53 protein-coding genes and 1 pseudogene (1 of these 54 cut by a window edge) are annotated in these 55,351 nt (G+C 69.8%); 26 read left to right on the forward strand and 28 right to left on the reverse strand.

Translation table 11 applies throughout. The features are described from left to right. The 16 genes and pseudogenes from bchD to bchF form a co-directional block, all read right to left on the reverse strand. A pseudogene (bchD, locus tag LQ222_RS14630) lies at positions 1–1,050 on the reverse strand (magnesium chelatase ATPase subunit D); the annotation flags it as partial. Further along, positions 1,047–2,150 (reverse strand): magnesium chelatase ATPase subunit I, encoded by a 1,104-nt coding sequence (bchI, locus tag LQ222_RS14635; protein WP_256444032.1) that lies wholly within the window; start codon positions 2,148–2,150, stop codon positions 1,047–1,049. The gene bchI and the pseudogene bchD, both read right to left, overlap by 4 nt. Further along, positions 2,150–3,361: a 5-aminolevulinate synthase gene (gene hemA, locus LQ222_RS14640; protein WP_230167503.1), complete on the reverse strand. Its 1,212-nt coding sequence runs from the start codon at positions 3,359–3,361 to the stop codon at positions 2,150–2,152. Before hemA ends, bchI begins: the two co-directional genes overlap by 1 nt. A gap of 109 nt (positions 3,362–3,470) precedes the next feature. Beyond that, complete coding sequence (gene puhE, locus LQ222_RS14645) at positions 3,471–4,541, reverse strand: putative photosynthetic complex assembly protein PuhE (RefSeq protein ID WP_230167505.1); 1,071 nt, start codon at positions 4,539–4,541, stop codon at positions 3,471–3,473. A gap of 21 nt (positions 4,542–4,562) precedes the next feature. After that, entirely contained in the window at positions 4,563–5,663 is a 1,101-nt protein-coding gene (acsF, locus tag LQ222_RS14650) for a magnesium-protoporphyrin IX monomethyl ester (oxidative) cyclase (protein ID WP_230167507.1), read from the reverse strand. Continuing rightward, positions 5,663–5,983 (reverse strand): hypothetical protein, encoded by a 321-nt coding sequence (locus tag LQ222_RS14655; RefSeq protein WP_230167509.1) that lies wholly within the window; start codon positions 5,981–5,983, stop codon positions 5,663–5,665. Before LQ222_RS14655 ends, acsF begins: the two co-directional genes overlap by 1 nt. Before the next feature lie 3 nt (positions 5,984–5,986). Continuing rightward, on the reverse strand, positions 5,987–6,433 hold the full coding sequence (puhC, locus tag LQ222_RS14660; RefSeq protein ID WP_230167511.1) for a photosynthetic complex assembly protein PuhC: 447 nt from the start codon (positions 6,431–6,433) through the stop codon (positions 5,987–5,989). A 20-nt stretch (positions 6,434–6,453) separates the two neighbouring features. Continuing rightward, entirely contained in the window at positions 6,454–7,128 is a 675-nt protein-coding gene (puhB, locus tag LQ222_RS14665) for a photosynthetic complex putative assembly protein PuhB (RefSeq protein WP_230167513.1), read from the reverse strand. Further along, a complete protein-coding gene (gene puhA / locus LQ222_RS14670; RefSeq protein WP_230167515.1) occupies positions 7,125–7,907 on the reverse strand; it encodes a photosynthetic reaction center subunit H in 783 nt (260 codons plus the stop codon). Before puhA ends, puhB begins: the two co-directional genes overlap by 4 nt. A 17-nt stretch (positions 7,908–7,924) precedes the next feature. Then, positions 7,925–9,361, reverse strand: a complete 1,437-nt coding sequence (locus tag LQ222_RS14675; protein ID WP_230167517.1) for a BCD family MFS transporter — start codon at positions 9,359–9,361, stop codon at positions 7,925–7,927. After that, positions 9,358–10,053, reverse strand: coding sequence for a magnesium protoporphyrin IX methyltransferase (gene bchM, locus LQ222_RS14680; RefSeq protein WP_230167519.1), 696 nt, complete (start codon positions 10,051–10,053; stop codon positions 9,358–9,360). The genes LQ222_RS14675 and bchM overlap by 4 nt, the downstream gene beginning before the upstream one ends. Position 10,054: 1 nt before the next feature. Continuing rightward, positions 10,055–10,966, reverse strand: coding sequence for a ferredoxin:protochlorophyllide reductase (ATP-dependent) iron-sulfur ATP-binding protein (gene bchL, locus LQ222_RS14685; protein WP_230167521.1), 912 nt, complete (start codon positions 10,964–10,966; stop codon positions 10,055–10,057). Beyond that, entirely contained in the window at positions 10,963–14,553 is a 3,591-nt protein-coding gene (locus tag LQ222_RS14690) for a magnesium chelatase subunit H (RefSeq protein ID WP_230167523.1), read from the reverse strand. The genes bchL and LQ222_RS14690 overlap by 4 nt, the downstream gene beginning before the upstream one ends. A gap of 10 nt (positions 14,554–14,563) precedes the next feature. Next, positions 14,564–16,081: a ferredoxin:protochlorophyllide reductase (ATP-dependent) subunit B gene (gene bchB / locus LQ222_RS14695; protein ID WP_230167524.1), complete on the reverse strand. Its 1,518-nt coding sequence runs from the start codon at positions 16,079–16,081 to the stop codon at positions 14,564–14,566. A gap of 4 nt (positions 16,082–16,085) precedes the next feature. Then, complete coding sequence (locus tag LQ222_RS14700; RefSeq protein ID WP_230167526.1) at positions 16,086–17,357, reverse strand: ferredoxin:protochlorophyllide reductase (ATP-dependent) subunit N; 1,272 nt, start codon at positions 17,355–17,357, stop codon at positions 16,086–16,088. Then, positions 17,357–17,968, reverse strand: a complete 612-nt coding sequence (gene bchF / locus LQ222_RS14705) for a 2-vinyl bacteriochlorophyllide hydratase (RefSeq protein ID WP_230167528.1) — start codon at positions 17,966–17,968, stop codon at positions 17,357–17,359. The genes LQ222_RS14700 and bchF overlap by 1 nt, the downstream gene beginning before the upstream one ends. A 254-nt stretch (positions 17,969–18,222) precedes the next feature. On the opposite strand from bchF, the gene LQ222_RS14710 reads away from it, so the two are divergent. From LQ222_RS14710 to hemC, 6 genes are all read left to right on the forward strand, one after another. Continuing rightward, entirely contained in the window at positions 18,223–19,134 is a 912-nt protein-coding gene (locus LQ222_RS14710; RefSeq protein WP_230167530.1) for a B12-binding domain-containing protein, read from the forward strand. A 124-nt stretch (positions 19,135–19,258) separates the two neighbouring features. Further along, positions 19,259–20,686: a transcriptional regulator PpsR gene (gene ppsR / locus LQ222_RS14715; protein ID WP_230167532.1), complete on the forward strand. Its 1,428-nt coding sequence runs from the start codon at positions 19,259–19,261 to the stop codon at positions 20,684–20,686. Positions 20,687–20,693: 7 nt separating this feature from the next. Continuing rightward, entirely contained in the window at positions 20,694–21,617 is a 924-nt protein-coding gene (chlG, locus tag LQ222_RS14720; protein ID WP_230167534.1) for a chlorophyll synthase ChlG, read from the forward strand. Then, a complete protein-coding gene (locus LQ222_RS14725; protein WP_230167535.1) occupies positions 21,617–22,930 on the forward strand; it encodes a BCD family MFS transporter in 1,314 nt (437 codons plus the stop codon). The genes chlG and LQ222_RS14725 overlap by 1 nt, the downstream gene beginning before the upstream one ends. Before the next feature lie 14 nt (positions 22,931–22,944). Next, on the forward strand, positions 22,945–24,132 hold the full coding sequence (locus tag LQ222_RS14730; protein WP_230167537.1) for a geranylgeranyl diphosphate reductase: 1,188 nt from the start codon (positions 22,945–22,947) through the stop codon (positions 24,130–24,132). Beyond that, positions 24,129–25,097 carry a hydroxymethylbilane synthase gene (gene hemC / locus LQ222_RS14735; RefSeq protein WP_230167539.1) on the forward strand — a complete coding sequence of 323 codons (969 nt, stop codon included), beginning with the start codon at positions 24,129–24,131 and terminating at the stop codon, positions 25,095–25,097. Before LQ222_RS14730 ends, hemC begins: the two co-directional genes overlap by 4 nt. Positions 25,098–25,145: 48 nt before the next feature. On the opposite strand, the gene LQ222_RS14740 is transcribed toward hemC, so the two are convergent. Then, on the reverse strand, positions 25,146–25,559 hold the full coding sequence (locus tag LQ222_RS14740; protein ID WP_230167541.1) for a hypothetical protein: 414 nt from the start codon (positions 25,557–25,559) through the stop codon (positions 25,146–25,148). A 91-nt stretch (positions 25,560–25,650) separates the two neighbouring features. Continuing rightward, positions 25,651–25,938 carry a hypothetical protein gene (locus LQ222_RS14745; RefSeq protein ID WP_230167543.1) on the reverse strand — a complete coding sequence of 96 codons (288 nt, stop codon included), beginning with the start codon at positions 25,936–25,938 and terminating at the stop codon, positions 25,651–25,653. A 149-nt stretch (positions 25,939–26,087) separates the two neighbouring features. Between LQ222_RS14745 and LQ222_RS14750 the strand changes: the two genes are divergently transcribed. Continuing rightward, positions 26,088–26,474, forward strand: a complete 387-nt coding sequence (locus LQ222_RS14750) for a cytochrome c family protein (protein WP_230167545.1) — start codon at positions 26,088–26,090, stop codon at positions 26,472–26,474. 19 nt (positions 26,475–26,493) lie between these two features. Here LQ222_RS14750 and LQ222_RS14755 read toward each other — a convergent pair whose 3' ends face one another. Further along, positions 26,494–27,462 carry a hydroxymethylglutaryl-CoA lyase gene (locus LQ222_RS14755; RefSeq protein WP_230167547.1) on the reverse strand — a complete coding sequence of 323 codons (969 nt, stop codon included), beginning with the start codon at positions 27,460–27,462 and terminating at the stop codon, positions 26,494–26,496. Between the two features lie 124 nt (positions 27,463–27,586). On the opposite strand from LQ222_RS14755, the gene LQ222_RS14760 reads away from it, so the two are divergent. Together LQ222_RS14760 and LQ222_RS14765 are read left to right on the forward strand one after the other, a co-directional pair. Further along, positions 27,587–28,564: a tripartite tricarboxylate transporter substrate binding protein gene (locus tag LQ222_RS14760; RefSeq protein ID WP_230167548.1), complete on the forward strand. Its 978-nt coding sequence runs from the start codon at positions 27,587–27,589 to the stop codon at positions 28,562–28,564. Continuing rightward, a complete protein-coding gene (locus LQ222_RS14765) occupies positions 28,561–29,688 on the forward strand; it encodes a CaiB/BaiF CoA-transferase family protein (protein ID WP_230167550.1) in 1,128 nt (375 codons plus the stop codon). Before LQ222_RS14760 ends, LQ222_RS14765 begins: the two co-directional genes overlap by 4 nt. Positions 29,689–29,763: 75 nt before the next feature. Here the strand turns inward: LQ222_RS14765 and LQ222_RS14770 are convergent, their stop codons facing one another. Further along, positions 29,764–30,996 carry an alpha-hydroxy acid oxidase gene (locus LQ222_RS14770; RefSeq protein WP_230167552.1) on the reverse strand — a complete coding sequence of 411 codons (1,233 nt, stop codon included), beginning with the start codon at positions 30,994–30,996 and terminating at the stop codon, positions 29,764–29,766. A gap of 170 nt (positions 30,997–31,166) precedes the next feature. Here LQ222_RS14770 and LQ222_RS14775 point away from each other — a divergent pair, with 170 nt between their 5' ends. The 11 genes from LQ222_RS14775 to LQ222_RS14825 all read left to right on the forward strand — a co-directional run bounded on the left by LQ222_RS14775 (position 31,167) and on the right by LQ222_RS14825 (position 39,764). After that, positions 31,167–32,081, forward strand: coding sequence for a metal ABC transporter substrate-binding protein (locus tag LQ222_RS14775; protein ID WP_230167554.1), 915 nt, complete (start codon positions 31,167–31,169; stop codon positions 32,079–32,081). Further along, complete coding sequence (locus tag LQ222_RS14780) at positions 32,081–32,938, forward strand: ATP-binding cassette domain-containing protein (RefSeq protein ID WP_230167556.1); 858 nt, start codon at positions 32,081–32,083, stop codon at positions 32,936–32,938. The genes LQ222_RS14775 and LQ222_RS14780 overlap by 1 nt, the downstream gene beginning before the upstream one ends. A gap of 2 nt (positions 32,939–32,940) precedes the next feature. Then, on the forward strand, positions 32,941–33,792 hold the full coding sequence (locus LQ222_RS14785; protein ID WP_230167558.1) for a metal ABC transporter permease: 852 nt from the start codon (positions 32,941–32,943) through the stop codon (positions 33,790–33,792). Further along, positions 33,789–34,628 carry a metal ABC transporter permease gene (locus LQ222_RS14790; RefSeq protein WP_230167559.1) on the forward strand — a complete coding sequence of 280 codons (840 nt, stop codon included), beginning with the start codon at positions 33,789–33,791 and terminating at the stop codon, positions 34,626–34,628. Before LQ222_RS14785 ends, LQ222_RS14790 begins: the two co-directional genes overlap by 4 nt. A 178-nt stretch (positions 34,629–34,806) precedes the next feature. Further along, complete coding sequence (mntR, locus tag LQ222_RS14795) at positions 34,807–35,232, forward strand: manganese-binding transcriptional regulator MntR (protein ID WP_230167561.1); 426 nt, start codon at positions 34,807–34,809, stop codon at positions 35,230–35,232. A 61-nt stretch (positions 35,233–35,293) separates the two neighbouring features. Then, positions 35,294–35,875: a DUF4412 domain-containing protein gene (locus tag LQ222_RS14800; protein WP_230167563.1), complete on the forward strand. Its 582-nt coding sequence runs from the start codon at positions 35,294–35,296 to the stop codon at positions 35,873–35,875. Positions 35,876–35,936: 61 nt separating this feature from the next. After that, positions 35,937–36,593, forward strand: a complete 657-nt coding sequence (locus LQ222_RS14805; RefSeq protein WP_230167564.1) for an outer membrane lipoprotein carrier protein LolA — start codon at positions 35,937–35,939, stop codon at positions 36,591–36,593. Between the two features lie 124 nt (positions 36,594–36,717). Beyond that, positions 36,718–37,518, forward strand: a complete 801-nt coding sequence (locus tag LQ222_RS14810) for a gamma-glutamyl-gamma-aminobutyrate hydrolase family protein (RefSeq protein WP_230167566.1) — start codon at positions 36,718–36,720, stop codon at positions 37,516–37,518. 319 nt (positions 37,519–37,837) lie between these two features. Further along, positions 37,838–38,524 carry a fumarylacetoacetate hydrolase family protein gene (locus LQ222_RS14815; RefSeq protein WP_230167568.1) on the forward strand — a complete coding sequence of 229 codons (687 nt, stop codon included), beginning with the start codon at positions 37,838–37,840 and terminating at the stop codon, positions 38,522–38,524. After that, positions 38,524–39,354, forward strand: coding sequence for an exodeoxyribonuclease III (locus LQ222_RS14820; protein WP_230167570.1), 831 nt, complete (start codon positions 38,524–38,526; stop codon positions 39,352–39,354). The genes LQ222_RS14815 and LQ222_RS14820 overlap by 1 nt, the downstream gene beginning before the upstream one ends. Continuing rightward, positions 39,351–39,764 (forward strand): hypothetical protein, encoded by a 414-nt coding sequence (locus LQ222_RS14825; protein WP_230167572.1) that lies wholly within the window; start codon positions 39,351–39,353, stop codon positions 39,762–39,764. The genes LQ222_RS14820 and LQ222_RS14825 overlap by 4 nt, the downstream gene beginning before the upstream one ends. A gap of 172 nt (positions 39,765–39,936) precedes the next feature. Here the strand turns inward: LQ222_RS14825 and LQ222_RS14830 are convergent, their stop codons facing one another. Further along, complete coding sequence (locus LQ222_RS14830) at positions 39,937–40,683, reverse strand: DUF3750 domain-containing protein (RefSeq protein WP_230167574.1); 747 nt, start codon at positions 40,681–40,683, stop codon at positions 39,937–39,939. A 115-nt stretch (positions 40,684–40,798) separates the two neighbouring features. Here LQ222_RS14830 and yghU point away from each other — a divergent pair, with 115 nt between their 5' ends. Both yghU and LQ222_RS14840 read left to right on the forward strand, forming a co-directional pair. Continuing rightward, on the forward strand, positions 40,799–41,674 hold the full coding sequence (gene yghU / locus LQ222_RS14835; protein WP_230167575.1) for a glutathione-dependent disulfide-bond oxidoreductase: 876 nt from the start codon (positions 40,799–40,801) through the stop codon (positions 41,672–41,674). Between the two features lie 97 nt (positions 41,675–41,771). Continuing rightward, positions 41,772–42,107 carry a hypothetical protein gene (locus tag LQ222_RS14840; protein WP_230167577.1) on the forward strand — a complete coding sequence of 112 codons (336 nt, stop codon included), beginning with the start codon at positions 41,772–41,774 and terminating at the stop codon, positions 42,105–42,107. Positions 42,108–42,221: 114 nt separating this feature from the next. On the opposite strand, the gene LQ222_RS14845 is transcribed toward LQ222_RS14840, so the two are convergent. Together LQ222_RS14845 and LQ222_RS14850 are read right to left on the reverse strand one after the other, a co-directional pair. Next, a complete protein-coding gene (locus LQ222_RS14845; protein WP_230167578.1) occupies positions 42,222–46,625 on the reverse strand; it encodes a glycosyltransferase in 4,404 nt (1,467 codons plus the stop codon). 102 nt (positions 46,626–46,727) lie between these two features. Beyond that, positions 46,728–46,916: a hypothetical protein gene (locus tag LQ222_RS14850; RefSeq protein ID WP_230167580.1), complete on the reverse strand. Its 189-nt coding sequence runs from the start codon at positions 46,914–46,916 to the stop codon at positions 46,728–46,730. 137 nt (positions 46,917–47,053) lie between these two features. Here LQ222_RS14850 and LQ222_RS14855 point away from each other — a divergent pair, with 137 nt between their 5' ends. The 4 genes from LQ222_RS14855 (at position 47,054) to LQ222_RS14870 (ending at position 49,882) form a co-directional block, all read left to right on the forward strand. After that, entirely contained in the window at positions 47,054–47,923 is an 870-nt protein-coding gene (locus tag LQ222_RS14855) for a bifunctional 2-polyprenyl-6-hydroxyphenol methylase/3-demethylubiquinol 3-O-methyltransferase UbiG (protein WP_230167582.1), read from the forward strand. Between the two features lie 113 nt (positions 47,924–48,036). Beyond that, positions 48,037–48,261, forward strand: a complete 225-nt coding sequence (locus LQ222_RS14860; RefSeq protein ID WP_230167584.1) for a hypothetical protein — start codon at positions 48,037–48,039, stop codon at positions 48,259–48,261. A gap of 95 nt (positions 48,262–48,356) precedes the next feature. Further along, positions 48,357–49,187, forward strand: a complete 831-nt coding sequence (locus LQ222_RS14865; protein ID WP_230167586.1) for a DUF3489 domain-containing protein — start codon at positions 48,357–48,359, stop codon at positions 49,185–49,187. Beyond that, on the forward strand, positions 49,187–49,882 hold the full coding sequence (locus LQ222_RS14870) for a recombinase family protein (protein ID WP_230167587.1): 696 nt from the start codon (positions 49,187–49,189) through the stop codon (positions 49,880–49,882). The genes LQ222_RS14865 and LQ222_RS14870 overlap by 1 nt, the downstream gene beginning before the upstream one ends. Positions 49,883–49,977: 95 nt before the next feature. On the opposite strand, the gene LQ222_RS14875 is transcribed toward LQ222_RS14870, so the two are convergent. The 5 genes from LQ222_RS14875 to LQ222_RS14895 all read right to left on the reverse strand — a co-directional run. Then, on the reverse strand, positions 49,978–50,844 hold the full coding sequence (locus LQ222_RS14875) for a hypothetical protein (protein ID WP_230167589.1): 867 nt from the start codon (positions 50,842–50,844) through the stop codon (positions 49,978–49,980). 308 nt (positions 50,845–51,152) lie between these two features. Then, positions 51,153–51,536: a hypothetical protein gene (locus LQ222_RS14880; RefSeq protein WP_230167591.1), complete on the reverse strand. Its 384-nt coding sequence runs from the start codon at positions 51,534–51,536 to the stop codon at positions 51,153–51,155. Beyond that, positions 51,526–52,002 carry a hypothetical protein gene (locus tag LQ222_RS14885; protein ID WP_230167594.1) on the reverse strand — a complete coding sequence of 159 codons (477 nt, stop codon included), beginning with the start codon at positions 52,000–52,002 and terminating at the stop codon, positions 51,526–51,528. The genes LQ222_RS14880 and LQ222_RS14885 overlap by 11 nt, the downstream gene beginning before the upstream one ends. After that, positions 51,989–53,281 (reverse strand): site-specific DNA-methyltransferase, encoded by a 1,293-nt coding sequence (locus tag LQ222_RS14890; protein ID WP_230167597.1) that lies wholly within the window; start codon positions 53,279–53,281, stop codon positions 51,989–51,991. The genes LQ222_RS14885 and LQ222_RS14890 overlap by 14 nt, the downstream gene beginning before the upstream one ends. A gap of 413 nt (positions 53,282–53,694) precedes the next feature. Continuing rightward, positions 53,695–55,351, reverse strand: partial view of an AAA family ATPase gene (locus tag LQ222_RS14895; protein WP_230167599.1) — the 3' portion only. 611 nt of this gene lie beyond the right edge of the window; only the last 1,657 of its 2,268 coding nucleotides appear in the window; its start codon lies off the right edge, out of view; it ends in the stop codon at positions 53,695–53,697.

The raw sequence follows: 55,351 nt of genomic DNA on the forward strand, positions 1-55,351 counted from the left end.
GCCCTGGCGCGTGCCGGCCGGACGGCCCCGCAGCGGCGTCGCGTGGCGCGCGCCGGCGCGGCCATCGGGCGCCCCGCGCCGCGCCGCGTCGCGCAATCCGGCGCCAAGACCGGCCAGCAGGTTCTCGGGCAGCACGGCGCGCGCAGCCTCCAGCACGCGATCCTCGAGCGGCGCATCGGTGCTTTCGCCCTTGGGCGCGTCCTCGGCATCGCCCTGTTCGGGCGGTGGCGGTTCCTCCGCCGGCGGGGTCTCGGCCTCCGGCACGCGGGTCGCGCGCGGTGCCAGCACCAGGCGGGCCGCGAGGGCGGCATCCTCGGCCAGCACGGTGTCGCGCCCGGCCAGCGCCGCCGCGGCAATGGCGACGCGCTGCGCCAGCATCGGCGCGCGCAGCGAGGCAATGCCGAGCGCCACCGCCGCGCCGCACAGCGCCTGCGTCACCTCCGGCGGCACGGCCACGGACGGCAGCAGCGCGCGTGCCTGAGCGATGTCGGGCAGCGCAGCGCCCGGCGTCGGCGGCAAGGGCGCGATATGGAAGGCGAGACGATCGCGCAGCGCCGCGGCGACCCCCTCATCCTCGATGCCCTCGTCCAGCGCGACCAGGCCGAAGCGGGCCGGCAGGCGCCGCGCCAGCCCATCGCGTTCCAGCACGACCTCGCGCGCATCGATCACCGCGGCGATGCGCGCGGCCATGCCGGGTTCGGCGCGTTCCGCCATTGCCAGCAGCAGCACCCCGCCATCGGTGTCGGCCAGCACGCCGCGTTCGGCGACAGGCCGCCCGGATGCGAGGGTCGCCGCCAGGTCCAGCCCGCCAAGCAGCCGCGAATCCGGCACCGAGGCCGGCATCCGCCGCCAGGCGCAGCCCTGCGGGAGCGCGGCGCGCAGCAGCGCAAGCCAGCCATCGCGCTCCGGCCCGGGCGCGGCACGCAGGACGGCGCCGCCGAGGCCCACGGGATCGACCGCCAGCAGCAACGCCGCGGCGTGCTGGTCTGCCACCACCGCCGGATCCGGCGCCGCGCGCGGCGAAGCGCGCCCGTCGCCGGCGCCGCTCACGGCCCGAAGATCTCCTGGACCGCACGCTCGACGCGGGTGGAGGAGGAGGTCTCGTCCAGCGGATTGCGCCGCAGGCGATGGCGCAGCGCCGGGCTCGCGACAGCGCGCAGTTCGGCATCGCCGACCACGGGGCGGCCTTCCAGCGCGGCATGGGCGCGCGCGGCGCGGATCAGCGTGAGCTCCCCGCGCAGCCCATCCGTCCCGAGCGCGATGCACAGCTGCGCGGCGCGTTCGAGCGCCGCATCCGGCACCTCGATGGCGCCGACCAGCGCCCGCGCGGCCAGGATGCGACGGCGCAGCTTCGCCTGTTCCTTCTCCCACGCCGCGCAGAAGGCCGCGTGGTCGCGTTCGTAGGAATCGCGCCGGCGGATCACCTCGATGCGGGTCGGCAGGTCCATCGGCGTGCGGACCTCGACGCACAGGCCGAAGCGATCGAGCAATTGCGGGCGCAGTTCGCCTTCTTCCGGATTGCCGGACCCCACCAGCACGAAGCGCGCGGGGTGGCGGATCGAGATGCCTTCCCGCTCCACCAGGTTCTCGCCGGAGGCCGCGACATCGAGCAGCAGGTCGACCAGGTGGTCCTCGAGCAGGTTGACCTCGTCGATATAGAGGAAGCCGCGATGCGCGCGCGCGAGCAGCCCGGGCTCGAAGGCCTTCACGCCCTCGGCCAGCGCGCGCTCGATGTCGAGCGCGCCGGCCACGCGGTCCTCGGTGGCGCCGAGGGGCAGGTCGACCACCGGCACCGGCGTGTCGATCGCGCGCAGGCGGCCGCGCGCGCGGCAGGCATCGCACAGCGCGGCGGCGTCGGCGGGATCGCAGCCGAAGCGGCAGCCCTCGACCGCCTTCATGGCCGGCAGCAATGCCGCCAGTGCGCGCACCGCCGTGGACTTGCCGGTGCCGCGGTCGCCCAGCACCAGCACGCCGCCGATGCTGCCATCGACGGCGGCGATCAGCAGCGCGCGCAGCATCTCCTCCTGCGCCACGATCGCGGCGAAGGGATAGGGTGCGCGGGCGGCGGGGGCGGCACGCGGCGCCTTGGCGCGGGCCGACACGGCGGCCGCGCCGCGCCCCCGGCCGTGATCGCCGGGAAGCGAATCCATCAGGCGGCGCGCCGCAGGCTGAACCGCGCCCAGACATCCTCGAGCGACGCGACCAGGTGGTCCATGTCGGCGTCGCTGTGCACCGGGGATGGCGTGATGCGCAGCCGCTCCGTGCCGCGCGGCACGGTCGGGTAGTTGATCGGCTGCACATAGACGCCGTGCTCGTCGAGCAGCAGGTCCGAGATGTTCTTGCAGATCACCGGGTCGTAGACCATCACCGGCACGATGTGGCTGTCATTCTGCAGGTGCGGCACGCCCACCGCATCAAGCCGGCGGCGCAGGGTGGCGGCGCGTTCGTGCAGCCTTTCGCGTTCCGCCGTGCTGGCGCGCAGGTGCTCGATGGCGGCGCGCGCCCCGGCGGCGACGGCCGGCGGCAGCGCGGTCGAGAAGATGAAGCCCGAGGCAAAGGACCGCACGAAGTCGCACATCGCATGCGTGCCGGCGATGTAGCCGCCGATCACGCCGAAGGCCTTGGCCAGCGTGCCCTCGATGACGGTCAGGCGATGCGCGGCGCCGTCGCGTTCGGTGACACCGCCACCCGTCGCGCCGTACAGACCCACGCCGTGCACCTCGTCGCAATAGGTCATGGCGCCGAATTCCTCGGCGACGTCGCAGATGGCGTGGATCGGCGCGATGTCGCCATCCATGGAATAGACGCTTTCGAAGGCCACCAGCTTCGGCGCCTTGGGGTCGAGCTCCGACAGCACGCGGCGCAGGTCGGTCACGTCGTTGTGGCGGAACAGGCGGCGCTCGGCGCGGGAATGGCGCATGCCCTCGATCATCGAGGCATGGTTCATCTCGTCGGACACGATCACGCAGCCCGGCATGCGCGAGGCCAGCGTCGACAGCGACGCCCAGTTCGACATGTAGCCGGAGTTGAACAGCAACGCGGCCTCGGTGCCGTGCAGCGCGGCGAGCTCGCGTTCCAGCAGCACATGCGCGTGGTTGGTGCCGGAGATGTTGCGCGTGCCGCCGGCGCCGGCGCCGTAGCGGTCCAGCGCCTCGTGCATCGCCGCCAGGACCTTCGGGTGCTGCCCCATCCCGAGGTAGTCGTTCGAGCACCAGACGGTCACTTCGCGCGTCTTGCCGGCATCGTGGCGGATGGCGCGGGGGAAGGCGCCGGCCTGGCGCTCGATGTCGGCAAACACGCGGTAGCGGCCTTCGCGCCGGAGACCGTCGAGCTGCGCGCGGAAATAGGCTTCGTAGTTCATGGCGTCACCCCCCGGGTGCTCTGTTGCGCCTTGGTTGTCCAGCATGCGCGACGGCGCGGCGCGATGCCATATCGGTGCGGGCTGCGGCCCGGAATGTCGTGCACGCGGCTCATGCCGCGGCCGGCCTCAGGCAGGCCAGCAGCGCCGCGCGCAGGCGCATCAGGTCGCCGGTGGCGCCGACCGCGACCACCCGCGGCGCGGCATTGGCGCCCTGCGTGACGGAGGCGACGCGCGCGCGCCCTTCGGTCATGTCGAACTGCACCCAGCCCGAGGGCGAGCGCAGCGTGCCGCGCAGGCTCTCGACCGGGCCATAGGCACCGTCCGCGACATCGCTCAGCAGGCGGCCCAGGCGGTCGGCGTCGCAGGGCGCCGACAGGCCGGATTCCCACGCCGCCATGCGCGGTGCCGGGCGGCCCGCGGCCTCCCGCCGATCCATCGCCCAGCGCCACAGGCGTTCGATCGGCAGCGGCATCATCAGGAACCAGTGCTCCAGCACCGCCAGCGCCGCCAGCGTGCCGAGCAGGCTGGCCGCGGTGACATCGAACGGCGTGGCACCCGCCGTGAAGGCATGATGGAACAGCCAGGCGCAGAACAGCGTCGCGGCCATGACCGAGACCGGGAACAGCAGGTTCATCGACCGGTGCCGGAAGTAGGATCCGATGTAGCGCAGGTGGTCGGGCAGGAAGACTTCCCCGGTGTTTCGCGCACCCAGGAAGATGTTGATCTTGGTCGACTGCCGCATCACCCACAGGATCGCGAAGGTCCAGGCCGCCACCTGGTTCGCCGCACCCCAGGACAGCGCCACGATCGCCGCCGCGCCGCCGATGATGGCCAGTTCGTGCCACAGGATCACGCCGATCGCCGCCAGCACGCGCCGCGCGCCCGACAGCCCCGGTGGGCAGGGCGTGCGCACCGGCCCGGTGATCACGCCGGTCAGGAAGGACAATTCGATCCAGCCCCAGACCGCGAGCCCGCAGAGGAAGCCGAGATAGGCGCCCGCCACCGTCGCCTCGTCGCGCAGGCCCCAGATGCCGACCAGCGCGGCCATGAGGAAGGCGGTCGCGAAGGCCATCGACCGGCGGAAGGTCTCGCGCCGCAACCCGTCCAGCAGCAGGATCAGCCCGGTGCTGAACCACCAGGCGAAGATCGTGACCAGGACCGGGATGCCGATGGCGGCCATGTGGCGCGCGTCCTCCCTGCCCTACCAGGCCGGCGCCAGGCGGGCGTCGGCGGGCAGGTCGTGCCGGCGTGGCCGCCGCAGCAGGGCGCGCAGGAAGGTCACACCCGCCGCCACGGTCATGCCGGCGCGCTTGACGGTGCCGACGACACCGCCCCGCGCCTTCGCCGCGGCCATCGATTCCGCCAGGACGCGCAGCCGTTCCATGTCCCGCAGGAAACCCGGATGGTCGATGTCGAGCGTGGCGGGGAAGACCTGGCGGCAGATCTCCTCGCTGATGCGGAAGACCCGCATGTCGTAGTCGGTCGGCGTCATGCCGAGCGCCTTGTGGAATTCCGGCCGGGCATGGTCGCGCACGTACATCGTGGCGAAGACCGCGAGCTGGAAGAAGCGGCACCACCAGACATTGCCGCCGCTGACCAGCGACGGGTTGGCGCGCATCAGCAGGGCGAAGGCCTCGCCGTGGCGGAACTCGTCGTTGCACCACTTCTCGAACCACTGGAAGATCGGGTGGAAGCGCAGCTCGGGGTGCTTCTCGAACTGCCGGAAGATCGTGATGTAGCGGGCGTAGCCGATCTTCTCGCTGAGATAGGTCGCATAGAAGATGAACTTCGGCTGGAAGTAGTGGTACTTCTTGGACCGGGTGAGGAAGCCGAGGTCCACGCCGACGCCGATGTCCTTCAGGCTGTCGTTGATGAAGCCGGCATGGCGGCTTTCATCGCGGGCCATCACGGCGAACAGCTCCTTGATGTCGGGGTTCGTGACGCGCTTCTTGATCTCGGCATAGAGCACGCAGCCCGAGAATTCGGCGGTGACGCTGCTGACCAGGAATTCGACCAGCTCCTTCTGCAGCCCTTCGGGAAGGCTGCTCAGGTCGAACCTGTCGAAATCCTCGTTGCGGACGAAATGCCCCTTGTTCGGGTCGGCGCGGAACTCGTCCATCAGCCGGTCCCACTGCGCGCGCAGCGGCTCGACATCGACCTTGTCCATGGCGGCGAAATCGGTGGTGTAGAAGCGCGGGCTCAGCACCGTCTCGGTCAGCGCCATGCGCGTCGCGGCGGCGGAGGATCCCTGCTTGGTTCCGAGCGGCAGCTCATCGGCCGCGCCGAGCACGAGGGCCTCCATCACGCGGCTTCCTTCGGCTCGAAGCCGCAGTGGTACAGCTCGGTCAGTTCGAAGATCGCCACCCACTGCGTCCAGAACCGCGTCAGCGGGCCGGCGCGATAGACGGTGGCGCGCGTCTCGAAGGTCATCTTCTCGCCGAAGGCCACGCGGTCGGGCGTGCCGTGCACCACCACGCGATCACCCGGGCGCAGGTCGACGCCCTCGGGCACCGCATAGGCGTGGAAGCTGTCGAAGCTGCGTTCGATCTCGACGGTGCAGGGAACCTCCAGCGTCGAGGGTCCGCCCAGCCAGCGCGGCCAGCCATTGCCTTTCGTCGTCATGTTCTATTTCTCCCCGATGGGCAGGAGGCGCGCGGCGGCGTCCACCTGCGTCTGGCCGAAGGCCAGCAGATCCAGACGCCGGCCTGTCGCCGTGTCGTCCAGCGTAAGCCGCCCGTCGCTCCAGGCAACCAGGCGGAAGGGCGCCTCGGGCCCGATGTCGCGCAGGCGGCGATCGCGTGCCAGGCCGCGCAGCGTGCCGCGCAGGAAGCCGTCCTCGCCCGGCGCCAGCAGCAGCACGTCGCGCCCGGTGGCGGAATCGGTCAGGACCACCGCGCCATCGCCGCGATCGGTGGCGACGAAGCTGCGTTCGCTGCGCACCACGGCGGCGCTGTCGGGCCCGCGCACGGACGGCAGGGGCGCGACCGTCAGCCCCACCGCCGCCAGGATGGCGACGCCCATGCCGAGCAACGGGCCCTTGCCGAAAACATCATGGCGCATGGTGCGGGACATGGGGCGGCTTCCTTGTAAGACTAGGCCATGGCCTCGGCGCCGGCACGCGCGGCAGCCCGCGGCGCAGCGGCAATCGGCGAGACCGGCATCGAGGCCGCGGCGGCCAGTGCGCGACCTAGGATCTGCGCCGCGGCCTCCGCATCCGGCAATGCGCGCAGCATGGGTTCGGGCCGCGTGACGCGCCACGGGCGGCAATGCGGCCACAGCGCGATCCAGGACGCGCGCTGCCTGCCCGCCAGCCGCAGCACCAGGTCCCCGCTGCCATCCGCACGGCGCGACAGCGCGGCGCGGTCGATCATCGCGAAGGGCAGGTTGATGGTGACCGGCAGCGCCACGCCCACGCGCATCACGACGCGGCGGCTGGTGATCGAATACACCGCGCCGCGCGCCGCCATCCAGGCATAGGCCATCAGGAAGGCGATCGGCATGGCGCCGATCGCCATCATCACGCCGGCCGCGGCCAGCATGTCGAACAGATTGCCGCCCGCCGTCGCGACCGATGCAGCCTGCCAACCGGCGACCAGCGCGAAATACGCCGCGATGGCACGCACGTGCAGCGCCCCGCGCGCCAGGCCGCGCCAGCCGGGGCGGCCCTGCCACAGCAGCGTCTCGCCATCCGGCAGGCGCTCCGGCAGGCCGGGCACGGGCTCGAAGCCGTGCTCGGTGACCGTCGGGTGCGTCGGGGCGGCGCTCACAGGCAAGGCTCGCTGCGCTCGGGCGTGGCGTGCAGATGGCCACCGCCGAAATAGCCGCCGATCATGTCTTCCTCGAGCAGGGTGACCTGTTCGGGCAGCCTGGTCCGCGGCGCCGCGGCCAGCTGCGCGGCGGTCACCGACACCACGCGCACATCGCCGTCATCATTGATGGTCGCGAGGAACATCGGCACCAGCACGCGATGGCGGCCGACGGCCTCCACCTCGAGGTAGCGCAGGACGAATTCCGACCGGTCGACCCAGAGATCGACCACCGTGCCCGCCAGCTCGCCATCCAGCGTCGTGACGCTGCGCCCGATCGGGTTGGGGTCCTCGGCCGCCACGTGCCAGCCGGGGGCGGCGCGCAGCGGAACGATCTTGGGCAGGTTGTCGTCGTAGGCAAGGTCCGGCACGTCGGGCCGCATGGCATAGGAGGCCGCGCCGACGCCATCGCGCATCGCATCGCCGATCGGCGTGATGGGCGTGCCGTTGTACGGATCCTCGATCACCAGCGCGGAGATGTCGCGCTCGGGCTGCGCGCCCTGGGTGACGGTCGCGCCCGGCGGATGATGCAGGCGGAACACCTTGGGCGCCGGCGTCTCGCCGAAGCCGTGGATGGGGCCGAAATTCGGCCGGTCCGAACGGTCCGGGACCAGTGGGTAGCCCTCCCGCTTGTTCTCGCGATGCAGGTAGTAGATGAGCCCCGCGAAGAACGCGAAGAACACATACAGCGACAGCGCCGCGAGGTCGAGAAACACCGGGGTGGGTGGTGGCGTGGGCATGCTGGCCTCCGCTTCGTTCAGGGTCGGACGGATGCCGGATCGGCGGCGCCGGTCCGGGTGGTGAGGGTCGGCCGCACGCGGGCCACGAGGGGCCCGACCGCGGCGATGGTGGCGAACAACAGCGCGATCTCGATCGCATAGACCGTGACGTAGCCGGTGACCGGGCCTTCCAGGTTCGCACCCAGCAGGCCGCGTTCCGCCAGCGCCGAGACGCCATCGCGCAGCACTCCGCCCAGGGCGATGGCCGCGCCGCCGCAGGTGGCCTGCACCGCGCCCCACAAGCCGAGCGCCAGGCCGGTGCGTTCCGGCGGCGCCGCGCGCATGCAGGCGGTCAGCGTGGCATGGGCGAAGAAGCCCGCGCCCAGGCCGATGCAGGCGGTGCCCGCGGCGAACAGGAAGGTCGACCCCGTCGCGCCGGCGAAGATCACCAGGGCGAAGCCGCCCACGCCGGTCAGCGCGCCATAGCCGCAGATGCGATAGGGATCCTGCCCGCCCGACAGCCAGCGCGCCGCCAGGATGAAGCCGATCATGCCGCCGCCCGCCATCAGCGCGGTGAGCCCCGTGGTCGCGCCGACGCCCAGGCCCAGCACCTGGCCACCATAGGGTTCCAGCAGCACGTCCTGCATCGCGAAGCCCGCGGTGCCGAAGCCGATCATCACCAGGCGCCGATGCCACGGGCCGGTGCGGCACAGGGCGTGGAAGCTCTCGATGAAGCCGGGCTCGTTCTTCTGCAGGCCGGTGGTGCGCGAGGGGTCCAGCGCCTCCTGCTTCCACACCGCGACGAAGTTCAGCACCAGCGTCGCGGCCGCCACGCCCTGGATCAGCTGGATCAGCCGCAGTTGGCTGAATTCCGCCAGCAGCAGGCCGAAGGTGATCGCCGCCAGCACCATGCCGGCCAGCAGCATCATCGACAGCAGCGCGACCACGTTGGGCTGCGCGCGTTCCGGCACCAGGTCGGTGGCCAGCGCCAGGCCGACCGTCTGCGTCGTGTGCAGCCCCGCCCCCACCATCAGGAAGGCGATCGCCGCGCAGACATGCGCCACCCACGGGTCGGCCCAGGTGTCGCCCGACAGGATGATGAGCGCGAAGGGCATCATCGCCAGCCCGCCGAACTGGATGACGCTGCCCAGCCAGAAATACGGCACCCGCCGCCAGCCCAGCACCGAGCGATAGGTGTCCGACCGGAAGCCGATCAGCGCCCGCAGCGGCGCGAAGACCAGCGGCAGCGCCACCATCGTCGCCACCAGCCCGGCCGAGACGCCGAGCTCGACGATCATCACCCGGTTCAGCGTGCCGATCAGCAGCACCATCGACATGCCGCAGGAGATCTGGAACAGCGACAGCCGGAACAGGCGCGACCACGGCAGATCGCCGGTATGCTCGTCGGCGAAGGGCAGCAGGTCGTGGCCGACCTTCGTCCAGACACGCGCGATACGGGCATTCAGGCCGGTCATCGCGCCGCCAGCTCCATCGCCTGGGAGGTGTAGAAGCCGCTGGCGATGCGCCTGGTCTGGCGCGGCGCGAAGCCGGCCAGGGCGCGTTCGCCCTGGATCAGCCGGCGCAGCGCGGCCTCGGCCACCGGCTCGATCGCCGGCGCGCGGTCGCCGCGCGGGAAGATGCGCCCGACCGTGTGCATCGCCGCCAGCAGCGGCGTGCGCGGCGCGAAGGTGAACAGCATCGACCCGCGGGTGCGCGCCGCCAGGCCCGCCAGCGCCCGCACCGCATCCGGCGCGCGGTAATGGATCAGGCTGTCCATCGCGACGACATGGTCGAAGTCACCCAGATACGGGTCGAGCATGTCGCCGACCTCGAAGCGGATGGCACCCGCCGCCGTGCCGGCGCGTTCGCGCGCCACCTGAATGAGCGAGCGCGAGACATCGATCGCCACCACCTGCGCACCGCGATGCGCCGCTTCCACCGCCAGCGCCCCGGTGCCGCAGCCGGCATCGAGCAGCCGCAGCCCGCGCATGTCGTCGGGCAGCCAGGACAGCAGCGTGGCGCGCATCGCATCGCGCCCCGCACGCACCGTCGCGCGGATGCCCGAGACCGGGGCGTCCGATGTGAGCCGCTTCCAGGTCTCGGACGCGGTGCGATCGAAATAGGTCTCGATCTGGGTCCGCCGGGCCTGCCAGGTGCTGCCGCTCATCTCAGTCGAATCCCAGCAGGTCGAAGATGTCGCGATCCTTGAGCGGTTCCGCCTCCAGCGGATCCACACCGGCCCAGAGCGATTCCGCGAGCCGGATGTATTCCGCCTGCACCGCCGCCATCTCGGGCGTCGCCTCCATCTCGAACAGGGTCGCCTTCTTCAGCCGCGACCGGCGGATCGCATCGAGGTCGGGGAAATGCGCCAGGGTCTTCATCCCGGTCGCCTTGTTGAACTTCTCGACCTGGTCGGTGGCGGCGGAGCGGTTGACGATCACACCCCCCAGCCGCACCGGGTAGTTCTTCGACTTCGCCTTGATGGCGGCGACGATGCGGTTCATCGCGAAGATGCTGTCGAAGTCGTTCGCCGCCACCACGATGCCGCGGTCGGCATGCAGCAGGGGGGATGCGAAGCCGCCGCAGACCACGTCGCCCAGCACGTCGAAGATCACCACGTCGGTCTCGTCGAGCAGGTGGTGCTCCTTCAGCAGCTTCACCGTCTGGCCGACCACGTAGCCGCCGCAGCCCGTGCCCGCGGGCGGGCCGCCGGCCTCGACGCAGAGCACGCCGTTGTAGCCCTCGAAGACGAAATCCTCGGTGCGGAGTTCCTCGCTGTGGAAGTCGACCGTTTCCAGCACGTCGATCACCGTCGGGATCAGGCGCTTGGTCAGCGTGAAGGTGGAATCATGCTTGGGGTCGCAGCCGATCTGCAGGACACGCCGGCCGATCTTGGAGAAGGCCACCGCCAGGTTCGAGGACGTGGTGGACTTGCCGATCCCGCCCTTGCCGTACACCGCGAACACCTTCGCCGTGCCGACCGCGGCCATGGTGTCCATGTGCACCTGCACGCTGCCGGCGCCATCGCCGCGGCGGCTCGACAGCGTCTGGATCGGCGGCGGGTTCATCACGACGGTCATGCAGGAACCCCTTCGGAAATGCCTTCGATGCGGTCTTCCAGTTCCTCGCCCGCGCGCCGCAGCGCATCGAGGACATCGGCACTGGGCTGCCAGTAGCGGCGCTCATGCGCCTCCAGCAGCCGGTTCGCGATGCGCGCCGCGCCGGTCGGGTTCAAGTCCGCCAGGCGCCGGCGCATCTGTTCGTCCAGCATGTAGGTCTGCGCCAGGTGCTGGTAGACCCAGGGGGCGACCTGCCCCGTGGTGGCCGACCAGCCGAGCGTGTTCGTCACCTGCGCCTCGATCGTGCGCACGCCCTCGTGGCCATGCTGCAGCAGCGGCTCGAACCATTTTGGGTTGAGCGCGCGGGTGCGGGTCTCGAGCGCGACCTGCTCGGCGACCGTGCGCACCTTGCCCTCGCCGCGCGTCTGGTCGCCGACATAGACCGCCGCGTCGCGGCCGCGGGCGGTGCGCACCGCGCGGCTGATGCCGCCCAGCGTGTCGAAGTAGTGATCGACCGTGGTGATGCCGAGTTCCACGGAGTCGAGGTTCTGGTACGTCACCTCGACGGTGCCGAGCATGTGGTGCAGCACCGCGTCCTGGCGCACCGGCCGGCCGGCCACGCCATACGCGAAGCCCTTGCGCCTCTGCCAGGCGTCGCCGAGTTCATCCTCGTCCTGCCAGCAGCCCTGGTCGAGCAGGTGGTTGACATTGGCGCCATAGGCGCCGTCCGCATTGCCGAACACCCGCAGCGCCGCCTGCTCCATCGTGCCGCCATGCTGCGCGATGAAGGCCAGCGCGTGCTTGCGGACGAAGTTCATCGCCGGCGGCTCGTCCGCCTCGGCGGCCATCAGCGCGGCCTCGGCCAGCAGCTTCGTCTGCATCGGCAGCAGGTCGCGGAAGATGCCCGAGAGCGTCACCATCGCATCGATGCGCGGGCGCCCCAGGCGTTCCAGCGGCACCAGCTGCGCGCCCGCCAGGCGGCCATAGCTGTCGTGTCGCGGCTCGGCGCCCATCAGCCACAGCGCCTGGGCGATCGGCCCGCCCTCGGTCTTCAGGTTGTCGGTGCCCCAGAGCACGATCGCGACCGTCTCGGGCAGCGCGCCGCTGTCCTGGACATGGCGGGCCAACAGGCGCTCGGCCTGCTGCGCGCCATCCTGCACCGCGAAGGCAGAGGGAATGCGGAACGGGTCGAAGCCGTGCAGGTTGCGCCCGGTCGGCAGCACATCGGTGTTGCGCAGCAGGTCGCCGCCAGGTGCGGGGCGGATGAAGCCGCCATCCAGCGCGTGCAGGATGGCCGGTGTCTCGTGGTCGTGCGCCAGCAGCGCATCCAGTTCGGCGCGCCGCGCCGGGTCGGTCACGCCGGCGGCGTCGAGCATCTGCGCCCGCGCCTGGGCATCCGGCGGCACGCCCACGATGTGCAGCCCCTGCGGGATCAGCGCGTATTCCAGTTCGAGCAACGCGCCGCCCAGCGCGCCGATCTGCGCCGCCGCGGTGTCGCCCCAGACCGGCTCCGCGGTCGCGAGATCCACCTGCGACGCCTGCGCCTGGATCAGCCCCGCGAGCGCGGCGCGCGTGCCGTGGTCGGTCTCCGGGGCCAGCCCGCGCCAGCGATCGAGCGACGCCTTCAGGTCGAGCAGCCCGCGGTACAGCCCGGCATGCGCCACCGGCGGCGTCAGGTAGGACACCAGCGTCGCCGCCGCGCGCCGCTTCGCCAGCGCCCCCTCGGACGGGTTGTTGGACGCGTACAGGTTGACGTTGGGCAGGTCGCCGATCAACCGGTCCGGCCAGCACTCGCCGGACACGCCGGTCTGCTTGCCCGGCATGAATTCCAGCGCGCCGTGCATGCCGTAATGCAGCACGGCATGGGCGCCGAAATCCTCGCGCATCCAGCGATAGAAGGCGGAGAAGGCATGCGTCGGCGCGAAGCCGCGCTCGAACAGCAGGCGCATCGGGTCGCCTTCCCAGCCGAAGGCCGGCTGGATGCCGATGAACACATTGCCGAGCCGCAGCCCGTGCACGAGGATCGACGTGCCATCGGTCTGCACCCGGCCAGGTGCGGGACCCCAGGTCTTCTCGATCTCGGCCAGGTGCGGCTCGCGGCGCACGTGGTCGTCGGCCGGGATGCGCGCCTCGACATTGCAGGGCGCGCCGTAGCGCGCGGCATTGCCCTCGAGCACCACGCGGCGCAGCGCCGCGACATCCTGCGGCACGTCCAGCGTGTAGCCGGCGGCCTTCATCGCGCCCAGCGTCCGGTGCAGCGATTCGAACACCGAAAGGTAGGCCGCGGTGCCGGTCGCCCCGGCATTGGGCGGGAAGTTGAACAGCACGATCGCCACGCGCCGCGCCGCGCGTTCGGTGCGCCGCAGCTCGACCAGCTTCGCCACGCGCGCCGCCAGCATCCCCACGCGCTCGGCATGGGGCGCCATGTCGCCGCGCCCCTCGCCTGCCACGCCGGCGCGGCCGCCGAAGGTGATCGGCGCGATGGCGCCGTCCAGTTCCGGGATCGCCACCATCATGGTGGCCTCGACCGGCGTCAGGCCCCGCGCATCGGCCTGCCATTGCGCGATGGTCTGGAATTCCAGCGGATGCGCCGCGAGGTAGGGCACATCCAACCGCGCCAGGATCGTCTCGGCGGCATGCGCGTCGTTGTAGGCTGGGCCGCCGACCAGCGAGAACCCGGTCAGCGACACCACGGCATCGACCGTGGCGCGGCCGTCCTTCAGGAAGAACTGCTCGATCGCCGGGCGCTGGTCCAGTCCGCTGGCGAAGGCCGGCACCACGCGCAGCCCCCGCGCCTCAAGCGCGGCGATCACTGCGTCGTAATGCGCGGCATTGTCGGCCAGCAGGTAGGACCGCATCACCAGCAGCCCGACGGTGCCGGCGCGGCCCTCGCGCGGCAGCGCGTCCAGCCGCTCCACGATGCGGCCCTTCGCGCGCGGGTGGTACAGCCCGACATCCGGGTAGTGCAGCGGCGCCGCCACCTTCAGCGATCCCGCCAGCACCGCGCGCGGACCGGTCGCGTAGCGGTTCACCAGCAGGCGCAGCATGTTGCCGAGGTTCTCCTCGGTGCCCGCCAGCCAGTATTGCAGGCCGAGGAAATAGGCCCGCACGTCCTGCGCCGTGCCGGGAATGAAGCGCAGCAGCTTCGGCAATTCGCGCAGCATCCGCATCTGCCCGGCACCGGAGGAGGCATTGCCCTTCCCCTTCGCCCCGCGCAGCCGCTTCAGCAGCCCCAGGATGCCGCGCGCTTCCGCCGACATGTCGAAGCGGCCGAGCCTGGTCAGCTTCACCACCTCGCCGGCCGACAGGCAGCACAGCATCGCGTCGCAATCCGGCCGGCGCGCCGCGAGCGCCGGCAGCACGGCGCGGATGTGCTCGTCGAGGAACAGCATGGTCGCGATGATGATGTCGCCCTGCGCGATGTCGGCGCGGCAGGCGGCCAGGGCGACCTCGTTGCTCGCCCAGTCCTCCGCCGCATGCACCACGAAGCGCAGGCCGGGGATCTCGCGCTTCAGCGCCGCGGCCGCACGATCGGCGGCGCGCGCCAGGTGGCTGTCCATCGTGACCAGCACGATTCGCACCGGCGCGGCGTGGGACGCGGCCCGCATGGGCGCGCGCTCAGCGGGAGAAATGCGCTTTTGCATCATACAGCGTCTCGAGGGTGATGGTCGCCAGGCCACGTTCGCGGGCGAAGGTCTCGGTGTTGCGACGGGCCTTGCCGCGCACGAAGAACGGGATCTTCTTCAGCTCGCTCTCGGCTTCCGCGGCCCAGGCGGCGGGGCCGGCGGCCACCGGCGCGGGTGCGGGTGCGGGCGCATGACCCAGATGCGAAGGCGCCGCACCGTCGCCGAATTCGAAATCCTCGCGGAACATGCCGAGCAGATGTTCCTCCAGCCCCATCATCAGCGGATGCACCCAGGTGTCGAAGATGACGTTCGCACCCTCGAAGCCCATCTGCGGCGAATAGCGCGCGGGGAAATCCTGCACATGCACCGGCGCCGAGATGACCGCGCAGGGAATGCCGAGCCGCTTGGCGATGTGGCGCTCCATCTGCGTGCCGAGCACCAGCTCCGGCCGCAGCGCCGCGATGGCTTCCTCGACCTTCAGGTAGTCGTCGGTGACCAGCGCCTCGATGCCATGGGCCTTGGCCGCCTCGCGGACCTCGCGGGCATATTCGCGGGTGTAGGTGCCCAGGCCCACCACGGCGAAGCCGAGCTCCTCCGCTGCGATGCGCGCGGCGGCCACGGCATGCGTCGCATCGCCGAAGACGAAGACGCGCTTGCCCGTGAGATAGGTGCTGTCGACCGACCGCGAGTACCACGGCAGGCGTGACGCCGCCTCGGCGAGCAGCCCGCTGGCATCCACGCCCACCAGCCCGGCCACTTCCGCGATGAAGTCGCGGGTCGCGCCCACGCCGATCGGCACGATCTTCGTCGCCGGGATGCCGTGCTGGCGTTGCAGGAAGGCCGCCGCGGCGCCGGCCGTCTCGGGATACAGCACGACATTCACATCGGCCGCGCCGAGCTGCGCGAGGTCCGCCGGCGACGCGCCCATCGGCGCCACCACGTTCACCGCGATACCGAGCCGCCCGAGCAGCCGCGTCACCTCGGCCACGTCGTCGCGATGGCGGAAGCCCAGCGCCGTCGGCCCCAGGATGTTGGCGCGCGGCGCCGCACCCTCGGCGCGTGGCAGCCGCGGCCCGGCGCAGGCGCGCACCAGGCGGTAGAAGGTCTCCGCCGCGCCCCAGTTTTCCTTCTTCTGGTAGGATGGCAGTTCCAACGGCACCACCGGCACCGGCAGCCCCAGCGTCTTGGCCAGCCCGCCCGGATCGTCCTGGATCAGTTCCGCCGTGCAGGACGCGCCCACCAGCATCGCCTGCGGCTTGAAGCGCGCATAGGCATCGCGCGCCGCCTCCATGAACAGTTCCGCCGTATCGCCACCGAGGTCGCGCGCCTGGAAGGAGGTGTAGGTCACCGGCGGGCGCTTGGAGCGCCGCTCGATCATGGTGAACAGCAGGTCGGCATAGGTGTCGCCCTGCGGGGCGTGCAGCACGTAGTGCACGCCCTCCATGGCGGTGGCGATGCGCATCGCCCCGACATGCGGCGGCCCCTCATAGGTCCAGACCGCGAGTTCCATGGCGCTACACCATCAGCCTGGCGCGGCGCACCAGCGGCCGTGCGAACAGTTCCGCCAGGTCGCCCGCCTGCTCGAAGCCCTGGATCGGCGTGAAGACCAGTTCGATCGCCCATTTGGTGGTGAGGCCCTCGGCCTCCAGCGGATTCGCGAGGCCCAGGCCGCAGACGGTGAGGTCCGGCTGTGCCGCGCGGCAGCGGTCGAGCTGCCGGTCCACATGCTGGCCCTCCGACAGCATCGTGCCGGCCGGCAGCAGCGCCAGCTCCTCGGCCAGGTGCTGGCGGTGCAGGTAGGGCGTGCCGACCTCGGTCAGCACCATGCCGCATTCGCGCGCCAGGAAGCGCGCCAGCGGGATCTCGAGCTGCGAGTCGGGAAAGAAGAAGATCGACTTGCCCGCAAGGCGTTCGGCGCGTTGGGAGATGGCGGCGCGGGCGCGCGCCTGGCCTGGCGCGACCACCGCATCGAAGGTCGCGTCATCGACACCCCAGGCGCGCGCGGCCGCGCGCAGCCAGGCGGTGGTGCCCTCGGCGCCCAACGGAAACGGGGCGGCGAGTCGCTGCGCGCCGCGGGCTTCCAGCAGGCGCGCCGTCTCGGCCAGGAAGGGCTGCGCCAGCAGCATGCGGGTCCCCTCGCCCACCGCCGGCAACTCGGCGGCGCGGCGCGAGGGCAGGAAGCGCACCGGCCCGACGCCCAGCGCCGCGAACAGGCGCAGGAACTGGTCCTCGACCACCTCGGCCAGCGCGCCCACCACCAGCAGGGAGCGCGCGGAACCGGGCTCGGCCGGCATCTCGGGCACCAGGGCCGCGAGGCAGGCATCCTCGCCCTGGGTGAAGGTCGTCTCGATCCCGCTGCCCGAATAGTTCAGCACCCGCACCGCGGGGCTGAACTGCTTCGACAGCCGCTGCGCCGCGCGCGAGAGATCCAGCTTGATGACTTCCGACGGGCAGGACCCCACCAGGAACAGCATGCGGATATCGGGGCGGCGTTCGATCAGGCGCGTCACCACGCGATCCAGCTCGTCATTGGCGTCGGACATGCCGGCCAGGTCGCGCTCGTCGATGATGGCGGTGGCGAAGCGCGGCTCGGCGAAGATCATCACGCCGGCGGCCGACTGCAGCAGGTGGGCGCAGGTGCGGCTGCCGACCACCAGGAAAAAGGCGTCCTGGATCTTGCGGTGCAGCCAGATGATGCCGGTCAGGCCGCAGAAGACCTCGCGATGGCCGCGCTCGCGCAGGACAGGCGCCTCGCCGCAGCCCGGCCCTGCGGCGAGGCCATCCATCAGGCGGCTCCCGGCGCCACGCCGTGGCCGTCGCGCCAGCGTGCCTCGTCGCGCCGCGCCGCCTGCAGCGCCTCGTCGCGCCGTGCGGCGCGCAGCTTCATCAGGAACTGCGCCGCGTTGAACACGTAGGCGGCATAGGCCGCCAGCGCGAGCATCATCTGCGCCCGGCCGTCGCCGATGCCCGCCAGCACCACCCACAGATACGCGGTGTGCAGCGCCAGCACGACCATGCTGAACACGTCCTCCCAGAAGAAGGCCGGGGCGAACAGCCAGCGGCCGAACACCTCCTTCTCCCAGATCGATCCGGTGACCATGATGGCGTAGAGCAGGCAGGTCTTGGCGACCACCGACCAGGTCGCCGCCGCCAGCCCCTCGCCGGTCAGCAGGAAGCGCAGCACCAGCCCGAGGCTCACGAGGAACACGGCGAACTGCACCGGCGCGAGGATGCCCTGCACCAGCGTCCAGCCGGAATGGTCCCGCCGCACCCGTTCCTCGGGCGTATAGAGCGGCCGATGGTCGGCCCCGGCCCGTGCCTTGCGGCCCGCTGTCGCGCCCCAAGGTGAGCAATCGAGAGCATCGAACAGCCCGGCACTACGCCTGGATGTTTGCATTTCTTGACATCCTTGCGCACGGATCGTGGGCTTGGTGGGTGGCGCCGCGGCGTCCGTCATGGACCCGCGCGCCGGGGGAGGAAGTCCGTGGGGTTGCGTTTCGCCTGCCGCATCGTCTCACTCGCCCCTCCCGCCCAGTGGTGCTGGTTGACTGAAGGCTAGGTGGCGTCGACGAGAAGTGTCAAGCGTGATTGACGTATTGATCGCTTGACACTTCGCGGCGCGGAGATTGTAGTCGGCGACAGGAGAGTCCAATGGTGGGCAAGCCCATGCCGGGTCAGGAGCGCAATACCGATGCGGAATCCGTCGGCACGGAGAACGAGCGCGAACCGCGCGAGGCCTCCCGCCCGGCGGCGCGCTCGGCGTCGCCCATCCCCCGGCGTCGCAACCGCGTCGCGACGCTGGCCCGGACGCTCGAGACCGACATCATTCCGCGCCTGCTGATGGCGCATCGCCGCAATGTCGCCGCCGCCTATATCGACAGCAGCCCGTCGGACATGGTCGGCATGGACGATGTCGGCGCGCTCACCGGCCTTGCCATGCAGGCCGACCTGCCGGGCGCGCTCGCCTACCTCGAGGCGCTGCGCGGCCGCGGCATGTCGCTCGAACGCCTCTACCTCGAGCTGCTGGCGCCGGTCGCGCGTCGCCTCGGCCTGATGTGGGAGGAGGACGAATGCGACTTCACCGCCGTGACGATCGGCCTGTCCTGCCTGCACCAGGTGGTGCGCGAATACAGCCCCGCCTTCGTGCAGCGCGCCCCGCGCGCCGAGCCTGACCGCCGCGTGCTGCTCGCCCCCACCCCCGGCGAACAGCACAGCTTCGGCATCCTGGTGGTCGAGCAGTTCTTCCGCGGCGCCGGCTGGGATGTCTGGTCGGGCGCCGGCGTGGAACGCAACGAGATCATCGAGGCGGCGCAGCGCGTCTGGTTCGGCGTGGCGGGCTTCTCGCTGGCCTGCGAGGACCACCTGAGCAACCTCGCGATGCTGATCCGCGATGTCCGCCGCGCCTCGCGCAATGCGGGCCTTGGGGTCCTGGTGGGCGGGCCGCTGTTCGTCGACCGGCCCGACCTGGTGGCGCTGGTGGGCGCGGATGCCACGGCGGTCGATGGGCGCGACGCCACGCTCCAGGCGGAGACCATGCTGGCCCTGCTGGGCCGCGACGCATGACCCCGCCGCCTCGCCGCGCACCCACGGCGCCACCCCCGCGGGCCGGACTCGGCCTGCCATTTCAGCGACTGTCGCACCCGGTGCTAGAAGGGGACGGATACAGCAGGCAAAGGCGGTACAGCCGGTGAAGGCCTTCAGCACGCCCCGCAAGTCGCTCGGCGACCTCGATGCGGATGCCGCCGCCGCGCTGATCAGCGCGGCAGCGGACATCGCGCTCATCCTCGACGAGAAGGGGATCGTCCGCGACGTCGCCTTCAGCAACGAGGAACTGTCGCGCGAATTCGCCGCGCATGGCAGCTGGCTCGGCCAGCCCTGGATCGACACCGTGGCGCGCGACAGCCGCCCCAAGGTCGAGGAACTGACGCGCCACGGCGCGGCAGCCGAGCACGGCAGCCGCTGGCGCCATGTGAACCAGGTGTCGGGCGACGGCGCCTGCGTGCCGATCCTCTATTCCGCGGCGCCGGTGGGCAAGGCGGGGCGGATCGTCATCTTCGGGCGGGACCTGCGCCCGGTCTCCCGCCTGCAGCAGCGCCTGGTCGAGGTGCAGCAATCCATGGAGCGCGACTATTCGCGCCTGCGCCAGGCCGAGACGCGCTACCGCCTGCTGTTCCAGATGTCGCCCGATCCGGTGCTGGTGCTGGACGGCACCACGCTGCGCGTGACCGAGGCCAATCCCACCGCCATCAAGCTGTTCGGCAAGGGCGAGCGGCGCGCCGTCGGGCGCAGCGTGACCGACGCCTTCGCGCCCGAGTCGCGCAATGCGGTGCAGGCGCTGCTCGCCTCCGTGCGCGCCGCCGGCCGCGCCGACGACGTGCAGGTCCGCCTGGCCGAGGACGGCGCCGAGGTGACGCTGGCCGCCTCCACCTTCCGCCAGGAAGGCACGCTGCTGTTCCTGGTGCGGGTCGCGCTGCCCGACCAGGCGGTGGTCGCGATGCCGGCGATCAAGACCAAGATGCTGAAGCTGATCGAAGGCGCGCCGGATGCCTTCGTGGTGGTCGGCACCGATGGGCGGATCATCACCGCCAACGCCGCCTTCCTGGAGATGGTCGAGGTCCCGGGCGAGGAACAGGCGCGCGGCGAATTGCTGGAACGCTGGCTCGGCAACCAGGATGTCGAGGCCGAGGTGCTGTTCGGCCACCTGCGCAACCGCGGCACGGTGCGGCTCTATGCCTCGGTCCTGCGCGGCGAACACGGTTCGCGCACCGAGGTCGAGATCTCCGCCGTCACCGTGATGAACGGCGGCAAGCCGGTCTTCGGCTTCACCATGCGCGATGTCGGCGCGCGCGTGCGCGCCACCGTCGCCGCCGGCCCGCGGCCGACCCGGTCGGTCGAACAGCTCACCGAACTGATCGGCCGCGTGCCGCTGAAGGACCTGGTGCGCGAGGCGACCGACGCGATCGAGCGGCTGTGCATCGAGGCCGCGCTCGAATTGTCGGGCGACAACCGCGCCTCGGCGGCCGAGATGCTCGGCCTGTCGCGGCAGTCGCTGTACGTGAAGCTGCGCCGCTACGGACTCGGCGACCTCGGCGCCGAGCCGGGCGAACAGGCCTAGGGGCGCGATGTCGGGCCGCGCCGATCCCGCGATCGCCCCGGCACGGCTGCCGCGCGGCCACCCCGCCCCGGGCGTGGTGCTGGAACTGCTGAAGCCGATCACCTGGTTCCCGCCCATGTGGGCCTTCATGTGCGGCGCGGTGTCCTCCGGCGCGTCGCTCGGCGCCACCTGGCACCTGGCGCTGGCCGGCATCATCCTGGCCGGCCCGCTGGTCTGCGGCATGAGCCAGGCGGTGAACGACTGGTTCGACCGCGAGGTGGATGCCATCAACGAGCCGCACCGGCCGATTCCCTCGGGCCGGATGCCCGGGCGATGGGGCCTGTATGTCGCCATTGCCTGGACCGGCGTGTCGCTGGGCTGGGGTGCCATGCTCGGCCTGTGGGGGTTCGTCGCGACGCTGCTGGGCGTGGCGCTGGCCTGGGCCTATTCGGCGCCGCCGCTGCGGCTGAAGGCGAATGGCTGGTGGGGCAACCTGGCCTGCGGCCTGGCCTATGAGAGCCTGCCCTGGATCACCGCGGCCGCGGTGCTGTCCGCCGCCGCGCCGGGTCCGCTCGTGCTCGCGATCGCGACGCTCTATGGCCTCGCCGCGCATGGCATCATGACGCTGAACGACTTCAAGGCGATCGAGGGCGACCGCCGCAGCGGCGTGCGGTCGCTGCCGGTGCAGCTCGGCGCCGAGCGCGCCGCGCGCGTCGCCTGCTGGTGCATGGGCGTGCCGCAGCTCGCGGTGATCGCGCTGCTGCTGGCGATGGGCGCGCCGGTCCATGCCGCCATCGTCGCGCTGCTGCTGGCCGGCCAGGGCTGGGCCATGGCGCGGATGCTGCGCGATCCGAAGGCGCTGGCACCGTGGTACAATGGCACCGGCGTGCTGATGTTCGTGCTCGGCATGCTGACCTGCGGCTTCGCGCTGCGCGCGGCGGCGGTGCCGTGATGCCCGCGCCGCTCGGCTGGCCCGGGATCCTGCGGCTGGGGCTGGTGCAGACGGCGCTGGGCGCCATCGTGGTGCTCACCACCTCGGCGCTGAACCGCGTGATGGTGGTGGAACTGGCGCTGCCGGCGACCCTGCCGGGGCTGCTGGTGGGCATCCACTACGCGCTGCAGATGCTGCGGCCGCGCTGGGGCTACGGGTCGGACATGGGGGGGCGCCGGACGCCCTGGATCCTCGGCGGCACGGCGGTGCTGGGCCTTGGCGGCGTGCTGGCGGCGGCGGCGACGGCGCTGATGGGCAGCGCGCTGCTGCCGGGGGTGGCGCTGGCGGTGCTGGCCTTCGCGATGATCGGGCTGGGCGTCGGCGCGGCGGGCACCTCCCTGCTGGTGCTGCTGGCGTTGCGGGTCGACGAATCGCGGCGCGCCGCGGCGGCCTCGATCGTCTGGATCATGATGATCGCGGGCTTCATCCTGACCACCGCGATCGCCGGGCGGCTGCTCGATCCCTTCTCGCCGGAGCGGCTGGTGGCGGTCTCCGCCGGCGTGTCGGCGATCGCCTTCCTGCTGGCGCTGGCCGGCGTGCTGGGCATCGAGGGTCCATCGCCCATGCGCGCGCCGGCCGAAGCGGCGGCCAGGCCGCCCTTCCGCCGCGCCCTGGCCGAGGTCTGGGCGGAACCGCAGGCGCGGCGCTTCACCGTCTTCGTCTTCCTCTCGATGCTCGCCTACAGCGCGCAGGACCTGATCCTGGAACCCTTCGCCGGCGCCGTCTTCGGCCGCACACTGGGGGAGAGCACGCAGCTTTCGTCGTTGCAGAACGGCGGCACGCTGGCGGGCATGGTGCTGGTGGCGCTGGCCGGCTCGGCCTTTGGCGGGCGATTCGCATCGACGCTGCGCGGCTGGATGGTCGGCGGCTGCATCCTGGCCGCGGCGGCGCTGATCACCCTGGCCGCCGGCCCGTCGGTCGGGGCGGCCTTCCCGCTCGCGACGGTCTTCTGCGTGCTCGGCCTGGGCAACGGGATATTTGCCGCGGCGGCCATTGCCTCGATGATGCAGATGGTCGGCGAAGGGCGCGAACGGCGCGAGGGCACGCGCATGGGCATCTGGGGCGCCGCCCAGGCGGTCGCCTTCGGGACCGGCGGGTTGATCGGCGCCGCGGCGGTCGACCTCGCGCGCCTGCTGCTGGGCGCGCCGCACGCTGCCTATTCCGTGGTGTTCGCCATCGACGCGGCGATCTTCATCGCCGCCGCCGTGCTTGCCACCCGCATCGCCCGGCCGCGGCCCGCGGCGGGCCTTCACCGCATGATCACCGCCCAATGATGCCGGAGAGCGCCATGGACACGCAGCAACGCTTCGATGTGGTGGTGGTGGGCGGCGGTCCGTCCGGGGCCATCGCCGCCGAGGACCTGGCCCGCGCCGGGCGGCGCGTCGCGCTGCTCGACCGCGCCGGGCGCATCAAGCCCTGCGGTGGTGCGATCCCGCCGCGCCTGGTGCGCGACTTCGCCATCCCCGACCACATCATCTGCGCGCGGGTGAACAGCGCGCGGATGATCGCGCCCTCGGCCAAGACCGTCGACATGCCGATCGACGGCAATGGCTACGTCGCCATGGTGGACCGCGAGCATTTCGACGAATACCTGCGCGCGCGCGCCGCCCATGAAGGCGCCGAACGCTTCACCGGCACCTTCGAATCGATCGAGCGCGACGCCGATGGCAACCCGGTCGTGGTGTTCGAGGACAAGGACGGTGCCGAGCACCGCCTGCCCACCCGCCTGGTGATCGGCGCCGATGGCGCGCGGTCGAAGGTGGCGAAGCAGGAAGTGCCGGCCGCGGCGAAAATTCCCTTCGTGTTCGCCTATCACGAGATCATCGAGGCGCCCGCGCCATCGGACGCCTACGACCCGAAGCGCTGCGACGTGTTCTACCAGGGCCGGCATTCGCCCGATTTCTATTCCTGGGTCTTCCCGCACGGGAACACCGCCAGCATCGGCACGGGGTCGGCCCAGAAGGGCTTCGCGCTGCGCGCCTCGATCGCCGAATTGCGCAAGGCCACCGGCCTCGATACCGCCCGCACGCTTCGCCACGAAGGCGCGCCCATCCCGATGAAGCCGGCGAAGCGCTGGGACAATGGGCGCGACGTGCTGCTGGCCGGCGATGCCGCCGGCGTCGTCGCCCCCGCCTCCGGCGAAGGGATCTACTACGCCATGCTGGGCGGGCGCCTGGCGGCCGAGGCCTGCGACGCCTGCCTGGCGACCGGCGACGCCCGCGCCCTGAAGCTGGCGCGCAAGCGCTTCATGAAGGGCCATGGCACGGTCTTCATGGTGCTCGGGATCATGCAGTACTTCTGGTACTCGTCCGAGAAGCGCCGCGAGAAGTTCGTCAAGATCTGCGCCGACAAGGACGTCCAGCGCCTGACGTGGGAATCCTACATGAACAAGGAACTGACGCGGCGCGACCCGATGGCGCATGTGCGGATCTTCTTCAAGGACCTGGCGCACCTGTTCGGGTTCGCACGGGCATGAGCGAGATCGCCGAACGCCCGATCGCGCCGCTGCGCATCGGCACCCGCGCCTCGCCGCTCGCGCTGTGGCAGGCGCGGCACTTCCTGTCGCGCATCGGCGGCTTCTGCCCGATGCTCCAGGGCGCCTCCAACTTCGAGGAAACCGCGCTGTCCACCGCCGGCGACCGCATCCAGGACCGCCGCCTGGCCGAGATCGGGGGCAAGGGCCTGTTTGCCAAGGAAATCCACGAGGCGCTGCTCGATGGCCGCGTGGATTTCGCGGTGCATTCCCTCAAGGACCTCGAGACCGAGTTGCCGCCGGGCATCGTCCTCGCCTGCCTGCTCAAGCGCGAGGATGCGCGCGACGCGATCGTGCTGGGCCCCGCCTGCGGCGATCCGACACGCGACGACCCGCTGGCCTGCCTGCCGCATGGCGCGCTGGTCGGCACGGCGTCCGTCCGCCGGCAGTCGCAGCTGCTGCATGCGCGCCCGGACCTGCGCGTCGAGACCATCCGCGGCAATGTCCAGACCCGCCTGCGCCGCCTGCGCGAGGGCGAGTTCCACGCCACCATGCTGGCCTTCGCCGGGCTCAAGCGGCTCGGCCTCGAAGCCGAGGCCGGCGTGGTGCTGGATGCCGAGGACATGGTCCCCGCCGCCGGCCAGGGGATCGTCGGCATCACCGTGCGGGCGCAGGACATCGCGCTGCGCGAATTGCTCGCCGCCATCGAGGACCCGGTCGCGCGCGCCGTCGCCACCGCCGAACGCGCGCTGCTCGCGGCGCTGGATGGGTCGTGCCGCACGCCGATCGGCGGCCATGCCCGCGTGCTGATGGATGGGCAGCTTTACCTGACCGGGCTGATCGCCCGCGCGGATGGCAGCTTCCTGCTGCGCCGGCGCGTCAGCGGCGCCGTCGCGGATGCCGAGCGGATCGGGCGCGAGCTCGGCGACAGCCTGCGCCGCGACAGCCCCGCGGATATCCTGTCCTGACAGCCTGGCCCGAAGGCCGCCGCGCGACGGCCTTCGGCGCCGGCGCGCTCAGCCGAAGCCGCGCGCGTACTGCGCGACCGGACGACGGCGCGGCGCATAGGTCTCGGCCACGCTGTCCTCGCGCCGCCGGCTGACCTCGTCGGCCATCACGCGCTGCAGCACGCGCAGCCGCGCATCATCCAGCGTCGCCACCCACAGCCGGGTGAAGGATGCGTCATGCACGGGGTCGAGCACCATGCGCGGGATGTCGATCTCGGCCGCCAGGCGCTCGACCTCGGCGGCGGCGCCGGGGCTGACGCCGGCCAGCGCGCGCAGCCGGCGCGGGTCGGTCACCAGGGTGGCGACGAAGGCGTCCATCTCGCCGCGGGCGCGTTCCAGGGCCTCGATGTCCTCGGCCGACTCGGCGCGGCGCAACAGGGATTTCAGCCGATCATAGGCGATGCGGTAGCTGCTCCCGTTCATGGCGCCCTCCGTGACCGACAGGTTCCTTGAACAGTCCGACCTGTCATGATGAGTTTACACCCGTCACGACGGCGCGCCACCCGAAAGCGTGTCAGCGTGGAAGTTCGGCGGCCGCGCCGCGCAACCGCCCTGCCAGGTCCCACCCATGCGCGACCAGCGCACCCACCAGCGCCGCCGCGATCAGCCAGGTATCGCCGCCGGTCAGCGCGAAGCGCAGCGCGAGCACCAGGAACGCGCCGGGCAGCAGCAGCGCAGCCACGGCACGCGGCGCCGGCCCCCGCCCCGTCGCGCGGCGCCACGCGACCAGGGCCACGGCCTCGATCACCAGGCAGGCCATGATGACATCCGCGACACCTCCGCTGCGCACCAGGGCTTCCATGCCGCACCGATTCCCTTCCATGGCCGCGGTTTCGCCTTGCCAGAATGGCAAAGGAGATTAATTGGCTGAAGCCGGTGAGTTGAGTCACAAGCCGACGCGCCTGCAACCTTCGATGCCGGCGCGTGTTCACCTTCGGGAGGGAGTTACGCATGCGTCGATTGATGATGACGATGACCGTGGCGACGATGGCCCTGGTGCCAGGCATCGCGTCCGCACAGTCGGGCGATGCCGCCGCGGGCCAGCGCGTGTTCAACCAGTGCCGTGCCTGCCACACCCCGGACCAGGGCGGGCGCAATGGCGTCGGCCCGAACCTGTGGGGCATCGTCGGTCGTCGCGCCGCGTCGATCGAAGGGTTCCGCTATTCGGCCAACATGCGCACGCTGGGCGAAGGCGGGCATACCTGGACCACCGACAACCTGAACGCCTACATCACCAACCCGAAGGCCGTCGCGCCGCAGGGCAGCATGTCGTACCCCGGGCTGCGCAACGCCGAACAGCTGGCGAACCTGATCGCCTACCTCGAGACGCTGAAGTAGCGAACGCGCGGGCGGCGGTTCAGGCCGCCGCCCGCCGCGCCCGATACGCCGCCAAGGTGCCGGCATGCATCAGCCGGCCCGGCAGCGGCCGGCCGATGATCCGTTCCGCCATGCGCGCGGCATGCACCAGCGCCTCCAGATCCACGCCGGTCTCGATGCCCATCTCGTGGCACAGGAAGACCATGTCTTCCGTGCAGATATTGCCCGCGCCCTTGGCATCGCCATGGCCGGCGAAGGGGCATCCGCCCAGGCCGGCCACCGAGCTGTCGAAATGCGTCACGCCCATCTCCAGCGCCGCCAGCACATTGGCGGGGCCGAGGCCGCGCGTGTCGTGCAGGTGCAGCCCGACCTCGGCCTCCGGCACGGCATCGCGCAACAGCCCCACCGCGCGGCGGATTGCCTGCGGATTGGCCCAGCCCATGGTGTCGGCCAGGTACAGCCGGGGGGCGGCCATGCCGCGCGCACGGCAGGTGGTCCAGGCCCAGGCCAATTCGCCGACCGCGCGCGCCGGGTCCACCGGCCCCTCGAAATTGCAGCCGAAGGCGGCCATCACCAGCGCGCGCTCCATCGGCACGCCATCGGCGGCGTAGCGATCCAGCCAGCCATCGACGCGCGCGCGCATCTGCGCCGCGGTGCAGTTGTTGTTGCGAAGTGCGAAGGCATCCGACGCATACAGCGCGATGCGCCCGGTGATGTGCACGCCCTTCGCCGCGCGTGCGCGCTCGTAGCCGCGTTCGTTCAGCCACACGGCATCGTAGCGCACGCCGGGGGCGCGCTGGATGGCTTCGAACAGCGCCTCGGAATCCGCCATCTGCGGCACCGCCTTGGGCGAGACGAAGGACGCCACCTGGATCTCGTCGAGCCCGGTCAGCGACAGCGCATCGACCAGCGCGGCGCGCTGTTCCAGCGGGAAAGTCCCGCGCTCGATCTGGAAGCCCTCGCGCGGGCCTTCCTCGTGGAAATGAACGCGCTTCGGCAGGTCGGACATGGCGGTTCCTCCCGTCCCGCATGGCCCGGGCGTTGACACCCGGGCATCCGCGCAGGGACGTTGTGGCCCGACGCTAGAACTGCGACCGACGCCCCGCCAGAGGGCACCGCCCGGAGGACGCCCGATGCACCGCCCCCTCACCCGCCGCGCCGCGATCGCCGCGGCGGCCGCCCTGCCCGTCGCGGCACGCGCGCAGACCGCGGAACCCGCCTGGCCGGCGCGCCCGATCCGCTTCATCGTCGCCTTCCCGGCAGGCTCCGGCACGGATGTCACCACGCGCCTGTTCGCCGACCCGATCGGCGCGGAGCTCGGCCAGCCCGTGGTGGTGGACAATCGTGGCGGGGCGAATGGCTTCATCGCCTCCGAGGCGGTCGCGCGCGCGCGCCCCGATGGCACCACCTTCCTGTGGACCGCCAATACCACGCATGGGTCGAACCCGGCGCTGTTCCGCCGCCTGCCCTATGATCCCGTGGCGGATTTCGCGCCTGTCGCGGTGATCGGCGTGGGCGTGCTGCTGGTGGTGGTCAACAACGACCTGCCGGTGCGCTCCATGCAGGACCTGGTCGCCTATGCGCGCGCCAATCCGGGGCGGCTGAACTTCGCCTCGGGCTCCGCTTCCTCGCGCGTGGCGGGCGAGATGTTCAAGGCGCAGGCCGGCATCGACATGGTGAACGTGACGTATCGGTCGAATCCGCTCGGCATCACCGATGTCATCTCCGGCGTGGCGCAGGTGATGTTCGTCGATGCCACGACCTCGGCGCCCCATGCGCGCGAGGGCCGGGTGCGCGCGATCGGCGTCACCAGCCGCCAGCGCTTCGCCGTGCTGCCGGATGTCCCGACCGTCGAGGAACAGGGCTTCCCCGGCTACGAGATGCTGTCCTGGAACGCGGTCTATGCGCCGGCCGGCACGCCCGCGCCGATCGTGGCGCGCATGAACGGACTGATCAACGACATCATGGCGCGCCCGGGCGTGCGCGACCGCCTGACCGCCAACGGCATGGTGCTGCGCCCCGGCTCGCCGCAGGACCTCGCGACCTTCCAGGCGGCCGAGATCGACAAGTGGAAGCGCCTGGTCGCCGCCGCGGGGATCGAACTGCAATGACCGCGGCCGTGCTGGACGGGCTGCGCGTGGTCGAGCTCGGCCAGGTGCTGGCCGGGCCTTTCGCGGGCGCCATCTTCGCCGACCTGGGCGCGGAGGTGATCAAGGTGGAGAAGCCCGATGGCGGCGACGATGCGCGCCAGATGGGCCCCGCCTTCCGCCATGGCGATGCGCTCACCTTCCACGAATTCAACCGCGGCAAGAAGTCGGTCACGCTCGACCTGAAGTCGGCGGCCGGCGTCGCGGCGCTGCACCGGCTGCTCGAAGGCGCCGACATCCTGCTGCACAATCTGCGCCCCGGCGTCGCCGAGACGCTGGGCATCGGCCCGGAGGCGGTGACCGCGCGCCACCCGCGGCTGATCTATTGCGCCATGGCGGCCTTCGGCCATGTCGGCCCGGAGCGCCTGCGCCCGGGCTACGAGCCGCTGCTGCAGGCCTTCGGCGGGCTGTCCTCGATCACCGGCGAACCCGATGGGCCGCCGGTGCGCATGGGCGCGTCGGTGGTCGACCAGGGCACCGGGATGTGGACGGTGCTCGGCGCGCTGGCCATGCTGGAACGCCGGCATCGCACCGGGCGCGGCGGGGTGGTGAACACCTCATTGCTCGAGACCGCGGTGATGTGGGCGGGGCAGAAGATCGACGGCTACGTCAATACCGGCAGCGTGCCGCCACGCCATGCCTCCGGCCATCCGAACCTGGTGCCCTACCAGGCCTTCGACGCGGCGGATGCGCCGATCCTGGTGTGCTGCGGCAATGACCGGCTGTTCACGCGCTTCGCGGCCGAGCTCGGCCATGCGGAATGGCCGAACGACCCGCGCTTCGCCACCAACCGCGCGCGGCTGACCCACCAGGGCGAGCTGCTGCCGATGATCGCGGCGATCATGCGCGAGGCACCGCGCGCGGCGTGGCTCGCGCGCCTGCAACGCATCGGCGTGCCCTGCGCGCCGGTCAACGCCATTCCCGAGGTGCTGGCCGAACCGCAGGTGCAGGCCATGGGCATGGTGAACCAGGTGCCGGGCGAGGATTTCTCCCTGGTGTCGATGCCGCTGTCCTTCGATGGCGAGCGGCCGCGCATGCAGGGCGGCGCGCCGCGCCTGGGCGCCGACAACGCGCTGGTGGCGGAGTAGCGCGCCCAAAGCCCGTTTGAGAATGCGCCGATCGGCGCATCCTGCGGTCCGACACCGGCATTCTCGAACGGCCGCTCAGGCGCGCATCAGCAATTCCGGCCCCAGCGCATCCATCGTGTTCACCCCGACCAGCGCCAGGTCGCGATGGATTTCCTCGGCCAGCAGGTCGATCGCGCGCTCGACCCCGGCCTGCCCGCGCACCGCCGCCGCACACAGCATCGGCCGCCCCACGAAGACGAAATCCGCCCCCAGCGCATAGGCCTTCATCACGTCGGTGCCGCGGCGAATGCCGCCGTCGTAGATCACCGGCAGCCCGCCCGCGATCTTGACGATCTCCGGCAACATGCGCAGGCCAGACACCGCGCCATCCAACTGCCGCCCGCCATGGTTCGATACCATGAACCCGTCCACGCCCATCTCCTTCGCGCGCACCACGTCGTCGGGATGCAGCACGCCCTTGATCAGCAGCTTGCCCGGGAAGCGCTTGCGGATCAGTTCCAGGTGCGGCCAGGACAGCCCGTCGCGCGCCCCGAAGGCGCGTTCTAGGTCGCGCGAGAGGATCGGCGGGCCGCGCCCGGCGTCCATATTCTCGAAATGCGGCATGCCGTGGTTCTGCAGCGTCTTGAACCAGGTGCCGAAGGCCCAGGCCGGATGCGTCGCCCCCTGCCAGAACAGCTTGAAGGTCGGCTTCAGCGGAATCGTATAGCCGTTGCGGATGTTGTTCTCGCGGTTGGACGAGACCTGCACGTCCACCGTCAGCACGAAGGTCTTGAACCCCGCCGCGATGACGCGGTCGACCAGCGGCTCGATCCGCGCGGGCTCGCCCGGCAGGTAGGCCTGGTACCAGGCGTCAGGGTTCGCCTTCGCGACGTCCTCCATCCTGATCAGCGAGGATGCCGACAGGATGTAGGGAATGTTCTTCGCGCGCGCCGCCTGCGCCAGCGCGATGTCGCCGCGATAGGCCAGCAGCGCGGCCGAGCCCATCGGCGGGATGCCGAAGGGCGCGTCGTAGTCCCGCCCGAACAGGCTGACCTTCGTATGGCGCGCGCGCGCGTCGGTCAGGCAGCGCGGGATGAAGCCCCATTCGGCGAAGGCGCGGCGGTTGTCGTTGAGCGACCAGTCCGTCTCGACGCCGCCGGCCATGTAGCCATGCAGCATGCGCGGCAGGTGCTTCTGCGCCGCCACCTCGAAATCATGCAGCGACAGGAAGCCCTGCAGGCTCGGCGGCACCGGCGGTGCCGCGCGCTTCTGGGACAGGGTCTCGGCGGCGACGGGCGCGCGGGATTGCGCGGGGCCTTCGGCGTTCATTGTCTTGGATCACCCGGAATTGCGACGCTTCGATGATGCCGGGGTTGCGGGCGGCAGGCCAGGGGTGGGGGCGCATGGGGGGTGTGCGCGGGGGTGGAATGTTGTCCCTTGCGCGAAATGTAGCCTGGACTACATGATGCGGTCGAAGCCGCCCCGGGAGACCGCCCGCCATGATCCAGCCCCTTGCCCGCCGCGCCCTGTTCACGGCCTCGCTCGTTGGCATCGCCGCCCCTGCCCTGGCCCAGCCGGCCCGCCCCAAGCGCGTGGTCGCCACCTTCACCGTGCTGGCCGACATGGCGCAGAACGTCGCCGGCACGGCGGTGCTGGTCGAGAGCCTCACGCGGCCCGGCGCCGAGATCCATGACTACGAACCGACGCCGCTCGACGTGGTGCGCGCCCAGGCGGCAGACCTGGTGCTGTGGAACGGCCTGGGGCTGGAACGCTGGTTCGAACGCTTCTTCGCCCGCGTGAACGGCGTGCGCGACGCGGTGCTGACCCTGGGCATCACGCCGGTGGGCATCGGCGAGGGCCCCTATGCCAACCAGCCCAACCCGCATGCCTGGATGTCGCCCACCCTGGCGCTGATCTATGTCGAGAACATCCGCCGCGCGCTGACCGCCATCGAACCGCACCACGAAGCCGCCTTCCAGGCGAACGCACACGCCTATGCCGCGCAGATCCGCGCGGTGGATGCGCGGCTGCGCGAACGCCTGGCGACCATTCCCGCCGAACGCCGCGTGCTCGCGACCTGCGAGGGCGCCTTCAGCTACCTCACGCGCGACTACGGCATGCGCGAGGCCTATCTCTGGCCGATCAATTCCGAGGATGAGGGCTCGCCCCGCCAGGTGCGCGCGCTGATCGACACGGTGCGGCGCGCCCGCGTGCCCGCGGTGTTCTGCGAATCCACGGTGAACGACCGCCCGATGCGCCAGGTGGCGCGCGAGACCGGCGCACGCTTCGGCGGCGTGCTGCATGTCGACAGCCTGACTGGCCCGGACGGCGCCGCGCCCACCTACCTCAAGCTGCTGGAAGCCAACGCCGAGACGATCCTGCGCGGCCTCGCCGCCGCGCCGGCCGCGCGCTGATGCTCGCCCAGCCCATCAGCCTCGCGGTCGACAACATCTCAGTCGCCTATCCCAATGGCCACCTGGCATTGAAGGAGGCCGGCTTCCGGCTCGATGCCGGCACCATCTGCGGGCTGGTGGGCATCAACGGCTCCGGCAAGTCCACCATGTTCAAGTCGATCATGGGGCTGGTGCGCCCGGGCCAGGGCCGCGTGCTGGTGGCGGGCGGGCCGGTGGAAGCGGCGCTGAAGCGCAACCTGGTGGCCTATGTGCCGCAGGCCGAGGAGGTGGACTGGACCTTCCCGGTGAGCGTGCGCGACGTGGTGATGATGGGCCGCTACGGCCACATGAACCTGCTGCGCATCCCCCGCGCGGCGGACCGGGCCGAGGTGCAGGCGGCGCTCGAACGTGTCGGCATGGCGGATCTCGCGGACCGGCAGATCGGCGAACTCTCGGGCGGGCAGCGCAAGCGCGTGTTCCTGGCGCGTGCGCTGGCGCAGGGCGGCCAGTTGCTGCTGCTGGACGAACCCTTCACCGGCGTCGATGTCACCACCGAGGAAGCGATCATCGCCCTGCTCAAGGCGCTGCGCGACGAGGGGCGGATCATCCTGGTCTCGACCCACAACCTGGGGTCCGTGCCGACCTTCTGCGACCAGGTGGTGCTGGTGAACCGCACCGTGCTGGCCGCCGGGCCCACCGCCGAGGTCTTCACCGGCCCCAACCTGCTGCGCGCCTTCGGCGGTGCGCTGCGCCAGCACTCCCTGCCCGGCGCCACCCCCCTGCCCGCCGATGCGGTGGTGGTGCTCTCGGACGATGAACGCCCGCTGGTCATGGCACCGGACGGCCAGGTGATCGGCCGGCTCGAACGGGACATCTGACGGTGTTCGACGAACTGCTCATCCCCTTCCAGTACGACTACATGCTGCGCGCCATGGGCATCAGCGCGCTGGTCGGCGCGGTGGCCGGGCTGCTGTCCTGCTACGTGGTGCTGAAGGGCTGGTCGCTGATGGGCGATGCGCTGTCGCACGCCATCGTGCCCGGCGTGGTGGTGGCCTGGTTGGCCGGGCTGCCCTTCGCGGCCGGCGCCTTCGCCTCGGGCATGCTGGCGGCGCTGGTGATGGCCTGGCTGCGCGACCGCACGCCGATCCGCGAGGACGCGGTGATCGGCGTGGTCTTCACCGGCTTCTTCGGGCTCGGCCTGTTCCTGATGTCGATCTACCCGTCGAATGTGCGGCTGCGGACCATCGTGTTCGGCAATGTGCTCGGCATCGCCGACGAGGACATCGTGCAGATGGCGATCATCGCCGTGGTGGTGCTGGGCGCGCTGGCGCTGCGCGGGCGGGACCTGATGCTGTCGCTGTTCGACCCGACGCAGCTGGTGGTGGCCGGCGGCAGCCCGGCGCGCATGCGGATCCTGCTGCTGGTGCTGCTGGCCGCGACCGCGGTGGCGGGCCTCCAGGCAGTCGGCGCGGTGCTGGTGATCGGCATGCTGGTGACGCCGGGGGCGACCGCCTACCTGCTGACCGACAGCTTCGGGCGGATGGCGGGCCTCGCCGCGGGGATCGGCGCCGGCACCGGGCTGCTCGGCGCCTATGCCAGCTATTTCCTGGATGGCAGCACGGGGGGCAGCATCGTGGCGCTGCAGGCGGCGCTGTTCGTGGTGGTGCTGGTGCTGGCGCCGAAGCACGGCATCCTGGCCAGCCGCCGGGCCGCGAAGGTGGCCGCCGCATGAATGCGCTGCTGGCCCCCTGGACGCACGGCTTCATGGTCGATGCGCTGGTGGTCGGGCTGATGGTGGCGGTGCTCGCCGCCATCCTGTCCTGCTTCGTGGTGCTGAAGGGCTGGTCGCTGATGGGCGATGCGGTCAGCCACGCCATCCTGCCGGGCGTCGTGATCGCCTACCTGGTCGGTGCGCCGCTGGTGATCGGCGCCTTCGTCGCGGGCTTCGGCTGCGCGCTGGCCTCCGGCGCCATCCGCGCCACCAGCCGCATCAAGGAGGACGCGGCGATGGGCGTGGTGTTCTCCGGCATGTTCGCGGTCGGGCTGATCCTGCTGACCCAGGTGCGCTCCAACGTGCATCTGTCGCATGTGCTGTTCGGCAGCATCCTCGGCATCGAGGACGAGGATTTCTGGCAGACGCTCGCCATCGCCGGCGGCGGGCTGCTGATCCTGGCGCTGCGCGGGCGGGACCTGGTGCTGTTCTGCTTCGACCCCGGCCAGGCGCGCATCGCCGGGCTGAAAGTGGGCCGGCTGCGGCTGTTGCTGCTGGCGGTGCTGGCCGCCAGCATCGTCGCCGGCGTGCAGGCGGTGGGCGTGATCCTGGTGGTGGCGCTGCTGATCACCCCCGGCGCCATCGGGCTGCTGCTGGCCGACCGCTTCGGGCGCATGGTGTGGGTGGCGGTGGCGGCGGCCTGCCTGGCGACGGTGGCGGGCATCCAGGTCAGCTTCATGCTGGATGCCTCGACCGCGGGGTCGATCGTGCTGGCGCTGAGCGTGCTGTTCATCGCGGCGCTGCTGGTCTCGCCGCGGCACGGGTTGCTGCGCCGGCGCCCGCGCGCGCCCTGGTGATCGCCCCGGGGCGGCGCCGGGATCACGTGCCGCCGGCGGCACCTGGACCTTGCGCCGCCGGCGGCACCTGGACCTTGCGCCGCCGGCGGCGACCCTCCCCCGCCCCCCAGGATGCGGCGACGAAGTGATGCCGCGGCTACAGATTCACTTTCGCCGTCCCGCATGCTAGGCACGCCCCATGTCCGACCACGACACCGCCCCGCCGGACGAGGCCGCCCGCCACGCCTCCGCCCGCACCGCCCGGGCCTCGGCGCTCGCGCAGGACTATGTCGAGATCATCGCCGACCTGCTGTCTCGCGAGGGCGAGGCCCGCCCGACCGACATCGCCCGCCGCCTGGGCGTCACCCATGCCACCGCCATCAAGACCATCGGCCGCCTCAAGCGCGACGGCCTGGCGCATTCGAAACCCTATCGCGGCGTGTTTCTCACCGAGGAAGGCCACGACCTGGCGCGGCGCGTGCGCGCGCGCCACATCACGGTCGTCGCCTTCCTCGCCGCGATCGGCGTGCCGCCCCAGGTGGCCGAGGCCGATGCCGAGGGCATCGAACATCACGTCAGCGACGAAACGCTCGCCGCCTTCGAACGCTTCCTCGCGAAGGCCTGAATACCTTCATCGCGGCGCCATATTCGCGCTGCCAGACTGGCCGCACCCCAGGAGAGCCCGCATGCGCACCACCCTCGCCGCCGCCATCCTCGCCACCGCCCTGCCGATCGCGGCGCAGGCGCAGGACCGCCCGCAGATCTTCCCGACGCGCGACGTGGCGGTGACCTACCGCGTCGCCGGCCAGGGCCAGCAGGCGGAACTCACCATGCAATGGGCCGCCGCCAACCGCATGATGCGCATGAACATGCCCGGCGGCGTCGGCTACATCGTCGCCGACCACCAGAACCAGCGCGGCTTCATGGTGATGGAAGCCATGCGGACCATCATGGACGTGCCGATGGCCCAGGCCGCCGGCATGCAGCGCGACCTCGAGAACGCGCAATTCACCCGCGGCGGCACCGAGAAGATCGCCGGCACCGACTGCACCGTCTGGCGCTACCAGGGCCCGCAGCAATCGGGCGAGGCCTGCATCACCGCCGATGGCGTGATGCTGCGCGCGCAGGGCTCGGCGCAGGGCCAGCAGGGGCGGATGGAGGCGACGCGCATCGCCTATGGCCCGCAGGATGCCGCGCAGTTCCGCCGCCCGCAGGGCTACCAGACCATGCAGATGCCCCAGGGCATGCCCGCCCCGGGCGCGCGCTGAGGCCAGGCGCGGCCAGGGCAACCCCCTTCCCCCCGGCCGCGCCGCACGCCACATCCGGCTGATGAACCGTCGCCCCCTCCTCCTCGCGCCGTTCCTGCTGGCCTCGCCGGCGCTTGCGCAGCGCGCGGCCGCGCCGCCGGCCGCCGCGCTGGCCGACCGCGACCGCGCCGACCTCGCACGGGTCGAGGCCTACCTGAATGCGCTCGGCACGCTGCGCGCGCGCTTCCTGCAGATCGCGCAGAACGGCGCCGCGGCCGAGGGCACCGCCTGGATCTGGCGGCCGGGCCGCATGCGGTTCGAATACGACCCGCCGGAACCGCTGCTGCTGGTGGCCGATGGCGGCCAGTTCCTGATGTACGATCGCGAATTGCGCGCCCCCACCACGCTGCTGGTCAGCCGCACGCCGCTCGGCATCCTGCTGCGGCGCGAGGTGCGGCTGTCGGGCGACGTGACCGTGACCGCGATGGAACGCAGCGGCGGCTTCCTGCGGGTGACCATGTTCCGCACCGCCGAGCCCAACGAGGGTCGGCTCACGCTGGTGTTCAACCCCGACCCGATCGAACTCCGCCAATGGGCGGTGACCGACGCGCAGGGGCGCGAGACGCGCGTGACGCTGTCGCGAATCGAGACCGGCCTGCGCTTCCCCGCCGGGCTGTTCCAGTTCAATGACCCGCGCTTCTTCGAACCGGGCGGCTTCGGGCTGCCGCAAGGGGGCTGACGCCCGGTTTCCGGGCGCCGCGGCCGGTGCGATGCATGGCATCCGTGCAACGCATGGCGCGCATTCACGAAAAACCCACAGGACGCCTTGATCCTGACACGGCGTCGCGGAAGTGTAGTGATCCATGAGACCTCTCGTTGGCATCTCCTGCTGTCAGAAAGCCTTCGGCATCTTCGGGACACCGAACCATGCCGCGTCGGACACCTATATCCGCGTGGTGCGCGGCCCGGCGCACGGCACGCCCGTGCTGCTGCCCGCCGCCGGGGAGGACCTCTCCGGCGAATTGCTGCCGCACCTCGATGGGCTGATCCTCACCGGCAGCCGGTCCAACGTGTGGCCCGGCTTCTATGACGGTCCTGCCCATGCCGAGGGCACGCCCGAGGACCGCTACCGCGACGACACCACCCTGCCGCTGATCCGCGCCGCGATCGACCAGGGCGTGCCGCTGCTGGCGATCTGCCGCGGCATGCAGGAGCTCAACGTCGCGCTGGGCGGCAGCCTCGACCAGCGAATCCAGGACCTGCCGGGGCGGATGGACCACTCCACCCCGTCCGACCAGCCGATCCCGAAGGTGCGCACCGGCAAGGCGCATGCCGTGCGGATCGAACGCGACGGCGCGCTGGCGCAGGCGGTCACACCCGCCGCGCGCCTGGCCGGGCGGCTGTCGGTGAATTCGCTGCACAACCAGGGCGTGCAGCGCCTCGCCCCCCGCCTGGTCGCCGAGGCCTGGGCGCCGGACGGCACGATCGAGGCGGTGCGCGTGGACAGCGCCCGCGGCTTCGCGCTGGGCGTGCAATGGCACCCCGAATACGACTGGGAACGCGACGCCGACAGCCGCGCCATCTTCGACGCCTTCGGCCGCGCCTGCGCCGCGCATCGTGCCGCGCGCTGCACCCAGGCAGGGCTGGCCCAGGCCGCGGAATAGCCGCCGGCCGGGTGACCGGCGTCACCCGAAAGACATCATTTGCGTTTTGATTTTGCAGGATAAAGCGGCTAGGGTTCACCGGCTGGGTTCAACCAACCCGGTGGACGATCCCCGGTATCCCCTGCCGGCTCGCCCGACTATTCCGATCGGAAGAAAATACCGCGCCCGGTCACCCCCCTGACCGGGCGCACCTTTTTCTGCCCCCGCCGTGCGATCCCGGCCGATCTTCACATGGCGTCTCAACGCCGTGGGTGGCTTCCGGCCCCGCCGCCGGGGCTGTATAGGACAGGCTCCCATCCCATCCCGGAGCCTCGCCCGCATGGTCGCCTACGTGTTCGCCCCGCCGCCGGTCGCCGCCATCCCCGTCAAGGGCAGCGATGCCATGTTCCCGGTCCGGCGCATCTTCTGCGTGGGCCGCAACTATGCCGAGCATGCCATCGAGATGGGCTCCGACCCGACCCGCGAACCCCCCTTCTACTTCGCGAAGCCGGCCGATGCGGTGGTCATCAATGGCGCCGACATGCCCTACCCGACCGTCACCAAGTCGCTGCACCACGAAATGGAACTGGTCGTGGCCATCGGCACGGGCGGGAAGAACATCGCGGTGGGCGACGCGCTGAAGCATGTCTGGGGCTATTGCTGCGGCCTGGACATGACCCGCCGCGACATCCAGAACGAAGCCAAGAAGACCGGCCGCCCCTGGGACATGGGCAAGGGCTTCGACCAGTCCGCCCCCATGGGCGCGCTGGTGCCGGCCGCCGGCATCGACCCGTCGAAGGGCAAGATCGAACTGAAGGTGAACGGCAAGGTCACCCAGACCTCCGACCTGTCGAAGCTGATCTGGTCGGTGCCGGAAGTCATCGCGAACCTGTCCGAGCTGGTCGAACTCGCGCCGGGCGACCTGATCATGACCGGCACGCCCGAGGGCGTGGCCGCCGTGGTCCGCGGCGACGTGCTGGAAGGCATCGTCGAAGGCGTGGGCGAGGTGAAGACGAAGATCGTCTGATGGCCCGCAAGGCCGCCGCCGGGGGCGGCACGCTGCGCATCGCCACATGGAACATCAACAGCGTGCGGCTGCGGCTGCCGCTGTTGAAGGACCTCGTGGCCGCGCTGGCGCCGGATGTGCTGTGCCTGCAGGAAACCAAGTGCCCGGACGAATTCTTCCCGCATGAGGGGGCAGCCGCACTTGGCTTCACGCATCGGCTGGTGCGCGGCATGAAGGGCTACAACGGCGTCGCCGTCCTGTCGAAGCGCCCGATCCTGGCGCGGGATGGCGACCCCGACTGGTGTTCGCGCGGCGATTGCCGGCACCTCGGCGCCACCATCGACGCGCCCGGCGGGCCGATCGAGCTGCACAATTTCTATGTCCCCGCCGGCGGCGACATCGCCGACCGCGAGGCCAACCCGAAATTCGGCCACAAGATGGACTTCGTTGCGGAAGCCACCGCGTGGTCCAAGGCGCGCCCGGCGCAGCGCGCGGTGCTGGTGGGCGACCTCAACATCGCGCCGCTCGAACATGATGTGTGGTCGCACAAGCAATTGCTGGCCGTGGTGTCGCACACGCCGGCCGAGGTCGCCGCCCTGACCGCCTGGCAGCAGGCCGGCGGCTGGCACGATGCGCTGCGCCACTTCGTCCCGGCCGACCAGAAGCTGTATACTTGGTGGTCCTACCGCGCGCGCGATTGGCGCGCGGCCGATCGCGGGCGCCGGCTCGACCATGTCTGGGTCAGCCCCGACCTCGCGGGCAGCCTGAAGCAGCACATTGTCCTGAAGGACGCGCGCGACTGGTCGCAGGCCTCGGACCACGTCCCGGTGATGGTGGAGATCGCGGCATGAGCGGACCCGTGACCGGCCGTCGTGCCGCCCTGCTGGCGATGCTGGCGGCGCTGTCGGCCTGCGCCGCGCCGCCGCCCCCTGCCCCGGTGGTCACCGCCGATCCCGACCCCGACCCGGAAACGGTCTATACCCCCGGCCCGATCGCCTGGGACAGCCTGACCGAGGAGCACAAGCGCCGCGCCCGCCAGGGCCTGACCCGCCTGGGCGAGGACGTGCCCGACGACGCGACGCTGCAGGCGCGCTGGATGATCATGCCGCCGGCGCAGCAGCGCTACATGATCCGCCGCCCGCCGCCGCCGCCGCCACGGGTCGTCCCGCGCGGCCGCGCGGCACCGGCGCGCGGCGCAGCGCCCGCCCGCCGGGGTGCTCCCCCCCCGCCCCCACGCCGCGCCCCGCCCCCACGGCGGTAACGCACCGCCTGGCCGAGCGCCCCGGTGGTCGGCACATGATGCGCGCCGGCGGCAGCCGCGAAGGGCTCGCGGCGCATCGCCGGAGCACGCCCGTCGCCGCCATGCAACCGGACAAGGGCGGCGCGCCCCGCGTGACGACCTGCGCGGCGCGGCGGGGTCGCGCCGCCATCGTTCAGGCCTGCGCCATCCCGATCCGCCCAAGCCCCGGCAGCTTCACCGCCGGCCGCCGCAGGTCGATCCCGGCCACGCCGCCGAGAATATTAACCTCGATCCGCTCGACCCAGCCGAGGGTGACGCCGGCATAGCCACCCAGCGTCAGCCGCAGCCCGGTTCCCGACGCCGTGCGGCGCAGCCACCATCCGTCATGCGGGTAGTCCTTGCCGATCGCATTCGGCGGCAGCACGGCCTGTGCCTCGGGCACCGCCTCCAGCACGGCGGCGACGAAGGTGTTGGAATTGGGCCCCGGCCAGACGCGGTAGTCGCCACGCTCGCGCCAACGATACGCCTCGACCGCCGCCTGCATGCGCGGGATCAGCGCCGCCGCGGCATCGCCATCGGCCGCGAAGACCACCTGCGGGTCGCGGCCGAACCAGCGGCCATCCGGCACGAAGCCGTTGACGCGGATGGGTTCGCCCCAGGCGGTGTAGTCCCAGCGCGTGTAGTCGCGGGCACCCTCCGGCTTCACCACGATCCAGCTGTGTACCGCGACGACACCGCGCCAGCGCACCGTCGGCGCGGCAAACACCCGCACGATCGCGCCGGCGTGGCGGTCGGCCGGCGGCAGGTGGCCGATCGATGACCGGTCCGCCGCCGCCCAGGCCGCGCCGATGCCCGCGCGCTGGTACAGCGCCGCGGCGATGCCGATCGGCACCAGCCAGACGATGACGAACAGGATCAGCACGCGGCGGGCGACCTTCATGGGCCTTCCTGATCTGTGGCGCGGCCGGGCCGGGACAAGGCCGCCGCGCCTGCGCCCCTTTCGCGGCCGCGCCGGCGCCCCCAATTTCCAGGCATCCAATGCGGGACACCGATGCATGACCGACACCCCCGACTATACCCCGCCCAAGGTCTGGACGTGGAACAAGGCCAATGGCGGCCGCTTCGCCAACATCAACCGCCCCATCGCCGGCCCCACGCATGACAAGGACCTGCCGGTCGGCCGCCACCCGCTGCAGCTCTATTCGCTCGGCACGCCCAACGGCGTGAAGATCACCATCATGCTGGAGGAGCTGCTCGCGCTCGGTCACGCCGGCGCCGAATACGATGCCTGGCTGATCCGCATCGGCGAGGGCGACCAGTTCGGCTCGGGCTTCGTCGCGGCCAACCCGAATTCCAAGATCCCCGCGCTGGTCGATCGCAGCGGCCCGACCCCGATCCGCGTCTTCGAATCGGGGGCGATCCTGGTGTACCTGGCGGAGAAGTTCGGAGCCTTCCTGCCGGCCGAGTCCGCCGCACGCGCCGAGACGCTGTCCTGGCTGTTCTGGCAGATGGGCTCCGCGCCGTATCTGGGCGGTGGCTTCGGGCACTTCTACGCCTATGCGCCGTTCAAGATGGAATACCCGATCGACCGCTTCGCGATGGAGGTGAAGCGGCAGCTCGACGTGCTCGACCGCCGCCTGGCCGAGAACGCCTTCATCGCGGGGCCGGACTACACCATCGCCGACATGGCGATCTGGCCCTGGTATGGCGGGCTGGCCAAGGGCTGGCTGTACGGCGCGGCGGAGTTCCTGGACGTCGCCGCCTACCGCCACGTGCAACGATGGGCGGAGGCGATCGGCGAACGCCCCGCGGTGCGGCGCGGACGCATGGTCAACCGCGTGCAGGGCGAGGCGTCGAGCCAGCTGCACGAACGCCATGACGCGAGCGACTTCGAGACCCGCACGCAGGACAAGCTGAAGGCGGCTGAATGAGGCTGGCGGGGCCGGGGTTTTAACCCTCGGTCAACCGGCGGCCTTCACCATCACGGCGCGCGCCCCTGGCGGCGCTTTGGTGGCAGGAGGCCCCTCGATGACGACCCTTCCCTCGCTGGCCGCGCTGCGGCCGGCCGCAGCGGGTATTTCGACCGCCACGGCGGCCACGGACCGGCCGCTGGCCTATGCCTTCGACGAGACCTGCTCGATCCTGGTCGGCTGGCAGCGGCGCGACGGCGTGCTGCGCATGCTGTCGCCGACGCGCGCGGTGGTGGGCGGCGTGGCGGGACTGCGCGCGGGCGACAGCTTGCGCCTCGTGCTCTATCGCGACGAGGTGGTGGTGCGGGACTGCCGCGTGACCGGCACGACGCTGCAGGGGGTCGAACTGTCGACCATGGGCGGCGTGGATGCGCGGGAGGGGGCGCTGCAGTAGGGGGTGAAACTGGCGGAGGGAGTGCGCCCGGTTACAAGCGGTCTCTGAGCGTCAACGCCGATGGTTCGGTCACCCCAGGGTGTGGACCAAAGAGAGGTCCCTCACGCCAGTAGATCAGCGAAAGCGCTCCTCGACTTCATCCACATCGAAATACCCCTCGCGCTCGCTTGCGGCCGAAAGCCATGTCTTCGCTTCAGCGCGGAACCGGCTCGGATCTCCGCCAGCATCGGCCCAGGCCAGAAAGAGTTCTCCTGCGAACGGATAGGTCGGGTTCTCCACTAACCATTGGGCGACCCGATGCTCCCAGCGAAGCGGATGGAGACCTGACCCCAGGAGAGCTTTCAGCACCAGACAGGCGCGGCCCCTATGAACAAAGTTTTCCAGCCACTGTTCCGCATGTAACAGAATCCAGTCTTTAGGACCGATCACGGAAACGACCCTCGCAATCAGGAAGGCGCTTCTCACGTCACTCACATGCTGATCCAAAAATCTGTGGGCAGCCCCGATAGCCGCTTGTCCCATTGGAGTACCCGGATCACAACCATAAGGCGCCTGAAGAATATATTCGATACTTGGACAATCCTTAATTCCGAATTCCACTTGCTGCACTATCACCGCCGCGCGTTCCGGTGTTGTTCCAATGGCTGCTGTCAAGAACGGTTCGAGGATCCTGAACTTAGAAAGTAGGACGGGGAACTGACTGTCTTCTCCGTTAGCCTGGAACCAAGTCTTCAAGGGCTCAAAGACCTTCTTCGGATCAAGACCCACTGTATGCCACAAATTGAATACATAACTTGCTTTTGGATGCTTGGCGTTAGCGCCAAGCCATGCTTGCATCTCATCACGGAAGAACCCTTCGTCCCCCGGCGCGGCATTACACCATGATTCGAAAGCGAAGCGGACATGTTCGTTCAGCGGGTCTTCGGCGATGATACCCCGCAAGATTTCGCGCACCTTCACCGGGTCTCCGCCCCAGTTTAGCCAGTAACGACACAGATCGCGCCGATTATGCGAAGGTCCTTCTGTAGTAATAAGAGACCATAGGTCTGATTCGAACTGGGCGAACACATATCCGGATTTGCTAAGATTCCGGAACAGATAGCAGCACTCAATAAGCGGCCGCTGACGTTCCGGCAATCCCAGCCATTGGCACGCAAATCCAGCTATGCGCACGTCTGGCGCAGGGCGGGCGCGGATCAGAACATTGAGGAGATGCACCGCGGGATAAGTTCGAACATGGTGTCCAAGCCAAGCGTCAATCAAGTCGAGGCTCTTCTCGTCGTAGCCGCTGGTCTCGGCCAAGGTTTGCAGGCATTTGGCGGCAAAGGCTTCTTCTCCAAACAAGTCACACCAGTCGCGCAAATAACCCAAGATCTCCGCGCTCACGGCCAGCGACGACCGGTTATCGATCCCGTGGCGCCCCTCCTCCTTTAGCGCCGCGAACCAAGCGTGCAGCACGAAACCAGCCCGGGGCATTGCGCCGCGCCGATCGAGCCAAGTCAAAACGAAAGAGCCGACCCAGGTCGTGTCGCCGACGTTGAGCAGATAGGATTCGATCAGATATGATGCGTCACGACTATGAACCGTTTGGCTGATTAGCCACCGGGCGGTGGTGGCTAAGGCCTTCGGGTCATAGGCCAAAAGGTTTGCTAAGATTTGCGGATCCGATGTCGTCGCAGCTTGCGAAATAAGGGCGTCGAACCGCGGGGAGCAGAACTGATTGGCCGTTGGGGCCGGGTACCACACAAGATATGCCGCCGTTTCCGCCAAAAAGGCGTGTGCATGTGGACCGCCCTCAAGCCCTTCGAAGAGGCTCGTGACAGTCTCAATCAACTGAGGGATCAGATGCCTCTCGACCATTGCGCAGCGCAGGATATCGACGGCGCTCTGGCGGATGACATCCGCGTACTTGCTCTCTAAGCGCAGCAGCACAGCGACTGGGTCAATCTCTTGAAACCTGTCGTGTCCTGCGAGCCGGTTCACAACGTAAAGAGCGCGCCTTAAGTACTGCTTATCGATCGCTGTTGAGAGAATATCGGCCAGTCTACTTGAAACCTTCACTGACCCGAAAAGATACTCGGCCACCAGCGCATCGGCGAGTGTGTCATGCAGTGCGACGAACTGGCTACCCTCCTGCTCGACCCACAGGTCGTCATTCAGCGCTCTAAATACGTGTCCGCGGGTGCCGCTCGGATCATGCAGAACGGCGGCCTCCTCATTCTCGGCGATGGGCAGCGCAAGTGCGATCTCGGCCATGCGCCGCTTGGTGTTGGATCCGAACCGATCGAGACCATTGATCCGGGCGCCGGCCCAGCGCGCGAAATCCGCGTTGTTGAGCGTAAGGCCAAATTGCCGCTCGAAAGCATCGAGATTGTAGGTCTTCATGTATCCCGCGAAAGCCGCGAGGAAGGGCATGCCGCGGCTCATCTCGACTAGAGCGGGATTCTCTTCTAGGCCAAGATGCCGCAGGATTTTTGCGACAAGCCATTGATCGTAACTAATCAGCGCTCCGCCCGACGCACGCCCCAGACTATACTGCAACGGATCGAGATCGCGGAACATAAATCGAACCGTAGCAGATCCGCTCGACCTGCTACACAAAATTAGCGTAGTCCGGACCTTGAGAGATTCCTGCAGTTCCTCGCAGAAGTACCGTAGAGAATGTGCAGTCTTGAAGTTCTCTGCATAATCCAGAAGCATCACCAGATGCTGAACACCTTGCTCTGCCTCCAGAAAACTCCTTAGCCGCGCGAAATCCGAGGCCTGGTCAATCTGCAGCGCAAGATCAGACCCGCAGTCGAGGCAAAGCCTACGTGCCAACCGAGTCTTGCCGAAACCGCCCGGCCCGTCAATTAGGATGGCAAGCGGGCTGCTGGCCGTCTGGATCTTCTGTATGATTGCGCGCTCGGACAAGACGTGACCAACTTCTCCGACTTCGTCCAGATAATCATCACGCGAGAAGTAAGGAAGACCGTCGTCGTACAGAAACCGCTGGAAGCCGCGAGCTGCCGCAACGGGAAAGCGCAAGTCCAGAAAGCCCAGCATCCCTAGAGTTCTGCGGAAGCTCGCGTCCGGGTCCCCATGAGACCGGTCGCCTCGAAGCTCCGGCACAGCAACCGCCGAGGCAAGCACGGGAACGCTGGCGCCGGCTAAGCCCGGCGCGGTCGCTGCAGCCGATACCGGCGCGCCAGAGCCTTCTCCATCGGTGGACGTGAGAACCGGATCTACCCCAGCCTCGATGGATCCCAGCGCGCCAAGGCCTTCTCCATCGGCGGACAGGCTCCTCAACCCATCCAGAAACGTCTCCGCCGTGCGCTTCCAGGTGCAGCCAAGACAACTAATGAGTTGCTGCTTCAGCAACTTGGCGTCGCGCTTTCGTTCAGGCAACCTCCCAGCAATTGACTGATAGGCTGCGGCCACGTCCCTAAGGTCTTCCGGATGAAAGCGCTCGCTTTCGGCGCGCGCGCCTCGGATATCCAGCTTCACTACGCCACCGACGCCTAAGCCGCCAAGGGTGTCGTAAATTAACCGGAACAATCCACTTTGCTCGCTCAGGATGAGCGGCACCTCGAAGGCTATCGCTTCCCACCCTGTCAGCCCGAACCCTTCGTGCAACGAAAGCATCAGCGCAAGATTGGCCTGACGGAGCCGTTCGAACGTCACTTTGCGTTCCTGTTCGAAGCTCAGGCCGAAAAAGCGAACATCGCGGTCGGCGTATTCCTTCGCGAGGGCCCTTAACTCTGCCTCCTCAGATGCATCGTCGGCGGAAAGGCCGAGGACTGCGATCTCTGGGTTGTTGGCAAGGGCCGGCGGATTCCCACTATTAGCTTTCGCCGTCCTCACAGCCGCGCCAAAGGCCGCGACTGCTAGCCTGCCCTGCTTGATCCGGTCATCTGCCCGGTCCATCCGCCCGAAGGTAAGGGCCTCCAGCACATCGTTGCGGGAAGAGTTTGGCCTCGCTTCCGGCGGGAAACCGGGTACCAGTTGAGTGCAGGCTCGCCCTGTCATCCGTTCGCAGGAGTCCTTGAGCAGCGGGCCAACTGCGAATAGCGCACTTCGCTTGGCGGCGTTGAACAAGTCCCGTTGCCGATTTGCCTTTGTATCCGCGACTTGTGAATTGCCAGACTTCTGACTCTGGTATTCGCGGAACGCCATGTGGTGGATCAGCGCCGATGTACCACTGAACCTCTGCGCCGCTTCGATGGCAATCGCCCCACTCGTGACGTCGTGCCCCACCCAGCACGTGCTCGCGGTATCGATGCCCTCTTTCGCGAAAGCCTCCGCGACGATTGCTAACCACTTTGGGTCGAATGTGTCGCCATCCTGGTCGATGGATATCAGCGTGACGTTGTGCGGCTCAGAGTCTGCTCTGTCTGCCAGACCAGCAGTCAGCACGACGCAGATAACGGCGCCAGGCGCGCCGAGAAGCTCCGCCAGCCCCACCGCGAAGTCCCGGTTGAAGGCGTTGATGCCCCCGTGCTTTGGCCCCCAAGCGGTCGCGAAAAGGACGATTTTCATCCGGCAACTTCACCCATAAGTGCAGTATTATGGGGCGACTTGGTTGTGGCAACTCCAAGCACTCGTTGCCGCGCTAATCTCCCCCGCATCATTTTCGCCCAGTCACGGCACTCGCCGCTTCACGACCCCCACCGACAGCGTCGCCGCTGCGAGATCGAACGTCGCCGCAGAGATATTCCGCGCCATCACACGCACCGTGTTGTTCGACCAGACCGCCGCATCGAGCTCAATAAAACGAGTCGAAGCGACCAGCGACGCCGTTGTCAGATCGCCCGCCCGCGCCCCGTTCACCGGGACGTCAATCAGCGACGTCGCCCCGGCAGCCTTTGCTCACCTTGGAGTTAAGGTCCACTTGCGTTTGCGAAGCTGCGGGTTGTAGGTCCCGGTCGTTCGCAAAGAAACATGCCGGTGCCAACAGGTAGAGCCTCATGGACCCGATCGCAGCCAACCGCCTGAACTGGGACGACCGCGCGGACATCCACCTGCGCAACAGCACTGGCTTCTACGGCATCGATGCTGTGCGCGCGGGCGACAAGCGGCTCGATCCCATCGTCGATGGCGAACTCGGCGATGTCGCTGGGCTGCGCGTAGCACATCTGCAGTGCCATTTTGGGCTCGACACCATGCGCTTGGCCCGGCGCGGCGCTATCGCCACCGGGCTCGATTTCTCACCCCGCGCCATCGCCGGCGCACTAGCGCTGGCGGCGGAGCTTGGCGTGTCGGTGCGCTTCGTGGAGGGCGATGTGCATCACGCAGCCACGCTGCTCGATGGCCCCTTCGATCTAGTCTATGTGACCTGGGGGGCGCTTTGCTGGTTGCCGGACATGATGCGCTGGGCCGGCGTGGTTGCCACGCTGCTGACACCGGGCGGCGCGCTGTACCTGGCGGATTCACACCCGGCGATGAACGCGCTGGAGCAGCAGGGCGAACGGCTGGTGCTTGCGCGCCCCTGGCAAGTGCCCATCGAGGCGCCGTTCAGCTACAATGACCCCACCACCTACACCGGCGCGCCGGACTTGCTGACGCATACACAGACCTACGAATGGGCGCACTCTTTCAGCACCATTCTCGGTGCGCTCTTGGCGGCCGGCTTCCATCTCGATTTCCTCCACGAGCATGAGACGCTGCCGTGGTCCGCCTTTCCGATGATGGAGCCCGCCGGCGGGGGGATGTTCCGACTGCCCACGTCGATGCCGGCTATGCCGCTCGCCTTTTCGCTGCGCGCGACGCTCCGCTTATCAGCGGGTTCCGGTAAAGGCGCAACGATTGCAAGTCGATCGGCCCGTCAAGGCCCTTGATGATGCCGCCCGCTCCCACCTCAGAAAGCAATAACCTGATCGCACCCTTCGCTTGGCTTCGCACGGCAACAGAGCGAATGGTCGTGGGCCAGCCACAGACAGAGCCCCCGACGATGACCAGCCAAGACACCAACCAGCAGCGCAGCCTCGACACCTTCCTCGCCCGCAAGGCCGAGTTCGACGCCCTGCTCGCCGAATTGCAGCAAGCCAGCGCGGATCACTTCGGCGCCGACCCAGACGCGGTGCTCTGGGGTCAAGCCGCCTGGCTGACCGACGCCAGCCGCCGGCTGCGCGACATCACCGACCAGCATTTCCACCGCGGCGAATACGCCGCCTGACGCGGCGCTGCCCCGCGTCGCCCTGCCCGGCTGCGGCCCGGCCGGGCTCGGGCTGGTAGCACCCGGATCCTCGGGTGCGGACCAGGAGCCCGACAATGACAAAGCTTTCCGACACCCAGCGCGTGATCCTCAGCCGCGCCGCCCAGCACGACGCGCTGCTGGCCACCCCGCCCGCCAAGCTGCCTGCCGCCGCGCGCCAGGCCGTGCTGCGCAGCATGATCAGCAAGGGCTTGCTGGAGGAGGTGCCGGCGCCGCGCGAGGCCATCACCCTGGGCTGGCGACAGGACGAGGATGGGGCCTGGATTGCCCTGCGCATCACCGCCGAGGGGCTGGCGGCTATCGGCCTGGGGCCGGAGAACGCGACCCAGGGCGCAGACGATCCGCAGGAGCCCGCCCTTCTGCCCACAGCGCGCCAGGGAGACTCACTGGCAGCGTTTCCGCCCGCCCTGCCCTACGGCGGCGGCGAGGCACCGGAGGGGTCTCAGCGCCCGCCTGTGGGTCAACGCGGGCCTATCGGCCGCGCCGCCGCCCTGCGCATGGCCGCCGTGACGGTCCTGGCTGCGTGGGAGGCTCCCGAGCGGGACGGGCTCAACGATGCCGTGGCAGCCCTGCGCGCGGCCCTGGCAGCCACCCCGCGGGCCGACCGCGCCGCCCGCCCGCCGCGCGACCCGGCCGCCCCGCGCCAGCCCCGCACCGGCACCAAGCAGGAGCGCGTCCTTGCCCTGCTGCGCCGCGACGAGGGCACCGCCATCGCCGAGATCATCGACGCGACCGGCTGGCAGCAGCATACCGTCCGCGGCTTCCTCGCCGGGCTCAAGCGCAAGGGCGTGACGGTGGAGGTGCTGGAGCGGGTGCGCCAGGTCGGGCCGAACAAGCAGGGCGCCAAGGGCTCCTACTCGATCTACCGCATCGCCGAGGCCGGCTGATGCGCAAAGGCGCACAGGCACCCCGCCTGGCGGTCGGGCTCATCCGGGTCTCGACCGCCGAGCAGGGCAACAGCGGGCTGGGCCTGGAGGCCCAGCAGGCCAGCATCCGCTCCTTCGTCGCCGCGCAGGGCTGGACCATGGTGGCGGGGTTCTCCGACATCGCCTCGGGCAAGGACGATCGGCGGCCTGGGTTCCAGGCTGCGCTGGCCCGGTGCCGGCAGCTTGGCGCCGTACTAGTCGCCGCGCGATTGGATCGCATCACCCGCCGCGCCCACACCCTGTCGCAGCTGCTGGAGGACGGCATCTCGATCCGGGCGGCCGACATGCCGGGTGCTGATGACCTGATGCTGCGGATCTATGCCGCCATGGCGCAGAAGGAGCGCGAGCTGATCAGCGAGCGGACCAGGGCGGCTCTGGCGGCGGCCAAGGCGCGGGGAACGGCGCTGGGCGGGGATCGGGGCTACCGGCCCGCCATGGGTCCGGACGCCGCCGCGGCGGCACGGGCGCGGCGGGAGGCCGCGGAACGTGCGGCGCACCGGCTCGGGCTGGAACTGGACCGCCTGCGCGCGGAGGGCATCACGGGCCACGCGGCATTGGCGCGCGCCCTGAACACCCGCGCCGTGCCTACGCCGCGGGGCAGCGGTGCCTGGACCCACACGACGGTCGCCCGTCTCATTGCGCGGGTCGCAATGTAGCCGAGCAAGCTCGCGGTGCACGACCAGGTCTCAGACGCCCAGAGCTGTCGCGCCCGTCAGAAAGGGCGATCATCCCAGCGCGACGAGCATCTTCATCACCTTTCCATCGCGGCAACACACCCCTGCAGCCGAGCAAACGCCCGGGCCTCGGATCCGCCGCCCCAAGAGACAAACGCATCTCGCGCCGCTGCCTCGACCCGATCGCGCGTAATGCGCGGGCGCGCTGAGTCACGAGTCCCCGGAAAGACGAGCACATGAGCCCGCGGGACGACGTACTCCGAACGCACCTGCAGATAATTCGCGGGCTCGCCCGTGCGGCGCAGCAGCGCGCCGTTCAACGCAATCGAGCCCTCACCCAACCGATCCGTCGGGCCAGTGTCACCGGCGACAGCGAACACCGGCGCGGTAAGCCCGGGCCGCCAAGCAACGACCGCGTCGCCAACGCGGACACCGCGCTGCGTGAAGCCGTTCGAACCGCCCTGGAGCACGAGCGCTGGCACCGCGAGGGCGTCCACATAGCGGTCGATGCTGCACGTATCGCCCGCGCGCGGGTCGGCGAGTGCCGTAGACGAGACGAGGTACCGTCGCCCGCCCTGCTCGATCTCGGGGCAGACCCGGCCATCGCTGCGGCGCGGAATCACGCTCGCGGAAAGCCGCGATTGTGCCAGGAGATTTGCTGGCCAGCCCTCGTCCCGAGCCTGTCGCAGCACCCGGAAGCGCTCCGCGAGTGCTGATGCAGAGAGCCCCTGGCAGTACCCGGCCATTGCATTGCAAACATTGTTGAGGGCGAAGATTCGGCCGCCAGGGTCGTCCACCGAGTACGAGCGCCGTGTCCCATCGGTGTTGACGTTCAGCCGTGCCCCGAAAATGAGCGGTCCCGCTGCGGGGTTCTGTGACTGTCCCCACACCGGCTCACGCCCCGTTGCCGTATTCGCGTCCGTTGCTGTGAAGGCCAGACGCATGCCGCACGCCGCGTCGTCGGTCGCGACGATGGGCGCAGGTGCTGGGGCTGGGGCTGGGGCTGGTGCATTGGCTTGAGCGCCCACGGTGGCGTCTGCGGGAGGCGGAGTGCACGCGGTGAGAGCGAAGGCCGCGAGCAACGTCATCGTGGTTGCGATTGGCAGCAGGCGCATATCCCCTCCCAAGCTAGGATCGCTCGACGCTGAGCATACCGCCTTTCGATACCGCAACGACAAGGGATTTGCTCGCCCCGTTCACCACCGACCAACGGTCGTTGCTCGGTGTTGAACAGATGCGATGCAGGCGCCGGTCAGCCGACGTCCTTCGGCGCGTAGGTCTCCAGCCACTCCTTCTCCGACATGCGCGGCTGGACGTTGATCACGTACCGCTGCTGGACATCACCGTTCACCGTCGCCTCGATCTCCTGCTTCTCCGTCCAGCGGCCCCGCGCCTTCATCCAGAAAATGGCTGCCGCCACGTTGTTCTTCTGCGTCGCCATCACGAACAGCGCCTTCGCCACCTTGCTGGTCGCCTCCATCTCCGCGAGTTCCAACTCGTCCCGCAGCTTCGCCATCATCGCCGCTTCATCGACCCCGAGATGCAGCGCGATGTGCCGGCGCGACACCCCAAGCCCCGCCATCGCCCGCGCCGTCCGGCGCTGCTCCTCCGTCAGCTGGATCAGCTCAGCGTCCACCGGCGGAGTCCTTCCGACCGCCTTCGCGCCGGTCCAGGCCGCCGGCGGCGATGCGCATCAGCTGTTCGTCGGTTAGGTCTTCGGCACGCGTCACACCGGTGATGACCTGGATGGGCTTCAATTCACGATCGAGGCGCCGGATCTCCGCTCGCAATTCCTCGTCGCTCATCTGGCTGATGTCATACACCACCGGCTTCACCTCGATCCTCTCGCGCCAGCCCGCCCTCGCCCTCATCCAGAAGATTGCCGCCGCGACGTTCTTGCCCTGGGTGGCCATCTGGAACAGCGACTGCGCAACCTTGGCGTTCGCCTCCGTCACGCCGCGGTCCAGCTCCTCGCGGAAGTGCTTGCGCAGCGTCTTGGCGTCGATGCCCAGGAAGGTCGCGATGTCCTCCTGCGGGATGCCGAACCCCGCCATGGTCTTCACCGTGCGCCGCTGGTCCGGGGTCGGGTCATACCGGCGCATGGCTGGCCTCCGTGGGGCTGCTGGGCGCGCCGCTGCCCGGGCCAGGGGACAGGCCGCTGAAAGAGGCGCCGTCCCCCTCCCGCACGGCGTCCTGGCCCGTGAAGGCCTCCCACCGCGCTATGGCGACGTCCACATAGGCCGGGGAGAGCTCGATGGCATGGCACGCCCGGCCGGTCATCTCCGCCGCGATGATGGTGGTGCCGGAGCCGCTGAACGGCTCGTACACCGCCTGCCCGGGCGAGGAGTTGTTCTCGATCGGCCGGCGCATGCACTCGACCGGCTTCTGGGTGCCGTGGACGGTCTCAGCATCCTCGCTGCGACCGGCGATCTGCCACAGCGTCGTCTGCTTGCGATCGCCCGACCAATGGCCCTGGCCCCGCACCGCATACCATGCCGGTTCATGCTGCCAGTGATAGTGGCCCCGGCCGAGCACCAGCCGATCCTTCGCCCAGATGATCTGCGCGCGGATGTCGAAGCCGCAGGCAACGAGACTCTCCGCCACGGTGGTGGCGTGCAGCGCGCCGTGCCAGACGTAGGCGACCTCGCCCGGGAACAGCGCCCAGGCCTCCCGCCAGTCGGCGCGGTCGTCGTTCTCCACCTTGCCGGTGCGGCGGGTGGACCCCAGGCCGGCCCGGTTGCGCCAGTCCGGATCGTACTGCACGCCATAGGGCGGATCGGTGACCATCAGGTGCGGCCGCACGCCGGCGAGCACGGCTGCCACGACAGCGGGGTCGGTGCAGTCCCCGCAGACCAGGCGGTGGCGGCCCAGCCGCCAGACATCGCCCAGCCGGGTGACGGGCGTCTCCGGCAGAGGGGGGATGTCGTCGGGATCGGTCAGGCCCGTTGTCGGCTCGGCGAGGAACCCCGCGATCTCGTCCGCGCCGAACCCGGTCAGTTCCAGGTCGAAGCCCAGGCCCTGCAGCTCGGCCAATTCCAGCCGCAGCAGGTCCTCATCCCAGCCGGCATTCAACGCCAGCTTGTTGTCGGCGAGGATGTACGCCTTGCGCTGCGCCGGCGTCAGGTGCGCCAGCTCGATCACCGGCACCTCGTCCATGCCCAGCTTGCGCGCGGCCAGCACGCGGCCGTGGCCCGCGATGATGCCGTTGTCGCCGTCGGTCAGCACCGGGTTGGTAAATCCGAACTCGCGGATCGACGCCGCGATCTGCGCGACCTGCGCGTCGGAGTGCGTGCGCGCGTTGCGGGCATACGGAATTAGGTCGCGTGTTCTGACTCTTTTGTAGCCAGGGAAGTCTGCGTGCGTCGCGCCTGTCGCCGGCATCCTCAACCCTCCAGCGGGAGTGGTGTCGGGCAGGTCGCCGCGACGACCATTTAATACCGGATCGGGATTCCTCGGCACAATCGACCGCAATTGCTCGGCGCTACGCTGCACTACGATCGGCGCAGATTTCTTTCAGATGCTACTGCCGACGCTGGTCAGCAGGTCGAGAAACTCATCTCGCCTCGCCAACCTATGGAGCGAGCCGGATTTCCATGTCCGGCTCCTCCCCATAGGGGAGGGATTCCGGAAATCCGGAAATGCGGCGGAAATCCGCGGTTTTTTGGCGTTTCCGGACGCGTGGAAATCACATCGACTGGAAACGGCTTAAGGTCTTGAACTGCCTTCCCTTTTCCCCTTTCCACGCGATCGCATTTCCAATGGAAATCCGGAAACCGGAAACGATGAAACGGCATCTACAGCCCTCGACTGCTGCGATACCGCTCCAGCGCCTCCTTCCGAGACCCCTTGAACAGCGGCACGTTGATGCCGGTTGCCAAAGGCCCGTCCGGCAGGTCCAGAAACCTGGTCGAGGCCTGCGTATCAGCCGTGCGCGTCTTCACCAGCATTTGTCGGTCGAGGGCCAGGGTACCAATCGCCTCCAGGCGATGCCTGCTCATGCTCGCGAGCGGTTCCGGGAAATCGGCCCTGCCATTGAACAGGCCGGCGGCGCCCGTATGCGAGAACGGAAGTCCGGCGGCCGCGCAATCGGCGCATGTTTCCACCAGTAGCTTGAGCAGTTGCTCCTCCGTCGGCCCCTGCGACGCCAGACGGTTGGTCACATCGAGGAAGTTGCCCGAGGGGCTTCGTGCAAAGAGGCGGCGCATGCCAATCGGCGCGCCGGCGTGGTTCGCCTTCACCAGGTTACCCCACACCAGCGTCTCGGCCGGCTCGTCGACCTCCTTACCGAGCCGCTCCGCCTCTTCCACCGTGGGCTTCCACAACGCGTACGCAAACCGGCTGTTGGCAATCCAGGCGCCGCTGCCGCGCATCGTGGGGTTCTCGAGATCCACGCCTTTCGCGACGTGCCCGATCAGGATGATCGTGCAGCCGTGCCGCGCCGCGACGGCGCGCAGCTGGCGCATCAGCATCTTCACGAAGCTGGCGTCGTTCTCGTCGCCGTTCAGGAAGTCGCCCGCGGGATCGAGGACCAGGAGGCGCACCGGCCTGCCCGTTATCGCCGCGATGCTCCGCAACAGGCGGTCGAGGCCATGCTTGGCGAGCTCGGTCAGCATGGCGGCGCGGCCATCGGGCATCACCAGCGCCGGGTCAAAGTTCGGCAGGTCAACCGCGGGGATGACGTAGCACGGTGCATCGCGACGGCGATTCTCAGGATCCAGCGACGCGATGCGGCGATGGATCTCCGCGGTGTCGTCCTCCAGGGTCAGAAACACGCTGGCGCCAGCCGCCTCCAGCGGCACGTGGCCACCCAGGATCGAGAACGCGCCCAGCGCCGCCTCTCCGTATCTGCCGCGGAGGGCCACCAGCAGACACAGCGCGAGACCGACGAGCGACTTCCCGATGCCACCGGCGCCGAACATCACGCCGAGTTTTCCCAGCGGGATGGTCGGCGACACCAGGAACTCCTGCCGCGGCGGTTCCCCTGCCGTCATCTCATCCAGGCGAAACCTGCCAATCGACTGCTCGCCGAACATGTCGGCCTGCGCGGCCTTTGCCGCCTCGGCGTCGAGCTCGTCGCGGGCGGTGCTGACGGCGCGGGGAATATCGTCGAAGCGCGCCTGCCAGCGTAGCAGATGGTGCACTCCGTCCTTGATGTTGCGGATTGCCTCCGGCACCGAGTTCATGAACCCGCGCAGGGTGAGGACGGCCTGGGCATCTGCCATGCCGCCCTTCAGATACCGCATCGCAAGCGCGGTGATCGGCGCGTGGTAGTCCGCGCCGGTCAAGATGGCTGTGACCAGTTCCGTGGTGTCCCGCGTCTCGCCCTCGCCAGGCTCGTCAGGCTCCGCCTTGCCGGCGTCACCCTGCTGCTGGCGGTGGACCGACCACGCATCGCGAAGCAGCTGATCGGCCTCATCGAGATCGAGTTCGGCCTCGGTTTCCGAGACAATT

Origin of the sequence: Roseomonas sp. CECT 9278 (assembly GCF_918698155.1) — a bacterium.
Classification (GTDB): domain Bacteria; phylum Pseudomonadota; class Alphaproteobacteria; order Acetobacterales; family Acetobacteraceae; genus Neoroseomonas.

What these genes read in the sequence shown, in the direction of transcription:
- puhC (WP_230167511.1), bottom strand. Translation starts at nt 6,433, where the DNA reads ATGTCCCGCACCATGCGCCATGATGTTTTCGGCAAGGGCCCGTTGCTC.
- LQ222_RS14845 (WP_230167578.1), bottom strand. Translation starts at nt 46,625, where the DNA reads ATGAAAATCGTCCTTTTCGCGACCGCTTGGGGGCCAAAGCACGGGGGC.
- LQ222_RS14765 (WP_230167550.1), top strand. Translation starts at nt 28,561, where the DNA reads ATGACCGCGGCCGTGCTGGACGGGCTGCGCGTGGTCGAGCTCGGCCAG.
- LQ222_RS14885 (WP_230167594.1), bottom strand. Translation starts at nt 52,002, where the DNA reads ATGCGCCGGTATGACCCGACCCCGGACCAGCGGCGCACGGTGAAGACC.
- LQ222_RS14710 (WP_230167530.1), top strand. Translation starts at nt 18,223, where the DNA reads ATGGTGGGCAAGCCCATGCCGGGTCAGGAGCGCAATACCGATGCGGAA.
- LQ222_RS14810 (WP_230167566.1), top strand. Translation starts at nt 36,718, where the DNA reads ATGAGACCTCTCGTTGGCATCTCCTGCTGTCAGAAAGCCTTCGGCATC.
- LQ222_RS14725 (WP_230167535.1), top strand. Translation starts at nt 21,617, where the DNA reads ATGCCCGCGCCGCTCGGCTGGCCCGGGATCCTGCGGCTGGGGCTGGTG.
- LQ222_RS14750 (WP_230167545.1), top strand. Translation starts at nt 26,088, where the DNA reads ATGCGTCGATTGATGATGACGATGACCGTGGCGACGATGGCCCTGGTG.
- LQ222_RS14760 (WP_230167548.1), top strand. Translation starts at nt 27,587, where the DNA reads ATGCACCGCCCCCTCACCCGCCGCGCCGCGATCGCCGCGGCGGCCGCC.
- LQ222_RS14805 (WP_230167564.1), top strand. Translation starts at nt 35,937, where the DNA reads ATGAACCGTCGCCCCCTCCTCCTCGCGCCGTTCCTGCTGGCCTCGCCG.
- LQ222_RS14770 (WP_230167552.1), bottom strand. Translation starts at nt 30,996, where the DNA reads ATGAACGCCGAAGGCCCCGCGCAATCCCGCGCGCCCGTCGCCGCCGAG.
- puhA (WP_230167515.1), bottom strand. Translation starts at nt 7,907, where the DNA reads ATGCCCACGCCACCACCCACCCCGGTGTTTCTCGACCTCGCGGCGCTG.
- LQ222_RS14775 (WP_230167554.1), top strand. Translation starts at nt 31,167, where the DNA reads ATGATCCAGCCCCTTGCCCGCCGCGCCCTGTTCACGGCCTCGCTCGTT.
- bchM (WP_230167519.1), bottom strand. Translation starts at nt 10,053, where the DNA reads ATGAGCGGCAGCACCTGGCAGGCCCGGCGGACCCAGATCGAGACCTAT.
- puhE (WP_230167505.1), bottom strand. Translation starts at nt 4,541, where the DNA reads ATGGCCGCCATCGGCATCCCGGTCCTGGTCACGATCTTCGCCTGGTGG.
- LQ222_RS14830 (WP_230167574.1), bottom strand. Translation starts at nt 40,683, where the DNA reads ATGAAGGTCGCCCGCCGCGTGCTGATCCTGTTCGTCATCGTCTGGCTG.
- LQ222_RS14890 (WP_230167597.1), bottom strand. Translation starts at nt 53,281, where the DNA reads ATGCCGGCGACAGGCGCGACGCACGCAGACTTCCCTGGCTACAAAAGA.
- hemA (WP_230167503.1), bottom strand. Translation starts at nt 3,361, where the DNA reads ATGAACTACGAAGCCTATTTCCGCGCGCAGCTCGACGGTCTCCGGCGC.
- hemC (WP_230167539.1), top strand. Translation starts at nt 24,129, where the DNA reads ATGAGCGAGATCGCCGAACGCCCGATCGCGCCGCTGCGCATCGGCACC.
- LQ222_RS14690 (WP_230167523.1), bottom strand. Translation starts at nt 14,553, where the DNA reads ATGCGGGCCGCGTCCCACGCCGCGCCGGTGCGAATCGTGCTGGTCACG.
- LQ222_RS14825 (WP_230167572.1), top strand. Translation starts at nt 39,351, where the DNA reads ATGAGCGGACCCGTGACCGGCCGTCGTGCCGCCCTGCTGGCGATGCTG.
- bchF (WP_230167528.1), bottom strand. Translation starts at nt 17,968, where the DNA reads ATGCAAACATCCAGGCGTAGTGCCGGGCTGTTCGATGCTCTCGATTGC.
- LQ222_RS14865 (WP_230167586.1), top strand. Translation starts at nt 48,357, where the DNA reads ATGACAAAGCTTTCCGACACCCAGCGCGTGATCCTCAGCCGCGCCGCC.
- LQ222_RS14755 (WP_230167547.1), bottom strand. Translation starts at nt 27,462, where the DNA reads ATGTCCGACCTGCCGAAGCGCGTTCATTTCCACGAGGAAGGCCCGCGC.
- LQ222_RS14840 (WP_230167577.1), top strand. Translation starts at nt 41,772, where the DNA reads ATGACGACCCTTCCCTCGCTGGCCGCGCTGCGGCCGGCCGCAGCGGGT.
- bchB (WP_230167524.1), bottom strand. Translation starts at nt 16,081, where the DNA reads ATGGAACTCGCGGTCTGGACCTATGAGGGGCCGCCGCATGTCGGGGCG.
- LQ222_RS14780 (WP_230167556.1), top strand. Translation starts at nt 32,081, where the DNA reads ATGCTCGCCCAGCCCATCAGCCTCGCGGTCGACAACATCTCAGTCGCC.
- LQ222_RS14745 (WP_230167543.1), bottom strand. Translation starts at nt 25,938, where the DNA reads ATGGAAGCCCTGGTGCGCAGCGGAGGTGTCGCGGATGTCATCATGGCC.
- LQ222_RS14730 (WP_230167537.1), top strand. Translation starts at nt 22,945, where the DNA reads ATGGACACGCAGCAACGCTTCGATGTGGTGGTGGTGGGCGGCGGTCCG.
- LQ222_RS14875 (WP_230167589.1), bottom strand. Translation starts at nt 50,844, where the DNA reads ATGCGTCTGGCCTTCACAGCAACGGACGCGAATACGGCAACGGGGCGT.
- LQ222_RS14700 (WP_230167526.1), bottom strand. Translation starts at nt 17,357, where the DNA reads ATGGATGGCCTCGCCGCAGGGCCGGGCTGCGGCGAGGCGCCTGTCCTG.
- yghU (WP_230167575.1), top strand. Translation starts at nt 40,799, where the DNA reads ATGACCGACACCCCCGACTATACCCCGCCCAAGGTCTGGACGTGGAAC.
- LQ222_RS14855 (WP_230167582.1), top strand. Translation starts at nt 47,054, where the DNA reads ATGGACCCGATCGCAGCCAACCGCCTGAACTGGGACGACCGCGCGGAC.
- LQ222_RS14870 (WP_230167587.1), top strand. Translation starts at nt 49,187, where the DNA reads ATGCGCAAAGGCGCACAGGCACCCCGCCTGGCGGTCGGGCTCATCCGG.
- bchL (WP_230167521.1), bottom strand. Translation starts at nt 10,966, where the DNA reads ATGACCGTCGTGATGAACCCGCCGCCGATCCAGACGCTGTCGAGCCGC.
- acsF (WP_230167507.1), bottom strand. Translation starts at nt 5,663, where the DNA reads ATGGAGGCCCTCGTGCTCGGCGCGGCCGATGAGCTGCCGCTCGGAACC.
- LQ222_RS14675 (WP_230167517.1), bottom strand. Translation starts at nt 9,361, where the DNA reads ATGACCGGCCTGAATGCCCGTATCGCGCGTGTCTGGACGAAGGTCGGC.
- LQ222_RS14740 (WP_230167541.1), bottom strand. Translation starts at nt 25,559, where the DNA reads ATGAACGGGAGCAGCTACCGCATCGCCTATGATCGGCTGAAATCCCTG.
- chlG (WP_230167534.1), top strand. Translation starts at nt 20,694, where the DNA reads ATGTCGGGCCGCGCCGATCCCGCGATCGCCCCGGCACGGCTGCCGCGC.
- mntR (WP_230167561.1), top strand. Translation starts at nt 34,807, where the DNA reads ATGTCCGACCACGACACCGCCCCGCCGGACGAGGCCGCCCGCCACGCC.
- LQ222_RS14815 (WP_230167568.1), top strand. Translation starts at nt 37,838, where the DNA reads ATGGTCGCCTACGTGTTCGCCCCGCCGCCGGTCGCCGCCATCCCCGTC.
- LQ222_RS14790 (WP_230167559.1), top strand. Translation starts at nt 33,789, where the DNA reads ATGAATGCGCTGCTGGCCCCCTGGACGCACGGCTTCATGGTCGATGCG.
- LQ222_RS14820 (WP_230167570.1), top strand. Translation starts at nt 38,524, where the DNA reads ATGGCCCGCAAGGCCGCCGCCGGGGGCGGCACGCTGCGCATCGCCACA.
- LQ222_RS14800 (WP_230167563.1), top strand. Translation starts at nt 35,294, where the DNA reads ATGCGCACCACCCTCGCCGCCGCCATCCTCGCCACCGCCCTGCCGATC.
- LQ222_RS14655 (WP_230167509.1), bottom strand. Translation starts at nt 5,983, where the DNA reads ATGACGACGAAAGGCAATGGCTGGCCGCGCTGGCTGGGCGGACCCTCG.
- LQ222_RS14860 (WP_230167584.1), top strand. Translation starts at nt 48,037, where the DNA reads ATGACCAGCCAAGACACCAACCAGCAGCGCAGCCTCGACACCTTCCTC.
- bchI (WP_256444032.1), bottom strand. Translation starts at nt 2,150, where the DNA reads ATGGATTCGCTTCCCGGCGATCACGGCCGGGGGCGCGGCGCGGCCGCC.